The 56251-nt window shown below is 72.8% G+C and carries 55 protein-coding genes; 21 read left to right on the forward strand and 34 right to left on the reverse strand.

Translation table 11 applies throughout. The features are described from left to right. A partial coding sequence (locus AB0A74_RS15105) for an LD-carboxypeptidase (RefSeq protein ID WP_358249673.1) occupies positions 1-1051 on the forward strand: 1051 nt, incomplete at its 5' end. Here AB0A74_RS15105 and AB0A74_RS15110 read toward each other — a convergent pair. Then, entirely contained in the window at positions 1048-1407 is a 360-nt protein-coding gene (locus AB0A74_RS15110; protein ID WP_358249675.1) for a hypothetical protein, read from the reverse strand. The two genes, AB0A74_RS15105 and AB0A74_RS15110, sit on opposite strands and share 4 nt — an antisense overlap. A 69-nt stretch (positions 1408-1476) precedes the next feature. Between AB0A74_RS15110 and AB0A74_RS15115 the strand changes: the two genes are divergently transcribed. Together AB0A74_RS15115 and AB0A74_RS15120 are read left to right on the forward strand one after the other, a co-directional pair. Next, entirely contained in the window at positions 1477-2253 is a 777-nt protein-coding gene (locus AB0A74_RS15115; protein ID WP_358249676.1) for a glycerophosphodiester phosphodiesterase, read from the forward strand. A gap of 64 nt (positions 2254-2317) precedes the next feature. Continuing rightward, complete coding sequence (locus AB0A74_RS15120; protein WP_358249678.1) at positions 2318-3715, forward strand: MFS transporter; 1398 nt, start codon at positions 2318-2320, stop codon at positions 3713-3715. Here AB0A74_RS15120 and AB0A74_RS15125 read toward each other — a convergent pair. The 3 genes from AB0A74_RS15125 to AB0A74_RS15135 all read right to left on the reverse strand — a co-directional run bounded on the left by AB0A74_RS15125 (position 3678) and on the right by AB0A74_RS15135 (position 5380). Next, positions 3678-4391 carry a hypothetical protein gene (locus AB0A74_RS15125; RefSeq protein WP_358249680.1) on the reverse strand — a complete coding sequence of 238 codons (714 nt, stop codon included), beginning with the start codon at positions 4389-4391 and terminating at the stop codon, positions 3678-3680. The genes AB0A74_RS15120 and AB0A74_RS15125 overlap by 38 nt on opposite strands. After that, positions 4388-4702, reverse strand: a complete 315-nt coding sequence (locus AB0A74_RS15130; protein ID WP_358249836.1) for a PadR family transcriptional regulator — start codon at positions 4700-4702, stop codon at positions 4388-4390. Before AB0A74_RS15130 ends, AB0A74_RS15125 begins: the two co-directional genes overlap by 4 nt. 162 nt (positions 4703-4864) lie before the next feature. Beyond that, the gene (locus tag AB0A74_RS15135) at positions 4865-5380 is read right to left on the reverse strand and encodes a hypothetical protein (protein WP_358249682.1); all 516 of its coding nucleotides are present in this window, start codon (positions 5378-5380) and stop codon (positions 4865-4867) included. Positions 5381-5456: 76 nt separating this feature from the next. Here AB0A74_RS15135 and AB0A74_RS15140 point away from each other — a divergent pair, with 76 nt between their 5' ends. From AB0A74_RS15140 to AB0A74_RS15155, 4 genes are all read left to right on the forward strand, one after another. Beyond that, positions 5457-6173 carry a thymidine kinase gene (locus AB0A74_RS15140; protein ID WP_358249684.1) on the forward strand — a complete coding sequence of 239 codons (717 nt, stop codon included), beginning with the start codon at positions 5457-5459 and terminating at the stop codon, positions 6171-6173. Between the two features lie 48 nt (positions 6174-6221). Further along, positions 6222-7166: a pentapeptide repeat-containing protein gene (locus AB0A74_RS15145; protein WP_358249685.1), complete on the forward strand. Its 945-nt coding sequence runs from the start codon at positions 6222-6224 to the stop codon at positions 7164-7166. 40 nt (positions 7167-7206) lie between these two features. Beyond that, positions 7207-7671, forward strand: coding sequence for an NUDIX domain-containing protein (locus AB0A74_RS15150; RefSeq protein ID WP_358249687.1), 465 nt, complete (start codon positions 7207-7209; stop codon positions 7669-7671). A 477-nt stretch (positions 7672-8148) separates the two neighbouring features. Then, positions 8149-8493, forward strand: a complete 345-nt coding sequence (locus AB0A74_RS15155) for an RNA polymerase-binding protein RbpA (protein WP_343933523.1) — start codon at positions 8149-8151, stop codon at positions 8491-8493. A 64-nt stretch (positions 8494-8557) separates the two neighbouring features. Here the strand turns inward: AB0A74_RS15155 and AB0A74_RS15160 are convergent, their stop codons facing one another. Both AB0A74_RS15160 and lnt read right to left on the reverse strand, forming a co-directional pair. After that, positions 8558-9349: a polyprenol monophosphomannose synthase gene (locus AB0A74_RS15160; protein WP_358249689.1), complete on the reverse strand. Its 792-nt coding sequence runs from the start codon at positions 9347-9349 to the stop codon at positions 8558-8560. Continuing rightward, positions 9324-10931, reverse strand: a complete 1608-nt coding sequence (lnt, locus tag AB0A74_RS15165) for an apolipoprotein N-acyltransferase (RefSeq protein ID WP_358249691.1) — start codon at positions 10929-10931, stop codon at positions 9324-9326. The genes AB0A74_RS15160 and lnt overlap by 26 nt, the downstream gene beginning before the upstream one ends. A gap of 195 nt (positions 10932-11126) precedes the next feature. Here lnt and AB0A74_RS15170 point away from each other — a divergent pair, with 195 nt between their 5' ends. Beyond that, positions 11127-11312 (forward strand): PspC domain-containing protein, encoded by a 186-nt coding sequence (locus AB0A74_RS15170; protein ID WP_343933526.1) that lies wholly within the window; start codon positions 11127-11129, stop codon positions 11310-11312. On the opposite strand, the gene AB0A74_RS15175 is transcribed toward AB0A74_RS15170, so the two are convergent. From AB0A74_RS15175 to AB0A74_RS15185, 3 genes are read right to left on the reverse strand one after another with little or no spacing between them, the layout of a single operon-like run. Next, positions 11306-12046: a TetR/AcrR family transcriptional regulator gene (locus AB0A74_RS15175; RefSeq protein ID WP_358249692.1), complete on the reverse strand. Its 741-nt coding sequence runs from the start codon at positions 12044-12046 to the stop codon at positions 11306-11308. The two genes, AB0A74_RS15170 and AB0A74_RS15175, sit on opposite strands and share 7 nt — an antisense overlap. Positions 12047-12072: 26 nt before the next feature. Continuing rightward, on the reverse strand, positions 12073-12426 hold the full coding sequence (locus AB0A74_RS15180; RefSeq protein ID WP_358249694.1) for a GntR family transcriptional regulator: 354 nt from the start codon (positions 12424-12426) through the stop codon (positions 12073-12075). Positions 12427-12475: 49 nt separating this feature from the next. Next, entirely contained in the window at positions 12476-12760 is a 285-nt protein-coding gene (locus AB0A74_RS15185; RefSeq protein WP_358249838.1) for a winged helix-turn-helix transcriptional regulator, read from the reverse strand. A 157-nt stretch (positions 12761-12917) separates the two neighbouring features. On the opposite strand from AB0A74_RS15185, the gene AB0A74_RS15190 reads away from it, so the two are divergent. Next, the gene (locus AB0A74_RS15190; RefSeq protein ID WP_358249696.1) at positions 12918-13775 is read left to right on the forward strand and encodes an NAD(P)-binding domain-containing protein; all 858 of its coding nucleotides are present in this window, start codon (positions 12918-12920) and stop codon (positions 13773-13775) included. Between the two features lie 2 nt (positions 13776-13777). On the opposite strand, the gene AB0A74_RS15195 is transcribed toward AB0A74_RS15190, so the two are convergent. From AB0A74_RS15195 to AB0A74_RS15235, 9 genes are all read right to left on the reverse strand, one after another. Next, complete coding sequence (locus AB0A74_RS15195; RefSeq protein ID WP_358249697.1) at positions 13778-14167, reverse strand: hotdog fold domain-containing protein; 390 nt, start codon at positions 14165-14167, stop codon at positions 13778-13780. Further along, on the reverse strand, positions 14164-14907 hold the full coding sequence (locus AB0A74_RS15200) for an OAM dimerization domain-containing protein (protein WP_358249699.1): 744 nt from the start codon (positions 14905-14907) through the stop codon (positions 14164-14166). Before AB0A74_RS15200 ends, AB0A74_RS15195 begins: the two co-directional genes overlap by 4 nt. After that, positions 14904-16487 carry a lysine 5,6-aminomutase subunit alpha gene (locus tag AB0A74_RS15205; RefSeq protein ID WP_358249701.1) on the reverse strand — a complete coding sequence of 528 codons (1584 nt, stop codon included), beginning with the start codon at positions 16485-16487 and terminating at the stop codon, positions 14904-14906. The genes AB0A74_RS15200 and AB0A74_RS15205 overlap by 4 nt, the downstream gene beginning before the upstream one ends. A 2-nt stretch (positions 16488-16489) precedes the next feature. Beyond that, positions 16490-18043, reverse strand: a complete 1554-nt coding sequence (locus tag AB0A74_RS15210) for an amidohydrolase (protein WP_358249703.1) — start codon at positions 18041-18043, stop codon at positions 16490-16492. A 5-nt stretch (positions 18044-18048) separates the two neighbouring features. Continuing rightward, on the reverse strand, positions 18049-19062 hold the full coding sequence (locus tag AB0A74_RS15215) for an L-erythro-3,5-diaminohexanoate dehydrogenase (protein WP_358249705.1): 1014 nt from the start codon (positions 19060-19062) through the stop codon (positions 18049-18051). 201 nt (positions 19063-19263) lie between these two features. After that, positions 19264-19812, reverse strand: coding sequence for an EF-hand domain-containing protein (locus AB0A74_RS15220; RefSeq protein WP_358249707.1), 549 nt, complete (start codon positions 19810-19812; stop codon positions 19264-19266). Between the two features lie 218 nt (positions 19813-20030). Beyond that, entirely contained in the window at positions 20031-21530 is a 1500-nt protein-coding gene (locus tag AB0A74_RS15225) for a tripartite tricarboxylate transporter permease (protein ID WP_358249709.1), read from the reverse strand. Continuing rightward, positions 21523-22035, reverse strand: coding sequence for a tripartite tricarboxylate transporter TctB family protein (locus AB0A74_RS15230; protein WP_358249711.1), 513 nt, complete (start codon positions 22033-22035; stop codon positions 21523-21525). Before AB0A74_RS15230 ends, AB0A74_RS15225 begins: the two co-directional genes overlap by 8 nt. Beyond that, on the reverse strand, positions 22032-23009 hold the full coding sequence (locus AB0A74_RS15235; RefSeq protein WP_358249713.1) for a tripartite tricarboxylate transporter substrate binding protein: 978 nt from the start codon (positions 23007-23009) through the stop codon (positions 22032-22034). The genes AB0A74_RS15230 and AB0A74_RS15235 overlap by 4 nt, the downstream gene beginning before the upstream one ends. A 154-nt stretch (positions 23010-23163) precedes the next feature. On the opposite strand from AB0A74_RS15235, the gene AB0A74_RS15240 reads away from it, so the two are divergent. Beyond that, complete coding sequence (locus AB0A74_RS15240) at positions 23164-24738, forward strand: sensor histidine kinase (protein WP_358249714.1); 1575 nt, start codon at positions 23164-23166, stop codon at positions 24736-24738. Further along, positions 24735-25403: a response regulator gene (locus AB0A74_RS15245; protein WP_358249716.1), complete on the forward strand. Its 669-nt coding sequence runs from the start codon at positions 24735-24737 to the stop codon at positions 25401-25403. Before AB0A74_RS15240 ends, AB0A74_RS15245 begins: the two co-directional genes overlap by 4 nt. Here AB0A74_RS15245 and AB0A74_RS15250 read toward each other — a convergent pair. The 3 genes from AB0A74_RS15250 to AB0A74_RS15260 all read right to left on the reverse strand — a co-directional run bounded on the left by AB0A74_RS15250 (position 25400) and on the right by AB0A74_RS15260 (position 28467). Then, positions 25400-26938, reverse strand: a complete 1539-nt coding sequence (locus AB0A74_RS15250; protein WP_358249718.1) for an alpha-amylase family protein — start codon at positions 26936-26938, stop codon at positions 25400-25402. The two genes, AB0A74_RS15245 and AB0A74_RS15250, sit on opposite strands and share 4 nt — an antisense overlap. Further along, entirely contained in the window at positions 26935-27894 is a 960-nt protein-coding gene (locus AB0A74_RS15255; protein WP_358249720.1) for a TIGR03885 family FMN-dependent LLM class oxidoreductase, read from the reverse strand. The genes AB0A74_RS15250 and AB0A74_RS15255 overlap by 4 nt, the downstream gene beginning before the upstream one ends. Before the next feature lie 63 nt (positions 27895-27957). Continuing rightward, complete coding sequence (locus tag AB0A74_RS15260; protein WP_358249721.1) at positions 27958-28467, reverse strand: FxsA family protein; 510 nt, start codon at positions 28465-28467, stop codon at positions 27958-27960. A 107-nt stretch (positions 28468-28574) separates the two neighbouring features. Between AB0A74_RS15260 and AB0A74_RS15265 the strand changes: the two genes are divergently transcribed. Next, positions 28575-29957 carry a lysine 2,3-aminomutase gene (locus tag AB0A74_RS15265; RefSeq protein WP_358249723.1) on the forward strand — a complete coding sequence of 461 codons (1383 nt, stop codon included), beginning with the start codon at positions 28575-28577 and terminating at the stop codon, positions 29955-29957. Here the strand turns inward: AB0A74_RS15265 and AB0A74_RS15270 are convergent. Beyond that, the gene (locus AB0A74_RS15270) at positions 29954-31174 is read right to left on the reverse strand and encodes an MFS transporter (protein WP_358249725.1); all 1221 of its coding nucleotides are present in this window, start codon (positions 31172-31174) and stop codon (positions 29954-29956) included. The two genes, AB0A74_RS15265 and AB0A74_RS15270, sit on opposite strands and share 4 nt — an antisense overlap. A 70-nt stretch (positions 31175-31244) precedes the next feature. On the opposite strand from AB0A74_RS15270, the gene AB0A74_RS15275 reads away from it, so the two are divergent. After that, a complete protein-coding gene (locus AB0A74_RS15275; protein WP_358249727.1) occupies positions 31245-31676 on the forward strand; it encodes a helix-turn-helix transcriptional regulator in 432 nt (143 codons plus the stop codon). Here AB0A74_RS15275 and AB0A74_RS15280 read toward each other — a convergent pair. Then, the gene (locus AB0A74_RS15280; RefSeq protein WP_358249728.1) at positions 31651-32424 is read right to left on the reverse strand and encodes a CPBP family intramembrane glutamic endopeptidase; all 774 of its coding nucleotides are present in this window, start codon (positions 32422-32424) and stop codon (positions 31651-31653) included. The two genes, AB0A74_RS15275 and AB0A74_RS15280, sit on opposite strands and share 26 nt — an antisense overlap. A gap of 134 nt (positions 32425-32558) precedes the next feature. On the opposite strand from AB0A74_RS15280, the gene AB0A74_RS15285 reads away from it, so the two are divergent. Both AB0A74_RS15285 and AB0A74_RS15290 read left to right on the forward strand, forming a co-directional pair. Continuing rightward, entirely contained in the window at positions 32559-33797 is a 1239-nt protein-coding gene (locus AB0A74_RS15285) for a sensor domain-containing protein (protein ID WP_358249730.1), read from the forward strand. Next, entirely contained in the window at positions 33785-34432 is a 648-nt protein-coding gene (locus tag AB0A74_RS15290; protein WP_358249731.1) for a response regulator transcription factor, read from the forward strand. Before AB0A74_RS15285 ends, AB0A74_RS15290 begins: the two co-directional genes overlap by 13 nt. Here the strand turns inward: AB0A74_RS15290 and AB0A74_RS15295 are convergent. Continuing rightward, positions 34408-36756 carry a hypothetical protein gene (locus AB0A74_RS15295; RefSeq protein WP_358249733.1) on the reverse strand — a complete coding sequence of 783 codons (2349 nt, stop codon included), beginning with the start codon at positions 36754-36756 and terminating at the stop codon, positions 34408-34410. The two genes, AB0A74_RS15290 and AB0A74_RS15295, sit on opposite strands and share 25 nt — an antisense overlap. A 96-nt stretch (positions 36757-36852) precedes the next feature. On the opposite strand from AB0A74_RS15295, the gene AB0A74_RS15300 reads away from it, so the two are divergent. Beyond that, positions 36853-37668, forward strand: coding sequence for a leishmanolysin-related zinc metalloendopeptidase (locus AB0A74_RS15300; RefSeq protein WP_358249735.1), 816 nt, complete (start codon positions 36853-36855; stop codon positions 37666-37668). 24 nt (positions 37669-37692) lie between these two features. Further along, positions 37693-38295, forward strand: coding sequence for a hypothetical protein (locus AB0A74_RS15305; protein ID WP_358249737.1), 603 nt, complete (start codon positions 37693-37695; stop codon positions 38293-38295). Here AB0A74_RS15305 and AB0A74_RS15310 read toward each other — a convergent pair. From AB0A74_RS15310 to AB0A74_RS15340, 7 genes are all read right to left on the reverse strand, one after another. Next, positions 38276-39070 (reverse strand): isocitrate lyase/phosphoenolpyruvate mutase family protein, encoded by a 795-nt coding sequence (locus AB0A74_RS15310; protein WP_358249739.1) that lies wholly within the window; start codon positions 39068-39070, stop codon positions 38276-38278. The two genes, AB0A74_RS15305 and AB0A74_RS15310, sit on opposite strands and share 20 nt — an antisense overlap. 86 nt (positions 39071-39156) lie before the next feature. Beyond that, positions 39157-40338 carry an esterase-like activity of phytase family protein gene (locus AB0A74_RS15315; protein WP_358249741.1) on the reverse strand — a complete coding sequence of 394 codons (1182 nt, stop codon included), beginning with the start codon at positions 40336-40338 and terminating at the stop codon, positions 39157-39159. A gap of 7 nt (positions 40339-40345) precedes the next feature. Further along, on the reverse strand, positions 40346-40909 hold the full coding sequence (locus AB0A74_RS15320; RefSeq protein ID WP_358249743.1) for a hypothetical protein: 564 nt from the start codon (positions 40907-40909) through the stop codon (positions 40346-40348). Continuing rightward, positions 40906-42519, reverse strand: coding sequence for an extracellular solute-binding protein (locus tag AB0A74_RS15325; RefSeq protein WP_358249745.1), 1614 nt, complete (start codon positions 42517-42519; stop codon positions 40906-40908). Before AB0A74_RS15325 ends, AB0A74_RS15320 begins: the two co-directional genes overlap by 4 nt. Further along, the gene (locus tag AB0A74_RS15330) at positions 42516-43604 is read right to left on the reverse strand and encodes a toxic anion resistance protein (RefSeq protein WP_358249747.1); all 1089 of its coding nucleotides are present in this window, start codon (positions 43602-43604) and stop codon (positions 42516-42518) included. Before AB0A74_RS15330 ends, AB0A74_RS15325 begins: the two co-directional genes overlap by 4 nt. 1 nt (position 43605) lies before the next feature. After that, a complete protein-coding gene (locus tag AB0A74_RS15335) occupies positions 43606-44667 on the reverse strand; it encodes a hypothetical protein (RefSeq protein ID WP_358249748.1) in 1062 nt (353 codons plus the stop codon). Positions 44668-44833: 166 nt separating this feature from the next. Then, a complete protein-coding gene (locus AB0A74_RS15340) occupies positions 44834-45844 on the reverse strand; it encodes a substrate-binding domain-containing protein (protein WP_358249839.1) in 1011 nt (336 codons plus the stop codon). Between the two features lie 90 nt (positions 45845-45934). Between AB0A74_RS15340 and AB0A74_RS15345 the strand changes: the two genes are divergently transcribed. Further along, complete coding sequence (locus tag AB0A74_RS15345; RefSeq protein ID WP_358249750.1) at positions 45935-46624, forward strand: carbon-nitrogen hydrolase family protein; 690 nt, start codon at positions 45935-45937, stop codon at positions 46622-46624. Positions 46625-46662: 38 nt separating this feature from the next. Then, a complete protein-coding gene (locus tag AB0A74_RS15350) occupies positions 46663-47436 on the forward strand; it encodes an SDR family oxidoreductase (protein WP_358249752.1) in 774 nt (257 codons plus the stop codon). A 46-nt stretch (positions 47437-47482) separates the two neighbouring features. Here AB0A74_RS15350 and AB0A74_RS15355 read toward each other — a convergent pair whose 3' ends face one another. After that, complete coding sequence (locus tag AB0A74_RS15355; RefSeq protein WP_358249754.1) at positions 47483-48616, reverse strand: trypsin-like serine protease; 1134 nt, start codon at positions 48614-48616, stop codon at positions 47483-47485. A 522-nt stretch (positions 48617-49138) separates the two neighbouring features. Between AB0A74_RS15355 and AB0A74_RS15360 the strand changes: the two genes are divergently transcribed. Continuing rightward, on the forward strand, positions 49139-50485 hold the full coding sequence (locus AB0A74_RS15360; RefSeq protein WP_358249756.1) for a cellulose binding domain-containing protein: 1347 nt from the start codon (positions 49139-49141) through the stop codon (positions 50483-50485). 65 nt (positions 50486-50550) lie between these two features. Here AB0A74_RS15360 and AB0A74_RS15365 read toward each other — a convergent pair whose 3' ends face one another. Further along, positions 50551-51684, reverse strand: coding sequence for an epoxide hydrolase family protein (locus AB0A74_RS15365; RefSeq protein ID WP_358249758.1), 1134 nt, complete (start codon positions 51682-51684; stop codon positions 50551-50553). Positions 51685-51745: 61 nt separating this feature from the next. On the opposite strand from AB0A74_RS15365, the gene AB0A74_RS15370 reads away from it, so the two are divergent. Then, entirely contained in the window at positions 51746-54178 is a 2433-nt protein-coding gene (locus tag AB0A74_RS15370) for an AAA family ATPase (protein ID WP_358249760.1), read from the forward strand. Here AB0A74_RS15370 and AB0A74_RS15375 read toward each other — a convergent pair. Beyond that, positions 54165-56168 (reverse strand): neutral/alkaline ceramidase, encoded by a 2004-nt coding sequence (locus tag AB0A74_RS15375; protein ID WP_358249762.1) that lies wholly within the window; start codon positions 56166-56168, stop codon positions 54165-54167. The genes AB0A74_RS15370 and AB0A74_RS15375 overlap by 14 nt on opposite strands. Between the last annotated feature and the right edge of the window lie 83 nt (positions 56169-56251).

Here is a 56251-nt window from a genome sequence, read left to right on the forward strand (position 1 = left end):
CGTGACCAGCGTGCTCGGCACGGCCGGCGCGGTCGTCGGCGCGACCTTCACGGCCCGCACGATCGGCGGCATCATCACGGCCAGCCCGATGACGGCCGCCGAACCCCCGGGCCCCCGCGCCCTGCGACTGGTCCACTCCGCACCCGCCGCTCGCACCGAGCCCACCGGCCGACCCGGCCGACCCGGCGACGGGCTGCTGCGCGCCGGCGACCGCGTCGCCCTCGTCGCCCCCGCCGGACCCGCCGCCCCCGGCATGCTCCGCGCCGGCACCGCCTGGCTGGAGGCCTGGGGCCTGGAAGTCGTGCCCGGCAAGCACCTCACCGACACCCACCCCACCCTGCCGCACCTGGCCGGCACCGACGCCGACCGCGCCGCCGACCTCACCGAAGCCCTCACCGACCCCGCCACCACCGCCGTGTTCTGCGCCCGCGGCGGCTACGGCTGCCAACGCGTGCTGGACCTGGTCGACTGGACCGCCGTCGAGAACGCCCCGCCCAAGGTCTTCGTCGGCTCCAGCGACACCACCGTCCTGCACGACCGGCTCACCCGCCTGGGCCGCCGCACCTGGTTCGGCCCCATGCCCGCCACCCCCGCGTTCGTCCACGACGGACCCGCCCGCGACCACCTGCGCCGCGCCCTGTTCACCGGCGACCCCGGCCCCTACCGCGGCACCGTCCTGGTCCCCGGCACCGCCACCGGACCCGCCACCGGCGGCACCCTCACCCTCCTGGACACCCCACCACCACCCGGCGCCATCGTGTGGCTCGAAGACGTCGACGAACCGCCCTACCGCCTCGACCGCATGCTCACCGCACTGCTGCGCCGAGGCTGGTTCCACGACGTCGCCGGCATCGCCCTGGGCTCCTTCACCGGCTGCGGCGACCTCACCGACGTCCACGCCGTCCTGCACGACCGCCTCGCCGGCCTCGGCGTCCCGGTCGTCGCCGACATCCCCTTCGGCCACTGCGCCGCCCAACGCACCATCCCGCTGGGCGTCACCGTCCACCTCGACCACAACACCGTCACCACCGGCGACCGGCCGAGCGACTAGCGGATGCGCTCCAGGCTGCGCGCCGCCGCCACCAACTCCTCCGCCAACCGCCGCAACTCCGCCCGCCCCGCACCGTCCGACGCCGCCGTCACCACGTCCTCCGCCGCGCACCGCACCTGGAACAACCGGTCCTGCAGATCCGCCAACTCACCCGAGGACAACACCACCGCGTCCTCGGGCAACCCACCCCGCTGCACCGCCGCCCGCCGCTCGTACGCCCGCTGCCGGCACGGCTGCGCGCAATACCGCCGCGGCCGGCCGATCCGACCGCTGTCGGGCAGACGACGACCACACCAGGCGCAATGCCTGGCCTCCTCCCGGCGCGGCACCACAGCCTCCCCGGTCACCAGCTCCATGACGCGCGACCGTATCCGGCTACCCACCGGTCACCCCCACGCCACGCCGCCAAGGCAGACTCTCCCGCTGTGACCACGAACCACCCCTACCTCTCCGGACCCCACCCCCGCGCCTTCGCCCACCGCGGCTGGCACCTGGACGACCTCACGGGCATGGAGAACTCCCTGGCCGCCTTCCGCCGCGCCGCCGCCGAAGGCTTCCGGTACCTCGAAACCGACGTGCACGCCACCTCCGACGGGGTGGTCGTGGTCCACCACGACGACGTCCTCGACCGCACCACCGACGCCACCGGCCCCGTCGCCACCCAACCCTGGTCGGCCGTCAAGAACGCCAACGTCGGCGGACGCGAACCCATCACCCGCCTGCAAGACCTCCTCGAAGAACTCCCCGACGCCCGCCTCAACATCGACGTCAAATCCGACCGGGCCGTCGAACCCGTCGTCACCCTCCTGCGCCGCACCAACGCCCTGCACCGCGTCTGCCTCGCCTCCTTCAGCGAAAAACGCCTCGCCCGCCTGCGCCGCCTCGCCGGACCCGACCTCATGACCAGCATGGGACCCCGCTCCGCCGGCGCGCTGTGGGCCGCCGGCCGCGTCCCCCTGCTCGGCCTGCCCGTCGCCGGCCTCATCGCCCAGGTCCCCGCCACCCAGGGCCGCCTCACCGTCGTGGACCCCCGCTTCGTCCGCGCCGCCCACCGCCGCGGCCTCGAAGTCCACGTCTGGACCATCGACGACGACACCGACATGACCCGCCTGCTCGACATGGGCGTCGACGGCCTGGTCACCGACCGCCCCGACCGGCTGCGCGAGGTCCTGCGCGCCCGCGACCAGTGGCCCGCCCACTGAAGTTCACAACAGGTTGGGACATGATCACCACAACCGGCCGACCGGGGAAGTACGCTCCGCCCCCATGAGCGTGGCCGACACCCCAGCACCCGCACTCGACCGCAAGCGCGAACAACGCGGATGGGTCTGGTACGACTGGGCCAACCAGGTGTTCACGACCTCCGTCACCACGGTGTTCCTCTCCGGCTACCTCACGGCCGTGGCCAAGCAGGCCGCCCGCGAGGACACCGCCCACAACGGACCCGACGCCTGCGCCACCAGCTCGCTCACCAACTGCGACATCAGCGCCTTCGGCGCCCACTTCCCCGCCGGCTCCCTGTGGGGCTTCCTGCTCTCCATCGCCACCGTCGTCCAGGTCGTCGTCCTGCCGATCATGGGCGCCATCGCCGACCGCACCCAGAACAAACGCGCCATGCTCGGCGGCCTCGCCTTCACCGGCGCCACCGCCACCGCCGCCCTCGCCTTCGTCGCCGGCAGCAACTGGCAACTCGGCGTCGTCCTGTTCATCCTCGCCAACATCTGCTACGGCGCCTCGATCGTCGTCTACTACGCCTTCCTGCCCGAGATCGCCACCCCCGACGAACGCGACGCCGTCTCCAGCCGCGGCTGGGCCTTCGGCTACCTCGGCGGCGGCCTCGCCCTCGCCGTCCACCTCGGACTCTTCCTCGGCCACGACGCCCTCGGCCTGTCCGAATCCGCCGCCGTCCGCGTCGCCTTCGTCCTCTCCGGCATCTGGTGGGCCGCCTTCACCTTCATCCCGCTGGGCCGCCTCAAGCGCCACCAACAACCCCACGGCGGCGAATCCGGCGCCTCGGTCATCACCGCCGGGTTCAAGGAACTCCGCACGACCATGCGCCTGGCCCTGGGCTTCCCGCTCACCCTCGCGTTCCTGGGCACCTACCTCATCTACACCGACGGCATCGCCACCGTCGCCAACGTCTCCGCCCAGTACGGCCGCGAAGAACTCAAACTCGACGAGACCGTCCTGATCGCCACCATCCTCATCGTCCAGTTCGTCGCTTTCGGCGGCGCGATGCTGCACGGCTGGATGGCCAAGCGCTGGGGCGCCAAGCGCACCATCATGATCAGCCTGGTGGTGTGGATCGCCGTCCTGGCCGCCGCCTACTTCGTCCAACAGGGCCAGCAGTTCCAGTTCTACGCCCTCGCCGTCGGCATCGGCATCGTCCTCGGCGGCACCAACGCCCTGTCCCGCTCCCTGTTCTCCCAGATGATCCCGCCCGGCCGCGAAGCCCAGTACTTCTCCCTCTACGAGGTCGGCGAGCGGTCCACCTCCTGGCTGGGCCCGCTGGTGTTCGCCGGCGTCGGCCAGGCCACCGGCTCCTTCCGGCTCGCCATCATCAGCCTGGTGATCTTCTTCGTCATCGGCTTCGTCCTGATGATCCTCGTCCCGGTCCGCAAGGCCATCACCGCGTCGGGGAACCCGCTGCCCGCCAAGGTCTGACCACGACCACCACACCCGTGGTGACCACCGCCGCCACCCCCAACGCCACCGGCGACAACGGCACCACCAACCCCCACACCGCACCCGGGACCAACCCCGCCACCACCGCCGCGCACCACCGCGCCCGCGGTACCGGCGGGGCCTCCCGGTGCCACCCCGCCACCAACGCCACCAGCGTCACCCACGACAACACCACCGGCGCCAACGCCCACGGCTCCTGCGCCACCAGCGACCCGTGCACGGCCAACACACCGATCGCCGCCTTCACCGCCGCCCACTGCCGCCAGAACACCCCCGCCACCGCCACGGCGACCAGCGCGTCGAACACCCACACCCAGTCCCCGCCGAACCGCACCACCGACCCGAGCCCCTGCCCGGCCGCCACCACGTGCCCGAGCACCCCCGCCAACGCCACCACCCGCGCGAGGACCCCGGCCCGCCGCGCCGCCCCGAACCGCACCCGCACGGCCAACTCCGCCGTCGCCCACGCCTCACCCCACCCCGGCCACCCGTGCTCCAGGTCCAGGTCGGCATCCGGACCCTCGGCGCGCTCGGCCAGGAAGATCCCGACCATCTCCTCCTCGCGCTCGGCCCGGTACCAGGCCGGCAACACCCGCAACAGCCGCCGGTAACGCCCCTCCAGCACCGACACCCCGCCCGCCTCGTCCCGGCTCACCGCGCCTCCCTCGCCCGCAACACCGCCGACGCCGCCCGCACGTTCGCCGCCATCCGCGCCACCTCCGCGCTCAACGCCCGCACCCCGGCGTCGGTCAACCGGTAGTAGCGCCGCAACCGGCCCTGGTGCACCTCCTCGCGGTCCCGCTCCGCCAACCCCTCGGCGACCAGCCGGTCCAACACCCCGTACAGCGTCCCGACCCGCAACCGCATCCGGCCCTCCGACAGCGTCTCCACCGCCTGCACGATCGCGTACCCGTGCAACGGCTCCTCCGCCAACGCGGTCAGCACCAGGAACGCCTGCTCCGACATACCTCTCACACCGCAGGTTATATCGCAAAGCGGTATATGCTGGCCAGAGGACCATTCAGTCCTCGCGGTTGGCCCGGTCCCGGAGGACGACGCCGGGACCGGACCGAGGGGAAATCACACTTTCGGGTTACACTGAAGCTATTGACAGTGCTGAGCCTGCTCTTAGGCGCAACGAGCCGCCGTGACACCCCAGTACGTCAACATCGGCGACGTCGTCTTCGTCGACCAGTACCGCCACGTCGTCGACAGGAACGACCGCGACCCCACCAGTTGGTACGACGTGTTACCGCTCGTGAACGACGCCGTCCCACACCGCAGGTCGAACTCCGACAACGTCTCCCCCGGCGACCGCGTCAGGTCCACCTCCCCCATCCCGCCATCCTCCGCGTCACACCGCACCGCGTACGCGTGGGAGTAGGTGGCGATCGAGTCCCCGTTCCCCTTGTAGGTCACGTGCCACGTCCGGTACGACGTCGTCAACGTCGCCGCGGACGACCCCACGAAGCTGTGGAAGTACGTCCCCACCGTCGTGTAGTACTCCCCGTTCCACGCCCACTGGTAAGTCTTGAACGGCTCCGTCTGGAAACACGCCGGCACCGGCGCCGCCGACGCGGGCACCACCACCGACAACGACGTGATCAGGCACAACACCAGCAACGACACCAACCTGCGCACCACCGGGACCTCCTCGCGCGACAACCGACGACAGGAGGAGCGATCACGCGCCGCGGTGATACCACTAAGGTGGCCCGCCGTGGAGCCGACGAACCCCAGCACAGACCCCACCGACGCCCTGTCCTCGGTGCCCGCCGCCGGCGCGCGCCGCGGCGTCACCCCCACCGGCAGGCTCCGGTTCTTCTTCGGCCCCATGGACTGCGGCAAGTCCACCCTGGCCCTCCAGATCGACCACAACCAGGCCCGCCAGGGCCGCAGCGGCCTCCTGCTGGTCCGCCACGACCGCTCCGGCACCCCCAGCATCACCAGCCGCATGGGCCTGGCCCGCCACGCCATCGAGGTCCACGAGGACATGGACCTGTGCGACCTCGTGCGCACCCACTGGTCCCAGGGCACCCGCGTGGACTACCTCATCGTCGACGAGGCCCAGTTCCTCCACCCCACCCAGGTCGACCAGCTCGCCGAACTCGCCGACGACGCCCAACTCGACGTCTACTGCTTCGGCCTGGCCACCGACTTCCGCAGCACCCTGTTCCCCGGCTCCGCCCGGCTGTTCGAACTGGCCGACGAGCTCAACGCCATCCAGGTCGAGGTCCTGTGCTGGTGCGGCCACCCCGGCCGGTTCAACGCCCGCGTCCACGACGGCGACGTCGTCCGCGCCGGCGACACCGTCCTGGTCGCCGACACGGCGGCCACCACCGAGGAAGTCCGCTACCAGGTCCTGTGCCGCCGCCACTACCGCACCGGCGACCTCGGCCCCACCGCCGTCGACAGCCGCCAACTCAGCCTCACCTGACACGGACGGCGGATGGCGGCACCCGCCACTGCCCTGTTCGCTGAGCGCATGGCGTCACAGGCGTGGGGTCGCCGTCCCCCGGTCCCCCGACCGGACCGGGACGAACTGGCGCAACTGTCCGCCAAGGACCGCTACGACCTGTGGGACGCCCACCGCCACCGCCCCCTGCACGTCGCCACGTCCCTGATCACCTCCCTCGGCGTGCTCCTGGGCGTGGCGTTCACCGCGTTCGGCCTGGTCTACACCGCCCGCACCCTCGAATCCGCCCGCGAAGGCCAGCTCACCGACCGCTACAGCAAAGCCGTCGAACAACTCGCCTCCCCCGCCGTCGAGGTCCGCCTCGGCGGCATCTACGCCCTGGAACGCCTGGCCTCCGACTCCCCGCGCGACCGCCCCACCGTCCGCGACGTCCTCGCCGCCTACCTGCGCAACCGCGACTTCTGCGCCCCACCGCCCAACCCGACCTGCACCGCCTCCATCCGCGACATGTACGTCTCCTCCACGACCACCCCGCTGGCCACCGACCTCACCGCCGCCCTGACCACCGCGCTGGCCCTCACCGCCGACGGCGACGACCCGCTCGACCTCACCGGCGCCCGCTTCCCCCGCGCCCAGTTCCCCGAAACCGCCCGACTGCGCCGCGTGGACCTGTCCTCGGCCGACCTGGCGTTCGCCGCGTTCGGCGGCGACCTGTCCTCCTCCACCTTCCGCAACGCCTGCCTGACCTACGGCCGCCTGCACGACGTGGACCTGCGCGGCGCGGACCTGACCGGCGCCGACCTCTACCACGCCGACCTGGCCGGCGCGCGGCTCGACGGAGCCGACCTGCGCGGCGCGGACCTGCGCAAGGTGTTCGGCAAGACGCCCGCCGAGGTCCGGGCCGTCGCCAAGACCGACGAGAACACCCGGTTCGGCGACGACACCCGCCCCGACCCGTCCCACTGCGGCCCCCGCCGCCCGCCCGAGGTCGAACTGCACGCCTGGCCGCGCTGACCCGCCGCGCGCGGGGCCGGCACCCGGCACACTGATCACCGTGACCGGGAAGATCAGCGCGGGCATCCTGCTGTACCGCGCCACCGCGGACGGCCTCGAAGTGCTCATCGGACACATGGGCGGCCCGTTCTGGGCGCGCAGGGACGACGGCGCCTGGTCGATCCCCAAGGGCGAGCCCGACGGCGACGAGCCCCTGGAGGACACCGCCCGCCGCGAGTTCACCGAGGAACTCGGCCTGCCCGTCCCCGACGGCGAGCTGCGCCCCCTGGGCCACGTCCGCCAGTCCGGCGGCAAGACCGTCCACGTCTGGGCCCTGGAAGGCGACCTCGACCCCGACCGGGTCGTCCCCGGCACCTTCACCCTCGAACACCCCAAGGGCACCTTCCGCGAGTACCCCGAGGTCGATCGCGTCGCCTGGTTCCCGCTCGCCGACGCCCGCCCCAAGCTCGTCTCGGCCCAACGCGAGTTCCTCGACCGGCTGGCCCACCCGGACACCGATCTTTAAGTCCGCACTGAAATCATCAACTGGAATAAATTCCGTGCCCAACGTTTGGGTGCGGGCCGACCGGGTGACCCTTGTTCGGCAGCCGCCACGGAGCACACCTACAACGACACGCAGCGTCGCCGACTCCACGAAATCCGCCGAAATGACACTCCGTAACCGGGCGGGAGCCTTCCCGTCACCACGAGCGAGTTAAGCCCGAGTTAACATCGCCCTGCGTGGTCGGTCTAAGCTGTCGCAGCCGCACACTTTCTGCCGGAACTACTCCATCAGTGTGATGAAGTAGCCCGACAGCTTGATAACGCGTCACGATCTCGCCGCGATTGCATCCCTTAGGAGGAAGCCTTCGTTGACGAGTGAAAGACGTCACTGTGGGCGACCATGACCGTGACGCCGGGAACGAACGGAGCAGTCCGATCGTTGCACTCGGTGAGCAACACCGCCTGGGCCCCGGCCCTGAGCCGAGCGAAAGGAACCGCCATGGCCGACCGCGTTCTACGGGGTAGCCGGCTCGGAGCAGTCAGCTACGAGACCGACCGCAATCACGACCTCGCCCCGCGCCGGTCGGTGCGGTACGCCTGCCCCAAGGGCCACGACTTCGAGGTGCCCTTCTCCGACGACGCCGAGATCCCGCACACCTGGGAGTGCCGCCTGCACGGCCAGGAGTCCAAGATCATCGACGGGGTCGAGCCGGAGGCCAAGAAGGTCAAGCCGCCGCGCACGCACTGGGACATGCTCCTGGAGCGTCGCTCCATCCCCGAGCTGGAGGAGCTGCTGGACGAGCGGCTGGAGGAGCTGAGGGGTCGGCGCACCCGCACCGCCTGACACCCCCACACACGACGAGGGGCCCGCCGGAGAACTCCGGCGGGCCCCCTTTCGCGCGGCGCGGCTACCGGCGCGCGCCGGCCTTCGTCTTCGGCGCGAAGAAGTCGCGCAGCTGGGTGTAGCGGCGGCGCAGCCCCCACTTGGTCACCCGCAGCAACGCCTCGCGCACGATGTTGCCGCTCATCTTCGACTCGCCCAGCTCGCGCTCGGTGAACGTGATCGGCACCTCCACCACCCGGTGGCCCAGCTCGATCGTCCGCCACGCCAGGTCGATCTGGAAGCAGTAGCCCTGCGAGGCGACCGTGTCCAGCTTGAGCCGGCGCAGCACCTCCGCCCGGAACGCCCGGAAGCCGCCGGTGATGTCCCGGACCGACGTCCCCAGCGCGACCTGCGAGAACACGTTCCCGCCGCGCGAGATCAGCTGCCGGTGCCACGGCCAGTTCACCGTCGAGCCGCCCGGCACGTACCGGGAGCCCAGCACCAGGTCCGCGTCGCGCAGCGCGTCCAGCAGCCGCGGCAGGTCCTCCGGCGCGTGCGAGCCGTCGGCGTCCATCTCCACCACGACCTCGTAGCCGTGCTCCAGCGCCCAGCGGAAGCCCGCCACGTAGGCGGCGCCCAGACCGGCCTTCTGCGTGCGGTGCAGCACGTGCACCCGGTCGTCCGCGGCGGCCATCTCGTCGGCCAGCTGCCCCGTGCCGTCCGGGCTGCCGTCGTCGACCACGAGCGTGTGCACCTTCGGCAGCGCCGCGTGCAACCGCTTCACGATCTTCCCGATGTTGTCCCGCTCGTTGTAGGTCGGGATCACCACCAGCACCGGCCCGAGCTCGCGGTCAGGCTGCGCCTGCTGGTCCGCCATCCGTTTCCTCCTCGCCGACACCCGCACCAGGGGTCGGACGCGATCCTCGTCGTTGCACTGTCAAGCCGAACGCCACGGCCAGAAGGCCCAGCGCGGTCATCACCCACTCGGGCCACGCGCCGAGCCGGGTGGCAAGCGTAGCCTCCCCGCGCAGCGGCAGTTCCGCCACCAGTGCGTCGGGGGTGAACAAACCAGTCCGCTGGGTGACCGAGCCGTCCGGGGCCACGATCGCGCTCACGCCGCTGGTGGCCGCCACGACCACCGCTTTGCCGTGCTCGACGGCCCGCACCCGCGACATCGCCAGCTGCTGGTAGGTCATCTCGGTGAAGCCGAACGTGGCGTTGTTGGTCGGGATCGCGATCAGGTTCGCGCCCGCCGTGATCGAGTCGCGCACCACGCCGTCGAACGCGACCTCGTAGCAGGTGTCGATCGCCACCTTCGCCGGTCCCATCGCGAAACCCTCCGGGTCCGAGCCCGGCTGGAACACCCCGGCCCGGTCCACGGTCTTGGTGAAGATCCGGAAGAAGCTCCGGAACGGCATGGTCTCGCCGAACGGCTGCAACTGCCGCTTGGTGTAGGTGTCGATCGGGCCGCGCTCGGGGTCCCAGAGCACGACGGTGTTGCGCGGCAGGTTGTCCGAGCGGTCGATGACCACCGCGCCCACGGCGATGGGGGCCTTGATGGCCTTGGCGGCGCGGTCGATCTGGGCGGCGGCGTCGACGTTGCGGAACGGGTCGATGTCGGAGGAGTTCTCCGGCCAGATCACCAGGTCCGGCTGCTTGGCCCGGCCCTCGCGCACCGCCTCGGCCAGCTCGACCGTGCGCTTGACGTGGTTGTCCAGCACGGCGCGGCGCTGGGAGTTGAAGTCCAGGCCCGCGCGCGGCACGTTGCCCTGGATCGCGGCGACCACGGCCGTGCCCTGGTCGGGCGCGGTACCCACCAGAGGGATCGCGGCCAGGCCCGCCACCAGCGGCAGCACCACCAGCGGCGCGCCGAGCTTCCAGCCGCGGCCCAGGTGGGCCAGGCCGAACCCGGTCAGCGCGACGGCGAACCCGACCAGCGGCGCGCCACCGAGCGCGGCCAGCGGCAGGTACCAGCCCTCGGGCTGGCCGAACGCGATCTTGCCCCACGGGAACCCGCCGAACGGGAACACGCCGCGCCACAGCTCACCGGCCACCCACAGCAGCGCCATCCACACCGGCCCGCCGGGCAGCGTCGAGACCCGCGCCATCAGGGCCGTGCCCACGCCGATCAGCGCCGCGCACACCAGCGCCAGCGGCAGCCACGCGATCAGGCCGACGAACTCGCCGGTCCAGCGCAGCAGCGGCACCGTGAAGCCCAGCCCCCACACCACGCCCAGCCCGAAGCCCGCGCGCATCCGGCGGCCGTGCAGCAGCACGCCCAGCACCGCGAACCCCAGCGGCGCGAGCCACCACAGGGTGCGCGGCGGGAAGCTGAGGAACACCAGTCCGCCGCCCGCGGCCGCGAACGCGAGCCGCAGCAGCGTGCCCTTCACGTCCCGACGGCGGGCAGGGGGTGTGACGGCGTCCGGCTGTCCCGGCGCCACGGGGGTCGCGACCACACCGACCAGCCTACGAGGCCGCCGGCCTGCGCCGACACCCGCCACCGAGATCACCTCCGCCGGACGCGCGGGCGTGGCCCGGGTTGCCCGCGGGTGAGCGGGACCACCGGTCCCGGACCCGGTCGCACGCGTCCCGGGGTGTGGTTCAGGGTTCCCACCGATGCGGGAACGCGCCGGCGGGCGGATGGTGGAGGCATGACCACGTTGACCAGGCCCCAGAACCAGCGCGTGATCGCCGGCGTGTGCGCGGGACTGGCCGCCCGGTTCGGTTGGAAGCCGAACACGGTGCGGCTGTTGTTCCTGCTCTCCTGCCTGCTGCCCGGACCGCAGTTCGTCATCTACATCGTGCTGTGGGTGATGATGCCCAAGCGCCCCTACTGACGGCCGCGCACCAGCGCCTCGACGCCGTCGAGCACGCGTTCCAGGCCGAACTCGAACGCGTGCTCCCCCGAGTACGCCGCGCCGTGCGCCGCCCCCGCCGCCGCGCCCACCCGGGCCGCGACGGGGAACCGCGCCGGGTCGAACACGCTCGCCAGCACCGGCGCGGCGGCGGCCCACCACTGCTCGTCGCTCAACCCGGTGCGCTGTTCCAGGCGCGCGGACTCGACGGCGAGCCGCGCCGCGGCGTGGACGTGCCCGAGCACGAGGGTGAGCACGGCGTCCATCTCCACGTCGGTCAGCCCGATCCCGTCGACCGCGCGCAGCTCGTGGTCGTACTTGGCGGCGACGTTCGGGCCGAGCACCGCCCGGTTGCCGGCGACGTCGAGCAGCCACGGGTGGCGCAGGCACAGCGCCCAGTTCTCCCGGGCCACGCGCGCGAGCCGGGCCCGCCAGCCGCCGGGCACGTCGTCGCGGGCGGTCTCGCCGCTGACCGAGTCCACCATGACGTCCACCAGCTCGGCCTTGCCGGGCACGTAGGTGTAGAGCGACATCGCGCCCACGCCGAGCTTGTCCGCGACCCGCCGCATCGACAGCGCCGCCAGCCCCTCGGCGTCGGCCAGCTCGACCGCGGCGGTGACGATCCGGTCCAGGCCGAGGCCCTTGCGCGGCGCGGGCGTGGAGGTGCGCCACAGCACCGCGAGGGTGCGGGCCGGGTCACTGCGTTCGCTCGCCACCCGGCCACCCTACTGATCGACGTCGGTCAGTCGGCGAGCGCGGCGCGCACGATCTCCAGCGCCTCCTGCGGCGTGAGCCCCTGCTCGCGCGCCGTGGCGGCGTACCCGCGGGCGGCCCGCAGCACCCGTTCCCGGCTGCGCTCCCCCGCCGCGCTGACCACCGTGCCCGCTCTGCCCCGGGTCTCGATGAGACCCGCCTCCTCCAGCTCCCGGTAGGCGCGGGCCACGGTGTTGACCGCGATGCCCAACTCGGCGGCGAGAGCCCGCACGGTGGGCAACCGGGTGCCCACGGCCAGCTCGCGCTCGGTGATCTTGCGGGCGAACTGGGACCGCACCTGCTCGAACGGGGGCAGCGAGGAGGCCGGGTCGAGGCTGATCACGCGTTGATGGTGGCAGACGCGGGAAGACCCGCGTACCCAGCCGGGCGCTTCAGCGCGGGATCGCCTCGATGCGCGACTTGTGCCGCTCGCCCCACTCCCCCAGCGGCAGCAGCGCGGCCATCAGGGACCGGCCGAAGTCGGTCAGCGAGTACTCGACCTTCGGCGGCACCTCGTGGTGCAGCTCGCGGTGCACCAGGCCGCTGGCCTCCAGCTCGCGCAACTGGTTGATCAGCACCCGTTCGCTGATCCCGGGCACCGCCCGGCGCAGCTCGCCGAAGCGCAGCGTCGCGCCGTGCAGCTCCCACAGCACCAGTGGCTTCCACTTGCCGCCCATCACGTCGATCGCCGCGTCCAACCCGCACGTGTACGTCCGGTGCTTCACGCCCGCCCCCCGACAAATTGGTCAGTACCCGACAAAAATGACGGTACTTGATCAACTGTGGGCGGCCTGGCGAGCATGGGGCGGCAACCGAGAAGCCCGAGGGGGAACCATGGATCGCACACCGGTCACGGTGATCGGACTCGGCGCGATGGGCCGGGCCCTGGCCGCGGCGTTCGTCGCCGCCGGCCACCCGACCACCGTGTGGAACCGCACGCCCGGCCGCGCCGTCGTGCCCGGCGCGGCGCACGCCGACACCGCCGCCCAGGCCGTCGCGGCGAGCCCGCTGGTCGTCGCCTGCCTGGCGCACTACGACGCCACCACCGACGCGCTGGCCCGCGCGGACCTGTCCGGCCGGTCGCTGGTCACGCTCAACAGCGGCACCCCGTCCGGGGCGCGCTCGACGGCGGCCTGGGCGACCGCGCGCGGCGCGCGGCACCTGGACGGGGCGATCAAGAACGTCCCGACCGCCGTCGGGGCCGCCGACACGCAGCTCTACTACAGCGGCGACGAGACCGTGTACGCCGAGCACGGGGCGACGCTGCGGGTCCTGGGCGGCGACACGTCGTGGCTCGGCGCGGAGGCGGACCTGGCCAAGCTCTACGAGTACGCGGTCGGCGGCACCCTGCTGCCCGCCCTGCTCGGCTTCTTCCAGGGCGCTGCCCTGGTCACCGCCCGGGGCCGCACGGCCGCGTCCCTGGTGCCGCACTCGGCGAAGTGGCTGGCCATGATCGCCTCGGTGCTGCCGACGCTGGCCGACGAGATCGACCGCGGCGAGTACACCGACCCGCAGTCCTCGATCGGGCTGTTCCACGACGCCGTCCCGTACGACCACGAGGTCACCGCCGAGGCCGGTCTGGACGTCGCGTGGCACGAGCCGATGCACGACCTGCTCCGCCGAGCCGTGGCCGAAGGCCGCCGCGACCACAGCGTCGCCGCGCTGGTCGAACTGCTGCGCGACCCCGCCTGAGCTCAGCCCTTCTTGGGCGCCACCACCGTGCCGCGGGCGCGGGTGACCACGATCGGCGGGTCCAGCACGTCCGCCGCCGACGGGCCGCGTTCCGGGGCCGACCGGCACACCACGCGGGCCTCGAACTCGATCTCGCGGGAGCGGGTGCCGACGCGGACCAGGGTCGCGGTCGCCTCGATGACGTCGCCGGCCTGGATCGGGGCCGCGAACTCCACGTTCGAGTAGCCCGCGAACAGGCCCTCGTCGGCGTCGGTGCGGATGAGCAGCTCGGTGGCCACGTCACCGAACATGCCCAGGCCGTACGCGCCGTCCACGAGGTTGCCCCCGTAGTGGGCGTGGGAGTGCGGCACGTACCGGCGGTGGGTGACGGAGAAACCCTCGGTCAGGCTCACGCTGCCCCTTTCCTCTCCTGCATCGCGTGCACCAGGTAGCTGGCGACCTCGCCGGGCGTGGTGCCCCGGCTGAACACCCGGTCCACGCCCAGCTCCCCCGCCATCAGCGGGTCGAAGCGGGGGCCGCCGGCGATCAGCAGCGGGCGGCGGTCGCCCATCGCCTCGCGGAACGCCGCGGACATCTCCTGGGTGTTGAGGATGTGCGCGTCCCGCTGGGTGACGACCTGCGACACCAGCACCGCGTCGGCCTTCTCCGCCCGCGCCCGCCGCACCAGCTCGGGCACCGACACCTGCGCGCCGAGGTTCACGACCTTCAGCTCGCGGTAGTACTCCAGGCCCTTCTCGCCGGCGAAGCCCTTGATGTTGAGGATGGCGTCGATGCCGACCGTGTGCGCGTCGGTGCCGATGCACCCACCGACCACGACCAGCTTGCGCCGCAACAACTTCTTCACCGTCGTGTTGACCTCGGCGGGCGAGAGCAGCGGGTACTCCCGCTCCACCACCCGCACCTCGTCCAGGTCCACGATGTGCTTGACCGACCCGTAGACGACGAAGAACGTGAAGTCCTCGCCGATGGGGTGCGAGTGCACGACCATCGCCGGGTCGATGCCCATCTTGTTCGCCAGCTGTTGCGCCGCCCCGTCGGCCTTGGGCCCGAACGGCACCGGCAGCGTGAACGACGTCTGCACCATCCCGTCGCCGGTGGTGTCGCCGTAAGGACGCACGTGCCGCTTGGTCACGCCCCCACCTCCAGCAGCCCGGCTTCCAACAGTTCCGAGGCCGGGTTGCAGTACCCGTCGGCCTTCTCCACCACGCCGTCCGCGCCCTTGCCGCCGTCCGCCGGCCGCTTCATCAGCCCGAACGTGCCGTCGGCGATGGCGTTGAGCAGCCCGTCGTCCACGATGCGCTCCAGCAGGTCCACGGCCTCGCCCAGCACCTGGTGGGCGCGCTTGACGATGAACCCGTCCGGCGCGGGGCGGAAGTCCTCCGCCAGCCCGCCCGCGGCGTTGAGGACGTACCGGACGTTGGCCAGCGCCAGGTCCCGGTCGGACAGGAACGGCGTCACCACGGCCTCGGTCATCATGCCGACCAGCAGGATCGACTGGCCGGTCAGGACGCCCGCGAGGTTGAAGAACCCGTCGAGCAGGTAGCCGTTGAACACGTCGCCGGTCATGTGCTTGGTCGGCGGCATCCACTTCAGCGGCGCGTCGGGGAACAGCTCCCGCGCCAGCAGGGCGTGCGCCAGCTCCAGCCGGAACGACTCGGGCACCTTCGGGTTGATCTCGAACGCGTGCCCGAGGCCCAGCAGGTGGTCGGGCAGGCCGGCCTCGTGCGCGAAGTGCTCGTTGAGCAGCTGCGACACCGTGACGGTGTGGGCGGCGTCCACGGCGTCGGCGGTGGTGAGGTAGTTGTCCTCGCCGGTGTTGATGATGATGCCGGCGCGGGCGTGGACCTGGCGGGAGAACCGCTGGTCCACGAACGTGCGGATGGGGTTGATGTCGCGGAACAGGATGCCGTACATGGAGTCGTTGAGCATCATGTCCAGCCGCTGCAACCCGGCCAGCACCGCGATCTCGGGCATGCACAGGCCCGAGGCGTAGTTGGTCAGCCGCACGTACCGGCCGACCTCCTTGGACACCTCGTCCAGCGCGGCCCGCATGATGCGGAAGTTCTCCTGGGTGGCGTAGGTGCCCGCGAACCCGTGGTGGGTCGCGCCTTCGGGCACGTAGTCCAGCAGCGACTGCCCGGTGGAGCGGATCACCGCGATGATGTCCGCGCCCGCGCGGGCGGCGTTCTGCGCCTGGACCACGTCCTCGTCGATGTCGCCGGTGGCGACGATGAGGTAGATCCACGGCCGCTGCGCCGGGTCGCCCCACTTCGCGACCAGTTTTTCGCGCTGCGCCTTGTTCTTGTCCACGGTCTTGACGCCCCGGGCGATCGCCGTGCGGGCGGCCTTCTCGGCACGGGTCCGGTCACGGCCGGTCGGCACGGTGAACCGGACCTGCCCGGCGGCGGTGGCCTCGGCCAGCTCGGTCAGCGTGCCCAGGTTGTGCTCCCTGAGGGCGTGGAAGGCCGGGAGGGCGACACCGTGTTCGAGGCCGCAGTGCTCGCGCACGGTGTCGATCACCCGGTTCACCCACGGCACGTCGCCGGCGCGGTGGGTGGAGTCGGCGCCGGTGATCCCGGCCAGCCGCAGCGTGGCGCGCTCGACCGCCACCGTGGTGTGGGCCTTGGCGATCGCCACCACGGGCTCGGCCGCCTTGGCGGCGAGCCCGCGCGCCGTGGCGACCACACCGGGGTCGAGGTCGAGCAACGCCATTGTCACTCCCTTTCGAAGATGGTCCTGCCGCGCGACACGGTCCGCAGGCAGGTCGGGGTGGAGTCCAGGGACGGCAGGCCGGGCACGCGCGAGCGCGGGTCGGTGGACCAGCGCTGCACGCGGGAGTCCGGGGTGGTGACCTCCAGCTCCCCCGCCTCCCACACCGCGTAGGTGGCGGGCGCGCCGGGCTGGAGGGTGCCGGTGATGCCGTCGTCCACGCCGGCCGCGCGCCAGCCGCCGCGGGTGTGGGCGTTGAACGCCGCCCGCGGGGAGATGCCGAACCCGTCGGTGCGGTGGTGCACCGCCGCGCGGACCGCCGCCCACGGGTCCACCGCGGTCACGGGGGCGTCCGAGCCGAGCGCCAGCACCAGCCCGGCGCTCGCGAGCTGCGCGAACGGGTTGAGCGCGGTGCCGCGTTCGACCCCGAGGCGCTGGGCGTACATGCCCTCGGGGCCGCCCCACTCGTGGTCGAACAACGGCTGCACCGACGCCACCACGCCCCACGAGCCGAGCTTCGCGGCCTGCTCGGCGGTGATCATCTCGACGTGTTCGAGGCGGTGCCGGCGCGCGGCCAGGGCGGGCGCGCCGACGGTCGCGGCGGCCTTCTCGAAGCCCTCGACCACGGCGGCCATCGCGGCGTCGCCGATGACGTGGAACCCGCCCTGCAGGCCGGTCTGCGTGCACACGACCAGGTGCGCGGCGATCTCGTCGGCGGACAGGTACAGCGCGCCGGAGGTGTCGGCGTCGGCGTAGCGGTCGCACAGCGCGGCCGTGCGGGAGCCCAGCGCGCCGTCCACGAACAGGTCGCCGGCCAGGCCGCGCACGGGCAGGTCGATCGGGTCGCGGGAACCCCAGTAGCCCACGACCTCGGGGCCGTCGGTGCGCGCGAGCAGGTCGGCCAGGTCGTCGCGGCTGGAGATGTCCGGGCCCGCGCACTCGTGCACCGAGGCGATGCCCATCGAGGCGGCGTGGTCCAGGAACGCCTTCTGGGCGGCGCGGCGCTGCTCGACCGGGATGGCGTCCTTGGCCGCGCCCCGCACGAGGTGGTGCGCGGCGCGCGACAGCGGGCCGTCCGGGGACCAGCCGTCGGCGGCGCGGGCGGTCGGGGCGAGGTCCACCAGGGCGGTGGACACCAGCGCCGAGTGCACGTCGATGCGCGAGAGGTACACGGTCTTGCCGCGGGCGGCGTCGTCCAGCTCCGCGCGCGTGGGCGGGCGGTGCTCCGGCCAGCGGGTCTCGTCCCAGCCGTGGCCCCAGACCAGGGGGCCCTCGGCGGCGCGCACGGCGTCGAGCAGCTCGGTCAGCGACCGGCAGCGGGTCAGGTCCAGGCCGGTGCGCAGCAGGCCCGCGGAGGTGGCGTGGACGTGGGCGTCCACGAACGCGGGCGCGACCCACGCGCCGCCCAGGTCGACGACCTCGGCGTCGGGGTGCAGGGCGCGGCCCACGGAGTCCTGGCCCAGCCACACCACGGTGCCGTCGGTGATCGCCATCGCGGTGGCGTCCGGCGAGGTCGGGGAGTGCACCCGGCCACCCACCAGCAGCTGGGTCCTGTTCACGGTAGTCACGCCTGTGCAGTCTGCCGGTGGTCGAACAGCGCCCGCACGGCAGGCTCGGCGCGCAGCAGGTCCAGGGCGAACTCGGCGTGACCGGGCACGTAGCCGTTGCCGACCAGCATCTCCACGTCCGCCGCGAGGCCCTCCGCGCCCAGGGCGGCGGCGGAGAAGGAGGTGGCCATGGAGAAGAACACGACCGTGCCGCCGTCGGCGGTGGCCAGGATCGCGCCGTGCTCGCAGCCCGGGACGTCCACGCACACCACGGTCACGTCGGCGGGCGTGCCCACCGCCTCCAGGACGGCGACCGGGTTGCGGGCGTCGGCGACCACCACCTCGTCGGCCAGCCCGGACTCCCGCACCCGCCGCGCTTCCGCCCCGGTCGGCACGAGCGCCACGAGCCGGGTCGCGCCGGCGCGGCGGGCGGCGGCCAGCGAGAGCGAGCCCGACTTGCCGCCACCGCCCAGCACCAGCACCGACTTCGCACCCTTGCGCCGCACCACCCGGTCGGTCAACGCGGGCGCGCCGCACACGTCCAGCACGGACAGCGCCAACTCGTCCGGCAGGTCGTCGGGCAGCACGGCCGCGATGGACCGGCCGAACAGCACGGCGGTGCCCGCGCACGGGACCTGTTCGGTGGTGCCGTCCCAGTCCGCCAGGCCGTCGGTGATGCGCAGCGGGGTCAGGGTGAGCGAGACCAGGGTGGCGATCCGGTCGCCGGGCTTGAGGTCCAGCGGCGAGTCGGGGCCGACCTCGCGGACGGTGCCCAGGAGCATGCCGCCCGAGCCGGTGACGGGGTTCTGCATCTTGCCGCGCTCGGCGACGATGTCCAGCACGGCGGCCTTGATCCCGTCGCCGTGCGCCTCGCGCAGCTGCCGGAAGGACGCGGCGTCCAGGTTGAGCCGCTCGACGTCCACGACGACCTCGTCCGCACCGCACTGCGGGGTGGGGTCCAACCGCCGGGCCTGCTGCGGCAGGACACCCGCCGGCTCGACGACACGGTGCAGACCGAACGGCGACGTCATGGAAATCCTTCGGCTGGGCGACGCTGGACGCGAATATCTTCACGTGGCGCGTCAAGATTGCGCAAGTATCAGTCGCTCAGGCCGCAGGACAGCGGAACGGGTCGCGGGCCGGCGGTCACGGCCGGGCGGCGCACCTCGGGGCAGCCGGTCACCCGAACCCCGCCTCGGCCGCGTCGAGCCACCACTACTTGCCGACCAGCGTCAGGCCGTGGGCAGGCGGCCGTAGAACCAGTTGCCCGGCACCGCCGGGTCGTCGCTGGTCCAGTACTCCACGATCGCCGTGGCCACCTCCGCCCGCGCCACCGACCCGTCGCCGTCCCGGTCCAGGTGGGCGAACGCCTCCGCCGCCTCCTCCTCCGACACGTCGGGCTGGTGGCCGCGCAGGAACGCCAGGTACTCGGCGAACCCGATCCGGCCGTCCCCGTCGGCGTCGGCCACCTCGAACACCGTCACCGCCAGGTCCGCGATCGCCCCGGCCCGCCCGGCCGCCCCGGCGACCGCCGCCGCGAACTCCTCGCGGGTGAGGCTGCCGTCGCCGTCCAGGTCGTGCGGCCGGTGCACCCGTTCCCAGATCCGGCAGTAGGCCTCGATGATCCGGTGCCCCACCGGCGACCCCGGCTCGTGCCCCAGCCCCGCCGCCGTCCGCTCCCCCATCACGACGTGGTCGTGCCAGGTGAGCCGGCCGTCCCGGTCGCCGTCGAAGCGGTCGAAGCCGTGGCGGATCTTGCGGTCGAGGAACGACGTGGACACGCGGGTCCTCCGGGGTGCTCGTGGTGCGGGAAGCCCCATCCTGGGAGCAACGCCGCCATGCGCGCACCGGCCGGCCCGGCAAACCAACCGATCGAGCGATCGACACCACGCCCCGCCGGCGGGCCCATACGCCGAACCCCGCGCTCCGCCGCCAGGCGCACACGCCGGACCCGTTCCGCCGCCGGGCGCACGCGCCTGCACGCCCGGCGGCGGAACGGTCAGCCCGTCGTCGCCGGCACGCGCGGCCGGCGTCGGCGCAGCACCGCCGCCACGGTGAGCGCCGCGGCGAGCAGCACGTAGGCCGCCGCCGCGAACGGGCTGGTCACCAGGGCGGTCGGGTCGCCTTCGCTGATCTGCAGCGTCCGGCGCACCTGCTCCTCCGCCATCGGCCCCAGGATCAGGCCCACGACCAGCGGCGCCACGGGGTAGCCGTGCCGGCGCATGAAGAACCCGACCACGCCGATGATCAGCAGCACCACCAGGTCGTCCACCACGAAGTTCACCGCGTAGGTGCCCAGCGCGGCGAACAGCAGGATCCCCGCGTACAGGTACGGGCGCGGGATCTGCAGGACCTTCACCCAGATCTTCACCAGCGGCAGGTTGAGCACCAGCAGCATCACGTTGCCGATGTAGAGCGACGCGATCAGCGCCCACACCATCGCCGAGTTGTTGGTGAACAGCAGCGGGCCGGGTTGGATGCCGTAGCTCTGGAACGCCGCCACGATCACCGCCGCCGTCGCCGTCGTCGGCAGCCCCAGCGTCAGCAGCGGCACCAGCACGCCCGCCGCCGCGGCGTTGTTCGCCGCCTCCGGGCCGGCCACGCCCTCGATCGCGCCCTTGCCGAACTCGTCGGACCGCTTGGACAGCTTCTTCTCCGCCGCGTAGGACAGGAACGTCGAGACGTCCGCGCCGCCCGCCGGCACCGTGCCGACCGGGAAGCCGATGAACGTGCCGCGCAGCCACGGCTTCCACGACCGCCGCCAGAACTCGCCGGTGTTCCACTTGCCGCCCACCGGCACCACCTCGACCGGGCCGTGCCGCAGTCGGGAGGCGACGTGGAGCGCCTCCCCGACCGCGAACACGCCGACCGCGACGACCACGACGTCGATCCCGTCGGCCAGCGTCGGCACCCCGAGGGTGAACCGCGACTGACCGGACAACGTGTCCGTCCCGACCAGGCCCAGGAACAGGCCGACGCCCAGCGACGCCAGACCACGCGCCGGCGAGGAGCCCAGCAGCGCCGCGACGGTCGCGAACGCCACCACCATCAGCGCCACGTAGTCCGCCGGCCCCAGCGTCACCGCCACGTCGGCGATGGTCGGCGCCAACGCCGTGAGCAGCACCGTCGCGATGGTGCCCGCCACGAACGACCCGATCGCCGCCGTCGCCAGCGCCGCCGCGCCCCGGCCGGCGCGGGCCATCCGGTTGCCCTCCAGCGCGGTGACGATGGAGGACGACTCGCCGGGCGTGTTGAGCAGGATCGAGGTCGTCGACCCGCCGTACATGCCGCCGTAGTAGATGCCCGCGAAGATGATCAACGCGGCGGTCGGCTCCAGCGAGTAGGTCAGCGGCAGCAGCAGCGCCACCGTCATCGCCGGGCCGATGCCCGGCAGCACGCCCACGGCGGTGCCGAGGGTGACGCCCAGCAGGGCGTAGAGCAGGTACTCGGGCCGCGCGGCGGTCGCGAAGCCCTCCAGCAGGGCGGTGAGGCTACCCATCGAGCAGCGGCACCCCCTCGAACACGCCCGCCGGCAGCGACAGGCCCAGCCCGGACGCGAACACCACCTGCACCACCAGCGCCAGCACCACGGCCACCGCCAGCGCCTTCCACCACACCGCGCCCAACGCCCACGCCGCCCCGGCGAACAGCACGGCCGCCGCGACCGGCCAGCCGACCACGTCGATCAGCACCAGGTGCGCCACCAGCAGGGCGACCAGCTTGGACACGGTCAGCCAGTCCGTGCGCACGCCGGTGTCCACGTCCTCGCCGTCCTCGACCTCGCCCAGCCGGCCCCGGGCCGTGGCGACGATCGCCGCCACGCCCGTGACCAGCAACAACACCCCCACCGCGTAGGGGAACGCGCGGGCGCCCACGGCGTCGCGGGTCGAGGCGATGGTGCCCGCGTCCACCACGGTGAACACGCCCAGCGCCGCGACCAGGCCGCCGAAGACGTACTCCTCGACCTTGGCCGAGGCCTCCCGCGGTGCGGTGCCGGTGGTCACTTGACCAGGCCGATGTCCTGGAGGACCGGCTTGATGCGGCCGATCTCCACGGTGAGGAACTTGGAGAACTCGTGGCCGGTCAGGAACGTGTCGGTCCAGCCCTTCTTCTTCAGCTCCTCCTGCCACTGCGGGCCGGCGTGCATGTCGGTGATCAGCTTGACCAGCCGTTCCTTGGCCGCCGGCGAGATCGAGCCGGGCGCCACCACGCCGCGCCAGTTGATCAGCTCCACGCCGGTGCCCAGGTTCTTGAACGTCGGCACGTTCAGGTCCGGGTGCGGGTTCGCGCCGGAGGTGCCCAGGGCGCGCAGCTTGCCCGCCTTGATCTGCTCCTTGTACTCGCCGACGCCGGAGATGCCCGCGTCCACCTTCTTGCCCAGCAGCGCCGCCAGCGACTCGCCGCCGCCGGAGTAGGGCACGTAGTTCAGCTTGGCCGGGTCGATGTTCTTGGCCTTGAGCAGCATCGCGGCGAGGATGTGGTCGGTGCCGCCGGCCGAGCCGCCGGTGATCGACACGCCCTGGCCCTTCTCCTCGACGGCCTTGAGCAGGTCCTCGATGGTCTGGTGCGGCGAGTCGGCCGGGACGACGACCACCTCCTCCTCGGCGGTCAGCCGCGCGATCGGGGTGGTGTCCTCCAGCCGCTTGTCCACGCCGTTGGTCTCCACCGCGCCGACCATGACCAGGCCGGTGACCATCAGGTAGGACTCGGACCGCTCGGTGGCCAGCTTCTGCAGACCGACCGTGCCGCCCGCCCCGCCGACGTTGCTGACCTGCGCCGACTTGACCAGGCCCGCGCCGGTGACCGCGGCCTGGATGGCGCGGGCGGTCTGGTCCCAGCCGCCGCCCGGGTCGGCCGGGGCCATGATCTCCAGCTTGGCGATCTCCCCGCTCGCCGACTTCGCGCCTCCCCCACACCCCGCGAGCACCAGGCCCGCGGCGACGACCGCCGCGACCAGTCGGGTGTGCTGTGCTGCCATCGAATGCCTCCACGTTCCCACCGGGGCGTCGTCGCCCTGGTTGGGCGGGAACGGTAGGAGCGGCGCGCCGGCGCGGTAAGGCATCGGTCGTAAGGGCCGTATTGGTCGTTTAGGTCGTGGCCGGTCTCACACGGCGTGCGCCAGAATGCCTGCCATGCGTCGCCGCACCGTCCCCCTCGGGTGGTCCCTGCTCGTGTTGCAGGTGGTCATCGTGCTGGTGACGACGTGCGCGGCGGGTCTGCTGGCGGCGAAGTTGCAGTCCGACCGGATCCGGGAGGCCTACAAGGACCGGATGCTGTCGGTCGCGGAGAGCGTGGCGCGGCTGCCCACGGTCGTGGACGCCTTCGGCGCGCCCGAGCCGTCGGCCACCATCCAGCCGCTGGCCGAGCTGATCCGCAAGGCCTCCGGCGTGACCTACGTGGTCGTCACCGACCGCAACGGCGTCCGCTACGCCCACCCGGACCCGCGGCGGATCGGGGAACGCGTGTCCACCGACCCGAGTTCGGCGTTGTCGGGCAACGTGTTCGTCGGCACCGAGACCGGGACGCTGGGCACGTCGCTGCGGGCGAAGGTGCCGATCCGCGCCGCCGACGGGCAGATCATCGGCATGGCGTCGGTCGGCATCCTGGAGAGCGAGCTGTCCGCGGACCTGGCCGAGGACCTGCCCGAGCTGATCGGCTGGCTGGCCGCCGCGGCGCTGGTGGGCGTGCTGGGCGCGGCGCTGGTGACCCAGTTGGTGCGGCGGCGGACGTTCAAGCTGGAACCGGCCGAGATCGCGCAGCTGCTGGAGACCCGCGACGCGATGCTGCACGGCATCCGCGAGGGCGTGGTCGCCGTGGACGACCGGGAGCGGTTGGCGCTGGTCAACGACGAGGCGATGCGCCTGCTCGGCCTGACCGAGGACCCGACCGGCAGGCCCGCGGCCGAGGTGCTGGAGGACGGCGGCCTGCTCGACCTGGCCCGCGGCGTGGACGACGTGGCCGACCGGCTGGTGCTGGCCGGCGAACGGGTCCTGGTCGCCAACCGCATGACCGCCAAGACCCACGGCCGCCCGGTGGGCGTGGTGCTGACGTTGCGCGACCGGACCGAGCTGCACGACGCGTTGCGGCAGCTCGACGGCCAGCGGACGGTCACCGAGGTGCTGCGCGCGCAGGCGCACGAGTTCTCCAACCACCTGCACGTGATCGGCGGCCTGGTCGAGCTGGACCGGCGGGCGGAGGCCGTGGCCTACATCGAACGCGTCGGCGGGACGGGGTCGCTGACCTCGGACATCATCTCCGGCGCGGTCGCCGACCCGGCGCTGGCGGCCCTCCTGCTGGCCAAGTCGTCCACCGCGCACGAACGGGGCGTGGCGCTGCGGCTGGACCCGTCCTCGGCGGTCGCGGCCCGGACCGGTGACGACGCGTTGACGGTGCTGGGCAACCTGGTGGACAACGCGGTGGACGCCGTGGACCCGGGCGGGACGGTGCGGGTGCTGGTGCGGTCGTCGTCGGACGGGGTGCGGATGGTCGTGGACGACGACGGCCCGGGGGTCGAGGAATCGCAGCGGGGACGGATCTTCACGCTGGGCGTGAGTTCGAAAGCCCCGGAGGGCGCGCACGGGCGGGGGATCGGGTTGGCGTTGGTGTCCAGGGTGGTCACGCGGCGCAGTGGCCGGGTGGAGATCTCCGACTCGGAACTGGGCGGCGCGTCGTTCGACGTGTGGCTGCCGGATGGAGGTGTCCGATGACCGTGCGGACGTTGGTGGTGGACGACGACTTCGCGGTGGCCGCCGTGCACCGGGCGTTCCTGGAGGCGCTGCCGGAGTTCACGGTGGTCGGTGAGGCGCACGGGGGCGGCGAGGCGCTGCGGGCGGTGGAGTCGCTGCGGCCGGACCTGGTGCTGCTGGACATCCACCTGCCCGACATCTCGGGCTTGGAGGTGCTGGCGCGGCTGCGGTCGCGGTCGGGTCCGCCGGTGGACGTCATCGCGGTGACGGCGGCGCGGGAGCGGGAGACCGTGCGGCAGGCCATGTCCCGGGGCGTGGACCACTACCTGGTCAAGCCGTTCACCCGGACGGCTTTCCTCGATCGGATGCGGGAGTACCTGGCGCGACGGCTGGAGGTGCAACGGCTGGGCCAGTGGCTGGACCAGGACGAGGTGGACCAGCTGTTGCAGCACCGGCCGCGGTCGGGCCTGCCGAAGGGCCTGTCGGCGGTGACGCTGCGCCTGGTGACCGAGGCGCTGCGGGACAGTTCGACGGACCTGTCGGCGCAGGAGGTCGGCGAACGCGCCGGCCTGTCCCGCGTCAGCGCCCGCCGCTACCTGGAACACCTGGTGGCGGTGGGCAAGGCGGAAGTCCAACCCCGCTACGGGATGGCCAACCGCCCCGCCCACGGCTACCGGTTGACCTAGGCCCCGTCCGCCCGGGCGCGCAGCCAGCGGCACCCGTAGGGCTCCAGCGCGACCTTCGGCTTCACCGGCTCCTCGGTGAACACGTCCGTCAGCGCACCCTCCACACCGGACAGATCGACCTCGACGTCCCGCTCCCCCAGGTTGTGCACGGCCACCACCGTCCCGCCGTCGATGTCGCACCGGTGCGCCAACACCCCCGGCTCCGGCGTGTCGATCACCTGGAACGCCCCCCAGGCCAGCTCCGGGCAGTCCCGGTAGCCCTTGATCAACTTCTTGATCCACGCCAGCAGCGACCCGTCGTCGTGGCGCTGCTCCCGAGCCGCGTCCCACCACATCGGGGTCCGCACGGCCAGCCGCCCCTCCTGCGACAGGTCCTCGGTCATCCCGACTTCCTCGCCGTAGAACAACACCGGCGTCCCCGGAAGCGTGAACAACAAGCTGTAGACCGTCTTGATCCGCCGCAGGTCCCCGCCCAGCATCGACGGCAACCGCCGCCGCAACCCCCGCCCGTACAGCTGCATGTCGGGCTCCGGGCCGAAGGCGTCGAAGACCTCCTGCCGCTCGGACTCGGTCAGCTTGTCCAGCGTCAACTCGTCGTGGTTGCGCACGAACGTCGCCCAGTGGCAGTCGCGCGGCGGCAGCGGGCGTTCCTTCAACGCGTGGGTCAGCGGGCTGGCGTCCTGGCGCGCCAACGACAAGTACATCTGCTGCATGCCGATGAAGTCGAAGCACATGTGCAACTCGTCGCCGACGCCATCAACACTGCCGAAGAACTTCATCGTGTCGGTGTACGGCAGGTTCACCTCACCCAACAGCACGCCCTCGCCGTTGCGCCGCGACAGGAACGCCCGCAGGTCGCACAGGTAGTCGTGCGGATCGGGGAGGTCCTGGACCGGCGCCTCCAACAGGAACGGCACCGCGTCCACGCGGAACCCCGACAGGCCCAGCTCCATCCAGAACCCCATGACGCGGGCGATCTCGTCGCGCACCTCGGGGTTGGCGACGTTCAGGTCCGGCTGGTGCTTGTAGAACCGGTGCAGGTAGTACTGGCCGGTCTTCTTGTCCAGCTCCCACAGGGACTTCTCCTGGTCGGGGAAGACCACGCCCTGCTCCGCGTCCGGCGGCGGCTGGTCGCGCCACACGTACCAGTTCCGGCGCGGGTTGTCCCGCGACGACCTCGCCTCCTCGAACCACGGGTGCTGGTCGGAGGTGTGGTTGACCACCAGGTCCGCGATCACGCGCATGCCGCGGTCGCGGGCGGTGCGGACGAACTCCACGAAGTCGCCGTGCGTGCCCAGGCGCGGGTCCACGCCGTAGAAGTCGGTGATGTCGTAGCCGTCGTCGCGGTCGGGCGAGGGGTAGAACGGCATCAGCCAGATGCACGTCACGCCCAGGTCGTGCAGGTGGTCGATCTTCTGGGTCAGGCCGCGGAAGTCGCCGTGGCCGTCGCCGTCGGAGTCGTGGAAGGTCTCCACGTCCAGGCAGTAGACGACGGCGTTCTTCCACCACAGGTCGGCGGTCCGGGTGAGCTTCACCGGCCCACCTCCGGCAGGACGTGCTCGCCGAACGCGTCGAGGAACCGGTCCTGCTCCTGGCCGACGTGGTGCAGGTAGATCTCGTCGAAGCCCAGTTCGACGTACCCGGTGATCCGGGCGGCGTGCTCGGCGAGGTCGGCGGAGACGTTGACGGTGCGCGCGACCTGCTCGGGGGTGACGTCCGCGGAGATCACGTCGAACTGCTCGGCGGTGTCGACGTCCCAGCACACCGGCGGGGCGAACACGTTGGACCGCCACTGCTCGTGCGCGGTGGCCAGGGCCTCCTCCTCGGTGGGCGCCCAGCTCAGGTGCACCTGCAGGCACAGCTTGCCGATGCCGCCCGCGCCCCGGTACGCCTCGACGACCTTGCGCAGGTGCTCGGCGGGCCCGTTGACGGTGATCAGCCCGTCGGCCCACTCGGCGTGCTGCCGCGCGGTCTCCACGCTCACCGCCGCGCCCAGCAGCTTGGGTGGCTCCCCGGGCCTGGTCCACACGCGGGCGCGGTCGACGGTGACCAGGCCGTCGTGGCTGACCTCTTCGCCGTTGAGCAGCGCGCGGATGACGTCGACGCACTCGCGCAGCCGGGCGGAGCGGACCTCCTTGCGGGGCCACCGCTGCCCGGTGATGTGCTCGTTGCTGGCCTCACCGGTCCCCAGCGCGGCCCAGAACCGGCCGGGGTACATGGCGGCGAGCGTGCCGATGGCCTGCGCGATGACCGCGGGGTGGTACCGCTGCCCCGGGGCGTTGACCACGCCGAACGGCAGGTTGGTGCCCTCCAGGGCCGCGCCGAGCCACGACCAGGCGAACCCGGACTGGCCCTGGCGGGCGCTCCACGGCGAGAAGTGGTCGGACGACATGGCGGCGTCGAACCCGACCTCTTCCGCGCGCTTCACGGCCCTGAGCAGCTCGGACGGGTGAACTTGCTCGTGCGAGGCGTGCACACCGATGACCGTCATGGCTTGTGTGGTACCCGCGACGGCCGGCCGTGACACCGCGCGATCGGCGGGACCGGGCGGCGGTCAGGTCAGTTCGGGGCGCTGCGCGGTTTTCGGGTCGGCTGGGCGGATGTCGTCGGCGCGGACGTCATCTGGGCGGATGTCGATCACGTCGCCGTCGATCACCACGCCGCCGGCGGTCGGGGGGCGGCCGTGGCGCAGGTTCAGGGTCATCTCGCGTTCGCGCTGCTCGGAGCGGCGGGCGATGCGCTTGCTGATCAGGCGGCGGGTGGGTGGGAAGAGCAGGAACAGGCCCGCCAGGTCGCTGAGGAAGCCCGGCACGATGATCAGGAAGCCGGCGGCCGCGATGAGGACGCCGTCGGCGATCTCCTGGTGCGGCGCGCGGCGGGTGCGCATGGCCTCGGTGAAGGCCGCCATCGTGCGCGCGCCCTCCCGGCGCATGAGCACCGAGCCGACGACGCCGCCCAGGACCAGCAGCCCCAGCGTGGGCAGGAAACCCCACGTCCCGGCCGCCCACACCAAGGTCAGCAACTCGACGGCGAGACCGATCAGCACTACCGCGAACACGCGCATACCTGACCAACGAACGAACGGCCCAAAACTCTCCCTGCCGAAATATTTACGTCGAACGACCCCTCTGGCAGCATATCTTCACGCCACTCAACGGGTAGGGAGCATGGATGACTGCGCTACACGACGTCGTGCCCGCGGTGCCGCGACCCGACCTCCAGCCGTACACCTACGCCCGTCGCGAGCTGATCGAGCCCGACTGGCGGCGGTTCCCCGGCTGGCGGCAGGTCACCGACGCCCAGTGGCGGGACGCCCAGTGGCAGCGGGTGAACTGCGTGAAGAACGTCAAGCAGCTGCGCACCGTGACGGGTGACCTGCTCGACGAGCGGTTCTACGACGAGCTGGCCGCCGACCAGGCGGACCTCGCCACGATGTCCATGCTGGTGCCGCCGCAGATGCTCAACACGATGGCGCCCGACGCCGCGCCCGCGGACTTCACCGACGCGTTCTTCGCCGACCCGGTGCGCCGGTACATGATCCCGGTCCGCTCCGACCGCGACCCGCACTGGCCGAGCCACCCGCACTCGTCGCGGGACTCGCTGCACGAGGCGGAGATGTGGGTGGTCGAGGGCCTGACCCACCGCTACCCCACCAAGGTCCTGGCCGAGCTGGTCTCCACGTGCCCCCAGTACTGCGGGCACTGCACGCGCATGGACCTGGTCGGCAACTCCACCCCGCAGGTGCAGAAGCACAAGCTGCTGCTCAAGCCGGTGGACCGGCAGGACCGGATGATCGACTACCTCAAGCGCACGCCGGGCGTGCGGGACGTGGTGGTCTCCGGCGGCGACGTGGCGAACGTGCCGTGGCCGCAACTGGAGTCGTTCCTGATGCGGTTGCTGGACATCGAGACCGTGCGCGACGTCCGGCTGGCGACCAAGGCGCTGGCGGGTCTGCCGCAGCACTGGCTGCAGCCGCGCGTCGTGGAGGGCATGGAGCGCGTGGCCCGCACCGCCCACCGCCGCGGCGTGAACCTCGCGATCCACACCCACGTCAACCACGCGCAGTCGGTGACCCCGCTGGTCGCGGAGGCGGCGCGGACGGCGCTGGACGTCGGCGTGCGGGACGTGCGCAACCAGGGCGTGCTGATGAAGGGCGTCAACGCGACGCCGGACGACCTGCTCGACCTGTGCTTCGCGTTGCAGGGCGAGGCGAACATCCTGCCGTACTACTTCTACATGTGCGACATGATCCCCAACGCCGAGCACTGGCGCGTGGCGGTGTGGGAGGCGCAGGAGTTGCAGCACGCGATCATGGGCTACCTGCCCGGCTACGCGACGCCGCGCATCGTGTGCGACGTGCCGTACGTGGGCAAGCGCTGGGTGAACCAGGTCGCCGAGTACGACCGCGAGCTGGGCATCTCGTACTGGACCAAGAACTACCGGACCGGCATCGAGCTGGAGGACCCGGACGCCCTCGACCGCCGGTACCCGTACTACGACCCGATCTCGACCCTCGGTGAGGCCGGCCGCGCCTGGTGGGCGAAGCAGGCCTAGCGCGTGACGGGGTCCCGGTGGTCGTCCACCGGGACCTCTTCGCGTGGCAACGCTTTCAGCGCTATCAGTGCGGCCGCGAGCGTGGTCGCGCAGGCCCCGACCACGGCGGCGGGGGTGTTCCCGGCGGCGGCCGCCCCGACCAGCGCGCCTCCGAACGTCGCCACCGCCTCGCCGGTGAACACCGCCGCGCCGACGCGGCCGAGCACGGCGTTCGGGGTGCGGCGTTGCAGCAGGGTCTGGGTGGTGGTGAGCGCGGCCGACCCGAACGCGCCCACCACGACCGCCGCGCCGAGGGCGGTCGGGACGGTCGGCGCGGCGAACAGCAGCGCGTAACCGGCGGCCGTGCCGGTGAGCGCGCCGCCGAGCAGCGGGGCCGGTCGGTGGCGCAGGCGGTGGGTCGCGGGTGCGCCGAGCAGGAAGCCGACGCCGAGACCGGAGAGCACCAGGCCGGTCCGGGTGGGGCCGCCGAGCGCGGTGGCGGTGTGCGGGACGAGCAGCGCGGTGAGGGCGGCGTTCGCGCCCAGGAAGAGCACGGTGACCAGGAACAACGCGCCCGCCGTCCGGTCCCGGCACAGGAACCGCGCGCCCGCGAGCAGTTCGCGCCACCGGCTGGGGTGCGGCCTCCGGCCCCCGTCTCCATTCTCCCACTGGGGTACGACAGTGCGGCTGATGGCGAGGGCCGAGAGCAGGTAGCTCAGGGCGTCCAGGGCCACCAGCGCCTCCCAGCCCGCCAGGCCCAGCAACAGACCGCCCAAGGGCGCGCCGACCAGGCGGATCGTGCCGTCGGTCGCGGTGGTGAGGGAGTTCGCCGCCGACAGCAGCGGGCCGGTGCCCACGATCGTCGGCACGTGCGCCTGCACGGCCGGGCGGAACACCGCCGTACCGACGCCCTCCAGCACCAGCGCCACGTACACCAGCCACACGTCGTCGGCCGCGCGCACCAGCAACAGCAGCGCCACCGCCGCCGCCCGCAGCACGTCCGCCGCCACCAGCACCGCCCGCCGGTCCCACCGGTCCGCCACGGCCCCGGCCACCGCGCCCAGGACCACCGGCGGCAGGAACTCGGCGGCCAGGGTCAAGCCCGCGGCGGTGGGTGAGCCGGTCAGGTGCAGGACGTGCAGCGGCACGGCCACCACCAGCAGCCACGTCCCCAGCGCGCCCACCGCCCGGCCCGCCCACAGCAGCCGGAAGTCCCGCACCCGCAACGCCGTGAACACCGGCAGCCCCCTCTGCGCTATTCTCACAAGATAGCCAGCGGGCTAAGTGTTCTGTCAAGATGAGGTGGCGATGGGTCTCGGGGCACGGTTGCGGGCGTTGCGCGCGGCCAGTGGGCGCACGGTCGCGGCGGTGGCGGCGGACGCCGGGTTGTCCGTCCCGTACGTGGCGAACCTGGAGAACGACCGGGGCAACCCGACCGTGGACGCGTTGCGACGGCTCGCCGAAGCCCTCGGCACGACGCTCAACGTGGACCTCGGCCCCTCCCCCGCCCCACCCGACCTGCCCGCGAGCCTGGTCCGGCTGGGCCGCGGCACGCGGTTCCGGCAGGACGTCGCGGCGCTCGCCCACCACACCGGCACGCCCGAGGACGAACTCGCCGCCGCCCTGCTCGACGTCCTCGCCCGCCTGGGCCGCCTGACCGGCCGCGAACCCGCCGAACGCGACTGGCACCGCCTGCTCGACGCGCTCCTCCTGGTCACCGCTCACCCGTCCGACCGGTGACCAGCAGCCACACCGCCACCACCGCGACCGGCACGCTCAACACCACCGTCACCACGGTCGCCTCCACCCCCGGCAGCAGCGCCCCGACCAGCAGCGACAACACCATGTTGTTGCCCGCGTGCGCCAGGCTCGCCGTCCACACCGTGCCGCTGGCCAGGCGCAACCAGCTCAGCACCACCTCCTGGCACAGGAACGACACCGTCCACACCGACAGTCCGATGAGGACGTTGTCGAACCGGATGTAGTCGGTGAACGCCAACGGGTAGTGCCACACCGCCCAGATGAGCCCGGTGGCGAGCGTCGCCGCCGTCGGCCGGCCCGGGAACAGCCGCAGCCGCAGGTAGCTGGTCCAGCCGAACTCCTCGCCCCAGTACACCGGCGTCAACAGCGGCACCGCGACCAGCAGCACCACGACCAACGACCAGTCCGGCGGGGCGAGGTCCAGCCCGAACGCCACGGCGACCCCCGCCGCCACCGCGACCATCGCGAACGGCGCCAGCCAGGCGAGCAGGTAGTGCCGCCACGCCCGCCGCAACCGCAACGCCAGACCGGCGTCGGCGAACCCCTCCCCGCGCAGCCGCACCACCAGCGCCGCGATCGCCGGCGTGAACGCGAACGGCAGCTGCACCCACGGGCTGACCAGCGAGTACCCGAGCAGGGCCGCGCCGATCATGCCCGCCCAGGAGAAGGCGAAGGTCAGCAGGAGGAACACCCGGACGCCTCGGGTCCGGGTCGCGGTGATCGTCATGCGGGTCAGCCAACCCCGGCACCGGCCGGTCGATCACTACCACTGGACGGCGTCCCGGGGGTATGGCCAGGCCTACCCCGGGACTACGCGCGAACCCACCGACAGCGCGCCGCGCCTGGACTAGCGTCCCCCTGGTGATCTTCTGGAAAGCGTTGCGGCGGCGGGACTTCCTGCTCAGCCGGTGGCCGTGGCGGGCGTTGGTGTTCGTGGCGGGCACGACGGTCGTGGCCGCTGTCGTCGCGGTGCCGGTCGGGCTGTTGAGCATGCCGGGGTTCCTGGCGTTGTCGCCGACGCGGTCGGTCGGTGCGCGGGTGGCGTTCGCGGTGGTGGGGTTGGCGGTGCTGGGCGCGGGGCTGCCGTGGGTGGCGCGCCCGCTCGCGCGGCTGGAGCGGCGGCGGTTGCGACTGCTCGACCCGAGGGCCGTGCCGCACCACCCGCCAACCGGGTACCGGGACGCGGCGACGTGGCGGGAGGTCGCCTACGCCGTGCTGCTGCTGACGTTGGGGCCGCTGGTGTACGTGCCGGCGTTCCTGGTCGCGGCTTCACCGTTCGCGCTGCTCGCCGGGCCGCTGCTGGTGGCGGGCGAGGACGGTCCGGTGGCGCTGGGGTTCGTGGTGACGGACTCGGTCGCCGAGTCGTTCGGGTACGCGGCGATCGGGTTGGCGGTGCTGCCGGTGGTGCCGTACGTGTGGTCGCTGGTCGCCGCCGCGCACGCCGCCGTGGCGCGGGCGTTGCTGCACGACGACGAGCGGCTGGTGGAGGTGGCGCGGTCGCGGGCGCGGCTGGTGGACGGGTTCGACGCCGAGCGGCGGCGCATCGAGCGCGACCTGCACGACGGGGCGCAGGAGAAGCTGGTCGGGCTGACGCTGCGGCTGGGCCTGGCGCGGCTGGACGTGCCCGCCGACTCCCCCGCGCACGAGCACGTCACACGGGCGCACGAGGAGGCGAAGCAGTTGATGGCCGAGCTGAGGGAACTCGTGCGCGGCATCCACCCGAAGGTGCTGGCCGACCGGGGGTTGGCGGCGGCGCTGGAGGACCTGGCCGGCCGGGGGCCGGTGCCGGTGGACGTCCGCGCGGACCTGCCCCGGCTGCCGCCGCACGTCGAGTCCACCGCGTACTTCGTGGTGGCCGAGGCGTTGACCAACGTGGCCCGGCACAGCGGCGCGTCAACGGCGTCGGTCACCGCCTCGACCGCGGACCGGGTGCTGGTGGTGGAGGTGCGCGACGACGGGCGCGGCGGGGCCGACCCGGCGGGCGGGACCGGGCTGACCGGCCTGGCCGACCGGGTCGCGGTGCTCGACGGGCGGATGGCGTTGTCCAGCCCGGCCGGCGGGCCGACGGTGGTGCGGGTGGAGCTGCCGTGGTCCGCGTAGTCCTGGCCGAGGACGGCGTGCTGCTGCGCGAGGGGTTGGCGGGCCTGCTGGCGCGGTTCGGCCTGGACGTGGTCGCCGCCGTCGGGGACGCCGACGCCCTGCTCGCGGCCGTCGCCCGGCACCGCCCGGACCTGGTGCTGACCGACGTGCGGATGCCGCCGGGGTTCAGCGACGAGGGCCTGCGCGCGGCCGTGGCGCTGCGCCGCGACCACCCCGGCCTGCCGGTGGTGGCGCTGAGCCAGTACGTGGACCGCGGCCTGGCCGCCGACCTGCTCGACGCGGGCGGCGGCGTCGGTTACCTGCTCAAGGACCGGGTCGTCGACGTGGAGGACTTCGCGGCCACCCTGCACCGCGTGGCCTCCGGCGGCACGGCCGTCGACCCGGAGGTCGTGCGCCAACTCCTGTCCCGCCGCCGGGACCCGCTGGACCGCCTTTCGCCCCGCGAACGCGAAGTCCTGTCCCTGCTCGCGGAAGGCCTGTCGAACACCGCCATCGCCCGCCGCCTGGTCGTCAGCGAGGCGGCCGTGGGCAAACACGTGGGCAACATCCTGGCCAAACTCGACCTCCCCCCGGACGACGACACCAACCGCCGCGTCCTCGCCGTGCTGACCTACCTGCGCGGTCCGGAGAGGTGAACCCGCGCGAACGGCGGCGTGGTGGCCGGATCGTCGCTGTCCCACCAGGCCTTTGCCGTGTCCCCGTCGGCGGTCAACCCGTACCGGACGATGTCGAGCCATCCCGGATCGTCCTCGGACCGCTCGACAGCCAGGTCGCGCAACGACCTCCAGCCACCCGCATCGGCCGCTGCCCGCGCGAACCGCTCGGCTCCGGCGGCGTCACCGACCGAAGCACGTGCCCGTGCGAGCTCCTCGAACCCGGCCGCATGCCCCGCGGATGCCGCCGTGAGCGCCAAACGCTCGGCGGTGTCCACGTCCCCCGGCGCTCGCAACCGGATCAACTCGCGGTAGCCCTGCGGACTGCCCGCCTGGAGCGCGTCCTGCGCGATGCTCTCGGCCGCACTTCCCTCGCCCGCCTTCTCCCGCAAGCGGGCGAGCACGACGAGCCCTTCCACCCCGCTGACCTCCACGGCGGCACGGGCAAGGCGTTCGGCGTCGCCGAGCTCGCCGCCGCGACACCGGCGCTCGACCAGGAGCTCCAAATACCGTTCGTTGTGGTACGGCTCAAGACGGACAGCGACAAGCGCGTAATGCTCGGCACCCAGCCAATCGCCCGTGTCCAACCGCATCCTCGACAGTTCGTCGGCGGCGTCGGCAGACCCCCGCGCAACGCCGACGTGATAGAGCCGTTCGGCAGCCGCGGAGTCGCCCATCGACTCGCGGAGCATGCCGAGTGACGCCGCAGCGTCGCCCCAGCCGGCTTCGAGGGCGGCGGTGTAGGCCTCTTCGGCTTCTGCCCATCGTCCTTGCTGCTCGTACTCCCACCCGAGCAGCTGGAGCGACTCGGTCTCACCAGCGGCAGCGGATGCCCGGTAGAGGCGTTCGGTTCGCTCGGGATCGCGCGAGACGTCCGCTGACACCAGCTCGCACAACGCGCCCGGGTGGTCGACGGCCGCGTGCGCGTAGCGCTCCGCCTCGGCCTGGCTGCCGATCAGGTGGTGCAGCCACGACAGTTCCGAGAAGGCCTGCGAGTGGCCCGACGCGGACGCCTTGGTCAGCAGTTGGTGGGCGAGGTGCAGCCGTTGGCGCAATTTGGCGCTTTCCGCGAGCGCCGACAACTCCGCGGGCGAGGACGCGTGTTCGAGCAACGCGTCCCAGAAGACCTGCCGCGGGCAGATGGCGCCACGCGTGCGGCGGCCCACTTGGTCGTGGTAGTCCTCCAGTCGGTACCGCGCGGCGACCGGGCCCACGTGGTCGTCGTCGGGGTGGCGTTCCAGCACGAACGAGTGGCCGTCGCCGAGTCGTGCCAGTTCGGAGAGGGCGGCGGTGAACCAGCCCCGGTCCGCGCGCAAGGCCCGGCGTTCACGCTCGCTCAGGTAGGAGAAAGCCGCGTCGTGCAGGAACGCGGCCGGCATCCACTCGCCGTGCCCGAGGCGACGGGCGTCCATCGCGGCGTGCACCACCGCGAGCTGCCCGGCGCCCGCGGTGTCCACACGGCGGAGGAGGTCCGGCACGGCGGCCAGGTACTGGGTGATCGCACCGTCCTCGGTGCGCCTGACGGCTTCGAGCAGCTCCGGGTCACCTGTTGCTTCCGCGGCCCGGCGGTCGAGTTCGGTGAACGTCGAGGGGACGCGCACGACCTCCCCGTCCAGCAGGAGCGCTCGGGCCGCCGCGTGCCCGTCCCGTTCACCGCGTACCGGTCGTCGGGTCAGGGTCTCCCAGTACTCCTGCCACAGGGTCGCCAGGACCAGCACGGGACCGCGGTCCGGGTCCGCGAGCAGCGCGTGCAGGCCCGCGCAGAGCCGGTCACGCACCTCGGGAGGCGGGTCGAGCAGGTACCGCTGAGCCTCGTCGAGCCACACGACCGTGCGCGGAGCGATGCTCGGCACCTCCGCGACCATGGTCGCCGGATCGGCGTAGTGCAACGCCGGCCACATCCGCCAACCCGCCTCCACCAGGTTCGCCTCCGCGCCTTCCGGTCGGTGCAGCAGGGATTCGTAGGCGGCTCGGGTCTTGCCCGACGACGAGTCGCTGACCAGCACCACCAGAGCCGACTCGCCGCGCCGCACCCGGGCGACCGCCGCGTGGAGGACCTGTGTGAACGGGCGCTCGACGTACGCGGGCAGCGCTCCGCGATCGCCGACCACGGCGTCGTGCGGGGCGGTGCGCAGGCCGATCAGGCGCAGGCGCAGACCGCTGATCGCCCGACCCGCCGGCCGCGCCGGGGCGGCCGGACCTCCCGGGCCGGCCAGGTGCACGTCACCGTGCAGCGTGTGGATCTGGAGCGCTGGACCGTGCACGTCACCGCTGACCTCGTTGATCTCCACTCCGGTTGTCCCCAAAGAACGATGTTCGCCCGAACGGGTGAACTGCCGTTACGCCTTGCGGTCGCGGACGACAGAACAGGCACACGACCCGCGGCCGATTGGGGACGGATCATGGCCGAGTACGAAGTCTACGAAGCGCGTGCCGACGCCGGACGTGCGCTGGAGGTGGCCGAGACGACCTCGCCGTTCACCATCACGGTGAGGTTCGTCGGCGGCCTGAGCGAGACGCAGAAGGCGGCGTTCAAGCAGGCCGCCGACCGGTGGGCGCGCATCATCGTCGGGGACCTCCCGGACGTCACGCTCGACGGCGAGCGGATCGACGACGTGCTGATCCTGGCCGAGGGGACCGCGATCGACGGGGTCGGGAACGTGCTCGGCGAGGCCGGGCCGACGCACGTCCGGGTCGGCGGGCCGCCGTGTCGCGGGGTGATGCGGTTCGACTCCGCCGACCTCGCGCAGATGGAGGGCGAGGGCACGCTGGTGGACGTCATCACCCACGAGATGGGGCACGTGCTGGGCATCGGCACGCTCTGGGAAGGGCTCGTGGCCGACCCCGGCTCGCCGGACCCCCGCTACACCGGGCGCGTGGCGATGGTCGAGTACGAGGCGCTGCAAGGGGACGGCGGGTTCGAGACGGTGCCCGTGGAGAACGAGGGCGGCGACGGCAGCCGGGACAGCCACTGGCGCGAGTCGGTGTTCCGCAACGAGCTGATGTCCAGCGCGATCGGCGGCGTCGGCAACCCGATCAGCCGCCTGACCGCCGCCTCGCTGATCGACCTGGGCTACCAGGTGGACCTCGACGCCGCCGAACCGTACCGGCTGCCGACCGGCGGCCCGGAAGCCCTCGAACCGGTGCGGCGGCGCGGGAAGTTCCGGCGGCCGGCGACCACGGTGGTGGCCCCCGAGGAATCCGCTCCCGCCACCTGATCGCGGTGACCTACGCTGCCGCGCGTGACCGACACCGTGACCCTGTGGCGGCCGACCGGGCAGGCCGAGCTGGACCTGGTGGCCGCCTCCGGGTGGCGCGCCTGGCCGCCGCGCCTGCCCGACCAGCCGATCTTCTACCCGGTGGCCAACCGCTGGTACGCCGTGAAGATCGCGCGCGAGTGGAACGTGCCCGCCGAAGGGGTCGGGTACGTGACCCGGTTCGCCGTGGACGCCGCGTTCCTCGCCCGCTACCCCGTCCAGCAGGCGGGCGGTCGGGACGTGCTGGAGCACTGGGTGCCCGCCGAGGACCTGGACGAGTTCAACGCCCACATCGTCGGACCGATCGTCCGCGACGCCGAGTTCCGGGCCGGGGTGGACGGCCCCGACCTGCCCGCCCGGTGGCGCGAGCACCTGGCGGGCGAGTCGTGGTTGCGGGCCGGGTTCCTGGCCGACGGGACGTTCCTGACGGTCTTCCGACCGAACGAGACGTCCGCTGTGGACGGTGGGCTCGTGGTCGGAGTGGACGGTGCCGAGCGGCCGGTCGTGCTGGATGTCGCGACCGGGGTCGTGACCCTCGGCGAGCGGCGCTACGACCTGGGTGCGTTCGTCACACTGCTCGACCGGTGAGCAGGCCGTTCATCAGGCCGTAGTCCACCGCGCCCGCCGGGTACGCCTCGTCGGCCAGCAGCCGCCGCGCGGAGTCCAGGGCCACCCCGTACGCGGCCTCCGCGATGCCCTGGCCCACGCTCACCCGCGCCACGCCCAGCGCGGCCAGTTCGGCGACCGACGGCGAACCCGGCCCGGCCATGACGTTGAGCGGCGCGTCGATCTCGCGGGCCAGGGCCGCGATGGTGTCTGGGTCGGCGACGCCGGGCACGAACACGCCGTCCGCGCCGGCGGCCAGGAACGCCTCCGCGCGGCGCAGGACGGTCTCCACCGTGCGGTCGCCGAAGAAGTAGACGTCGATGCGGGCGTTGACGAACAGGTCCACGCCCGCGTCGGCGGCCACCTCGCGCACCTCCCGCAGCCGGGCGGCGTGCTCGGCGACGTCCACCAGCCGCCCGCCGGCGCTGTCCTCGACGTTGACGCCCACCACGCCCGCCGCCAGCACCGCGCGGACCGTGCCCGCCAGGTCGCCGTACCCGTCCTCGACGTCCGCGGTCACCGGCACCGACACCGCCCGCACCACCCGGGCCACCGCCTCGACCGCCGCCGCCCGGTCCAGGTGTCCCCCGTCGGCCGCGCCCAGGCTCCACGACACGCCCGCGCTGGTGGTGGCGACCGCCGCCGCGCCCGCGTGCTCCACCAGCCGGGCGGACGCGGCGTCCCACGCGTTGGGCAGCACCAGCGCCGGGCCGGTGTGCAGGTCGCGGAAGAGCTTGGCCCTGTCCTGCTGAGACATCTCGCTGACTCCCCCTTGATCGTTGTGCGGGGACCAGCATCGCCGCGCCTCCGGACGTTGTCTGGCCGAAACGCGACATGACCATTTCAGCGCCGCAGGACGCGCGGGTCGGCGTGCAGGCGGTCGGTCAGCTCGACGGTGATGACCTCGTTGTCGTCGGGCCGGCCGGGGGTGCGGCCCGAGGAGAACGGGAAGTTGTTGTCGTTCACCACCACCAGGGTGCGGTCGTCCAGGATCAGCGCGCTCTCGATGGTCGGGAACGGGAACCGGAACGGGTCGCCGAACCCGCCCAGGCCGCGCGGGTTGGCCAGGTCGAGCAGGTCGGCCACCAGGGTCTTGTCCAGCCTGCCGTCCCGGTCGCGGTCGCGCTTGTCGGCCAGGTAGACCTTCTTCACCCGCGCGTCCGCGCCCTGGGCGCTGTCGCGTTCGATGACCAGGAGCCGGTTGCGGTCGACCGCGATGGCCTCGCCGATGGCGTGCGCGGTGGAGTCCAGCGCGTAGGTCCACCGGGTGCCGGTGAAGCGGCTGCCGGCGAGGTCGAACTCGTAGAGCCGCAGGGTGCCCGGCTCGTCACCGGCGACCGTGCCCTCCAGCAGGGCGTTGGCCGTCCTGCCGTCCGGGGACAGCGCGATCCCCTCGAACCCCTTGCTGCCGCCCAGGTTCGCCGGGCCGGCGGGGTTCTCCGGGGCGAACACGCCGGGCGTGGGCACCGGCGGCGCGAGCAGGCGGCCGGCGCGGTCGAAGTGCAGCAGGTACGGGCCGAACTCGTCGCCCATCCAGTAGGAGCCGTCGGGCAGCCGCAGCATGGACTCGACGTCGAGGTCCGCGCCGGTCAGCACCCGGTCCGGGCGGGTCAGCGGGAACGGGACGTGCCCGTCCGGGTCGGTCAGGGTGACGCCGCCGACGACGTCCACGCGGCCGGAAGCGGGGTCGGGGGCGATGCGGTGGATCCGCAGCAGGAAGTCGGCGCTGTTGGCCTTGCTGCCGTACCCGTTGTCGGACAAAGCGTCGAAGGTGCCGTCGGGGTTGCGCAGCACCGAGCTGAAGCCCTGCACCGGCTGGTCGGCGAACGGCGTGGCCACCCCGTTGACCGGGGACAGCGCCGAACCGGACGGCTCGCTGCCGGGCACGAACGTCCGCGCGGGCAGCACCGCGAACCCGGTCAGCTCCGCCCGGCCGAAACCGCCCCCGGCCGGCGCCGCCGCGCCCGGCACCGCGAGCGCGGCCAGCGTGATCAGGGCCAACCCGGCCGCCAACGTCCTGTCCATGCCTCTCCTAGTGGTCGCGCAGGTAACGCCCGTGGTCGGTCTGGCGGTGCACGTCGGTGGCGTAGAAGCGTTCGGCGAGCCGCTTCGCCTGGCCCTCCAGCAGGTCGAGCTGGGCGAGGAGCTCCTCCCCCGCTCCGCGCTGCGCCGACAGCCACCAGGGCAGGTTGAGGTAGGTCTCCACCGACAGCGGCAGGTCGGTGCGGGCCAGGCGGACCAGGTCGTGGCGCAGGTCCGGGTCGGTCAGGCGGGCGGGCCTGGCCAGCATGTCGTCCAGGACCTCGCAGATCCGGCGCAGCGTGTCCACCGTGGCGTCGGGCATGCGGGAGGAGCGCGCGGTCACGTCGCGGACCAGGCCGGCCAGGCCGGTGCGCAGTTCGCCGGCCTCGGTGGCGGCGTCCCGGGGGACCAGCCGGACCTTCTCCGGCGGGGCGAGCAGCGCGCCCGCCGCGTACAGGCCCGCGACGACGGCCGGCCACCACGAGCCGACCACGCCGGTCGCGTGCAGGACGACGCCGCCCAGGCCGCCGACGCAGCCGACGAGGTTCTTGGTCGAGCCCAGGTACCGCATCACTGGTAGCCGCGGATTTCCTTGAAGACGTCCGGCAGCCGGGTGGTGCGGGCGTCGAAGACCTTGCCGCCGGTCAGCTCCGCCACCCGGGACAGCTCGTCGCTGCTGCCCTCGCCGAACAGGACGGTGAACACCGGCACCCGCCGGACCGGCGCGGGGACGCCGGGGAACTCCGCCTGGAACCGGCCGAAGTCGCGGCCGTTGGCGTTCTCCCCGTCGGTCATCAGCACGATCGAGTGGAACCGGTCGGGGTCCTTGGCCAGCACCGGTTCCAGCACGTCGTAGGCGCGGTCGAGGCTGTCGTAGATCGCGGTGCCGCCGTTGGCGTCCAGGCCCTCGGCGAACGCCTTGACCTCGGCCAGCACCGCCTGCGGGTCCTGCTCGGGGACGACGAACGTGCGCGGCTGGTGCGGTGTGGTGTCGAACGGCATGATCGTCACCTCCTCGCGGTTGCGGAAACCCCGGAACCGTCCGGTGAGCGTGTCGTCCGCGCCGGTCAGGCCGACCAGGGCCGTGCGCAGCGCCTCGATGCGCTCCCCCGCCATCGAACCGGACGTGTCCACCACGTACAACGTGCGCGACGGGCGGCGGATCTCGTTGAAGTAGGCCGAGAGGAGCGCGTCCACGGCGTCCCGGGTCGCCGGGAACGGCAGTTCCAGCAGGTCTTTCGCGGTGAACCGCGCGCCGAGTTCGACGCCGGGGACGACCGGGCGGCGGTGGGTGGTCTCGGCGATCCGGCGCTGCGCTTCGGGGGTGCGCAGGTGGTCGGTCAGCCGCTGGTGCGCGCCGCGGGCGTCGTCGTTCGCGCCGGTGAGCAGGGTCAGCGGGTAGTCGGCGGTGACCACGCCGTCGCTGGGGTGGATGATCGTCAGCGGTTCGGGCAGGCCGCCGGCGGCGTTCATCGACAGCAGCACGGACTCGTAGTTGATCAGCCCGTCGATCCGGCCGGCCGGGTCCTGGGCGCGCTTGCGGTAGGCCTCCGACAGCCAGCCCGACGACCCCGAGGACAGGGCCTGCGCGCTGAAGAACTCGGTGAGCTTCGGCGTGACGGCGGCGACCTGGTTCGCGTCCACGGCGTTGCCCGCGCCGGCCAGCGCGGAGGCCACGGCGACCAGCGCGGAGAAGCCGGAGTTGGACGCGGACGGGTCGGTCATGCCGTAGCTGAACGCCTTCCGCCCGGCCTTCTCGGCGACCTCGGCCCACCCGACCGGCCGGTCGGCGAACCCCAGCCGCCGCGCCGCCGACTCGGACAGGCCCAGCACCACCGGCGAACTCATGATCTTGACCTGGTCGCCCAGGCGCCGGGCGGCCTCGGGGATCGCCGCCGGGTAGCGGTTGGAGGAGAACCAGACCGCGTCGTAGGCGCCGTCGGCCGCGCCGGAGGCCAGCGACTCCGCGCCCTCCAGGGTGCCGGTGAAGCTGAACTTCACGCTGACCCCGGTGGCCTTGGCCGCCTCCTCCAGCACGGGCTGCATGTCGGCCAGTTCGCTGCCGGCCAGGACGCGCAGCGTGCCCGGTTCGGCCGGGCCGACCGGCTGCCCGGGGTCGGCCGGGTCGTCGGTGCACGCCGTCGCCAGCGCCGCCACCAGCAGGAACGCCAGTGCCTTCCTCATCGGTCCCCCTCGTGCGAGCGCCGCAGGTGCTCCTCGGCGCGGCGGATCTCCCCCGACAGCGACTCCACGGTCGCGGCCATCGTCCGCACGGCCTCCGCGCGGTGGCCGTCGACCGCGTCCAGCGCCGCGTAGATCCGGTCGAACGACGCCCGGATCGTCTCGGCGGCCACCGCCGGGTCGCTCGACGCGCGCTGGATCTCCGCGCCCTGCAAGCCGATCAGCTCGGTGTTGGCGCGGATCAGGCCGTCGGTGGTGGCGCGCAACGCGGTGACCTCGTCCAGCACGTCCCGCTGGTTGGCCAGCGCGGACGCGACCAGCAGCGCCACCTGGAGGGCGCTCAACGTGGTGGAGACGGCGCGTTCGACGCCCCGGACCAGCTCGTCGTTGTTGCGGCGCACCAGGTCCAGCGCGAGGTAGCCCTGGGCGCTGACCGCGAGCTGGGTGAGCAGGTCCTGGTGGCGCTGCCGGATCGGGTGCAGGGCGTCGGCGCGCAGGGTCCGGGCGCGCCGCGGGTCGGTCAGGTCGAACACCTCGGCTTGGCGCTCCACGGCGGCGTCCACGGCCTCGGCGAACGCGGCGGCCTCGGACAGCCGGCCCATCGCCTGCCAGAGCCGTTCCCGCTCGCCCTTGAGGGCGGCGTTGTCGCGGCGCAGCGCGTCCTGGCGTTGCCGCAGGTCCAGGACCAGCGCCTGGACGGGTTCGCGGGCGGCGCGGTAGCGGTCCAGGGCCTTCTTCGCGGCCCCGGCGGCGGGGAACACGCCGAGCAGCTTGCGGCCGGTGAGCGGCAGCCTCGACGGGTCCAGCTCGCCGACCGTCCGGCGCAGGCCGGCCAGGGTCGTGGTGACCGGGTCGCGCGGCGTGGCCTGGTCGGTGACGGCGCGGTCGAGCATGGCGCGGGCGACGGCGGCGGCGGTGCGCATGTCGGACTCGCCGATGGCCAGCAGCTCCTCCACCCGGTCGGTGAACTCCGGCGAGCGGACGTCGAGTCCTTCCAGCCTCCGGGCGAACTCCTCGGCCTTGCGGGCGATCTCGTCGCGGGTCCGCGGGCTGAGCGTGACCAGTCCGGCGGGGGTGGGGTCGTCCATGTCAGTACCGCTTCCCGACCTCGTCGAGCAGCCGTTCGAGGGTCTCGAACGACGGCGGCTCGACGGCGTCCACCAGGTCCGCCGGCGCCTTGTCCCCGGCGACCTCGGCGAACAGGCCGGGGTTGGTGGTGCGGAAGCCGAAGGTGGCGGCGAGGCGGCCCAGGTCGGGGTCGGTGGCCAGGAGGTGGCCGACGCGGTCGCCGGTGGCCGACAGCGGGACCAGGGTGTGCTTGGAGTAGACGGTCGGGGCCGTGTAGAGCATGCGCATGTCCGGGCGGATCGAGCCGTCGGCGCGGATCAGGCGGTCCACGTACTGCGACTCGTAGACCAGCGCCATCGGGGTCTTGCCCATGCCGGCGGACAGGTAGTCCTCGAACGGCCCTTCGGTGCTGTTCTGCGTGTAGCCCTGGTCCAGGAACAGCTTCGCGATGCGCGGCAGGACCTTCGCCTCCTGCTCGGCGTTGCTGACCACGGCGTTGCCGTTGGCCACGAAGGAGACGATGGACAGGTACATGGCGGCGGAGTTGGACTCGCGCGGGTCGGTGGTGGTGATCAGGACGTTCTTGCGGGCCGGGTAGGCGGTGTTGCCGGGCAGTTGGTCCCACCGCTTGTCGGCCAGTTCGAGGTAGTTGGCGACGTCGAGCACCCGGTAGCCGCCCGCGCCCTTGCGGACCGCGCCGTTGACTTCGAGCAGGGTGACGATGGGCTCGAACGTGGCGACGGCCATCGGCGAGTGGAACGGCGTGTGGACCGAGGTGACCTTGCGGTCGCGCTGGATCTTCTGCGCGGCCGGGGCCGAGGAGGGGAACGCGAACTCGTACTTGCCGAGGTCCACGGTGGTGGCGATCTGCCGCGAGCCGGCCGTGTCCACCTCGACCTTGAGCTTGTGCTTGGCGAAGGCCTCGACGACGCGGGGGTCGGTGAAGAACGCCTGCTTCTCGGAGCCGATGACACCGCGAACGGTGGTCAGGCTGTCCGGTTCGTCTTCCCGCCCCCAGACCACCACCGCCACCACGGCGAGCAACAGCACCACGGCCAAGCCGATGGACAACCGGCGCTTCACGGCCTACCCCCTCGTCCCCAGTCGCTCGCGATCTTGCATCCCGTTCGACTCGTTTGACGCTCAAACGGGGTTGCGCGGGGTGAACCTTGGGTGAACGGGAAGGGGCGACTCGGGGCCCGGTGGTCGGGCCCGGTGGTCGGGCCCGGTGGTCGGGCCGGCTGGTAGCTCAGGTGGGACGGCTCCGGCGGCTGGACTCGCGGACCACCAACTCGGGCCGGAACTGGACGTGCCGGTGCGTGTGCTCCGCCGGCGCCATGGTCTCCTCGATCACCAACGACGCCGCCGTCCGCCCGATCAACTCCCGGGGCTGCCGCACCGACGTCAACGGCACGGCCGCCGCGGCCGCGAAGTCGATGTCGTCGTACCCCACCACCGCGATGTCGGCCGGCACCCGCACCCCCTCGCGCACCAGCACCTGCAGCAGCCCCAACGCCACCAGGTCGTTGGCGCAGAACACGGCGTCCGGGCGCACGTCCCGCTCCAGCAACGCCCGCGCCACCCGCTGCCCGGCCGCCACGTTCAGCGCCGGCACGCGCACCTCCTCCAGCTCCCGCCCGGCCACCCGCGCCGCCTCGGCCGCGCCCGCCCACCGCTCCCGCGCCTGGTGCAGGCTCTCCGGCCCGTTCACCATCACGATCCGCCGGTAGCCCTCGGTGATCAGGTGCGTCAGCGCCAGCCGCCCGCCGGCGCGGTCGTCCACGGCCACCGAGCACAGGTCCGGGTTGTCGGTCGGGTGGTCCAGCAGCACGACCGACAGGCCGCGCGAGCGCAGCCGCCGGACCGGGGCGTCGGTGTCCACCGGCGTGATCAGCACGCCGTGCACGCGCTGTTCGGCCAGCAGCTCCACGTGCCGGGCCTCGCGCTGGGCCGAGTCGTCGCTGTTGCACAGGATGACCGCGTGGCCCGCGTCGCTGGCGGTGTCCTCGACGCCGCGGGCGACGTCGGTGAAGAACGGGTTGCCGACGTCCAGGACCACCAGGCCGATGGCGCGGGGTGTGCCCGAGCGCAGCTGGCGGGCGGCGTCGTTGCGGACGAACCCGAGTTCGTTGATCGCGCCCAGGACGCGTTCCCGGGTCGCCGGGGCGACCAGGTCGGGCCGGTTGAGCACGTTGGACACGGTGCCCACCGACACCCGCGCCCGCGTCGCCACGTCCCGGATGCTCACCGGTGCGCCCACCGCCCACCCCTCCTCCCGCTCGGGCAAAGCGCGCAGTGTACCCACGGGCAGCGCTCCCACATGCGCGTTCGCCGGATAGGCTGCTCACCCGTGCAACCCCTCGCGATCGCCGTGGCCCAGCCGCCGAGCCACCCCTACGACGTCGCGGCCAACGCGCGGGCCCACGCCGAGGTCGTCCGCGCGGCCTGCGCCCGGGTGGTCGTCTTCCCCGAGCTGTCCCTGACCGGCTACCACCTCGACGTGCCGATCCTCGACCCCGCCGACCCGCGCCTGGAACCGCTGGTCACGGCCTGCGCGCAGACCGGGTCGATCGCCCTGGCCGGCGCGCCGGTGGACGGCCCGCACATCGCGGTGCTGGCGGTGGACGGCACGGGCGCGTCCGTCGCCTACCGCAAGATGTGGCTGGGCGAGGAGGAAGCACACCGGTTCCGCCCCGGCCCCACCCCGGGCGTGCTCACCGTCGACGGCTGGCGCCTGGGCCTGGCCGTGTGCAAGGACACCATGACCGGGCAGCACGCCACCGACACCGCCGCAGCCGGCGTGGACGCCTACGTGGCCGGCACCCTCAAGCCCGACACCCTCGCCGACGCCCAGTGGGACCGGGCCCGGGCGATCGCCGTCGAGCACGGCCTGTGGGTGGCGGTGGCGAGCTTCGCCGGCTCGACCGGCGAGGGCTTCACCTCGGCGGCCGGCCGTTCGGCGGTGTGGTCGCCCACGGGCGACCTGGTGGCGTCGGCCGGGCCGGAGGTCGGCGCGGTCGTCCGGGCCACGTTCGCCTGATCGCCCGCGCCCGCCACGACGTGGTTGCATCTTCCGCTATGGGCGATGTGGCGGTGGTGACCGGAGCGGCGCGCGGGTTCGGGCTCGGGATCGCGCGGCGGTTGGCCGAGCGCGGGTACGTGGTCGTGGGGACCGACGTGGATCCGGTGGTCGAGGAGGTCCTGTCGCGGTTCGGGGCGCGGGGTGTGGTGGCCGACGTGCGGGAGCCCGCCGCGCACCGGGCCGTCGCCGAGGTGGCCGCGGGGCTCGGGCGGGTCGCGGTCTGGGTGAACAACGCCGGTGTGCTGGCCACCGGGCCGGTGTGGGAGCTGGACGACGACGTGGTCCGCCGGGTCGTCGAGGTCAACCTGCTGGGCGTGGTCAACGGGTCGCGGATGGCCGTGGAGGCCATGCGCGCCAGTGGCGGGCGCATCCTGAACATCGCCTCGATGTCGGCCTACGGGCCGGTCCCGGGCCTGGCGCTCTACGCCGCGACCAAAGCCGCCGTGCTGAACTTCTCCACCAGCCTCCAGGGCGACCTGGACCTGGCGGGTGTGCCGATCCGCGTCCACACGCTGTGCCCGGACGCCGCCGACACCGCGATGGTGGAACAGGTCCGCGACGACGCCGACTCCGCGATCCTGTTCTCCGGCGGCGGTCTGCTCCCGCCCGACGAGGTCGCCGACCGGGCGGTCGCGATGCTGGACGGCCGGCGGCTGGTGCGGGCGGTCCCGGCGCACCGGGCGGGGATGGCGCGGCTGGGCGCGTTGGCTCCGTCGGTGGGTCTGCGGGTTCTTCGCGCGTTGCGCACGTGGGGCGAGAAGCGGAGATGAGAAATGCGGTGGCACGCCCTCGTGCCACCGCATTCCCCGACGTGGATCAGGAAGTCAGCAGGGTGACGCCGTAGTAGTTCGCGGCGTCCACCACCGGCTGGTAGTAGGAGTAGGAGCCGGTCGCGCCGGAACCCTGGTTCCAGCCGCAGTCGTGGCCGTCGGCCGGGCCGCCGGAGGTCATGCCCTGGGCGGTGTTGCCGGCGATGTACGCGCCGCCGCTGTCGCCGCCCTCGGTGCACACCGTGGAACGGGCCAGACCACGGGTGGACGTGCTCTCACCCGAGTAGCGGACCGTGTAGTTGTAACCGGAGATCGTGCCGCAGGTCCAGCCGGTGGTGTTGCCCGCCTTGCACAGCGAGGTGCCCACCGGGGCCTTGGACATGCCGCGCACGGCGACCGTGGTGCCCTTGCGGGTATCGACGTAGGCGCGCTGGGTGTCCTCGGCGTCCACCGACATCAGGCCCATGTCGTAGGACGGGAAGCGGGTGGCGATGCCCTTGCCGATGTGGTTGCCGTTGGCGTCGTAGATGTCGGGGTTGCCCTCGACGCAGTGACCGGCGGTCAGCAGCACCTTCTGGCCGTTGCGGGTGCCGTTGAAGCCCAGCGAGCAGTTCGTGCCGGGCACCAGGTCCATGATCCGACCGGGGACGACGTCGGCCTGCGGGGCCAGCCGCGCGGCGCCCCGCTCGACGGCCACGCCGTCGATCCGGGACAGCTTCGCGACCAGCGCGGACGTGGCGTCCGGCTCGACGGTCACGACGACCCGGTCGGCCACCAGGTCCGGCCCGAAGGCCTGCACCTGGGCGAGGTCCGAGCCGATGGCCTGCTCGACGCGGGCGGTGAGGGCGTCCAGCGCCTTCTCGCCGCGCACACCGGTGCGGGCGGTCAGGCCCGCCCCGGTGACGGCGGCGGCGTCGGTGGTGTTGACCACGAGCCGGCCGGAGCGGTCGAAGTACGCGCCGTCAACGGAGACGCCGCGGTCGCGCAGGTCGGCCAGCGTGCCGGCCTGGGCCTTCTCACGGTCGAGCCGGTCGGCGGCCTGGGCGGGCGAGGTGCCCAGTTCGGCGGCCAGGGCGGAGAGCATCGCCGGGTCGTAGTCCGGCGCTGCGGAGGCGGTGGGGGTCAGCAGGGCAGCCCCGACCGCGACGCCCACGAGGGCGCCGAGAGTGCGGATCTTCATTTTGTCAGCTTTCATCGCAGGGTTCGACAAAACTGGCACTGGTAATGCGCGGAAATCACCCCGGAATGACGCGGTGACATTCCTGTGGCGACGGACCGGCGTTTTCACCGGGCCGGCGCAACGTTAACCCGGCCAAACCGTCTGCGCACACCTACGAAAGTAGGCGGATGACTGCCGACCGTGATCGGGTGCGCGCCGTCCGTGCCTGGTCCGGCCCCGGCGGACCCCGCCGAGCCCGCGGGCGAGCGGTCACCGCGAGGGGCTGGGAGGTCTGTCGGACGGCGGGCGGCGTGACCCGATCGGACGTGACGGGCTCCCCCGTCGAGCCGACGGTCGTCTGGTACGGCCGACGGGGGCGCGGAAACCGGGATTCGATTAAGCGGTTCAGGACCGTGAACACGGAGTGCGGCGGAAGTGGGGCTTGCAGGCGGCGAAAGGGTTGCGTTAACGTGCCGTTCCGGGAGCGCTCCCAGGCTGTTCACCTGCATGAACTCAAGATTTTCTGCTCGCAAGGAGGCGTGCGTGAGTTCACAAGAGGAAAAACGTTCCCGCCGGGTCGTGCGAATGGTCGCGGGGGTCGCGGCGGCGGTGCTGCCGGCGGCACTGGTGCTCGTGGGGGGCGCCAGTGCCGGGGCGGCGACCGGGTGCCGCGTGGACTACAAGGTCACCAACCAGTGGCAGGGCGGCTTCGGCGCGGAGGTCGTGGTGACCAACCTCGGCGACCGGCTCGACGGCTGGGCGCTGAAGTGGGACTTCACCGCCGGGCAGCGGGTCGAGCAGGGGTGGAACGGGACGTTCGGCCAGTCCGGGAGCACGGTGACGGTCACCAACGCGTCGTGGAACGCGTCCCTGGCGACCGGCGCGACCGCGGCGCTCGGGTTCAACGGCACGTGGACCGGCGGCAACCCGGCCCCGACGTCGTTCACGCTCAACGGCGTGTCGTGCACCGGCGGCACCACGACCACCACCACCACGACCACCACGACGACCACCACGACGAACAACCCCGCGCCGCCCACGGGCCTGGTCGGCTGGGCCACGCAGAACGGCGGCACCACCGGCGGCGGGTCGGCGGCGGCCGTGTCGGTGAACTCGGCGTCCGGGCTGGCCACGGCCGCGGCGGGCACGGGCGCGGCGGTGATCCGGGTGACCGGGTCGTTCTCGTGCTCGGGCATGATCCGGGTCGGGTCGAACAAGACCATCCTGGGCGCGTCCGGGGCGACGATCAGCGGGTGCGGTCTGACGTTGAGCGGGTCGAAGAACGTCATCATCCGGAACCTGACCTTCACCGGGTGGGACGATGACGCGATCAACGTCGAGTCGGCGTCCACGAACGTGTGGATCGACCACAACACGTTCAGCAACGGCTACGACGGGGCCGTGGACATCAAGCGGGCGTCGGACTTCATCACGGTGTCGTGGAACCGGACGTTCAACCACGGCAAGACGATGCTGCTGGGCCACAGCGACGGCAACGGTTCCCAGGACCGCGGGCACCTGCGGGTGACCTACCACCACAACCACTTCGACGGGTCGGGCACGCGCCACCCGCGGGTGCGGTTCGGCAACCCGGTGCACGTGTTCAACAACTACTACCGGGACAACGAGTACGGCGTCGCGTCCACTTGCGACGGTGGTGTCCTGGTGGAGGGCAACTACTTCGAGAACGTGGACGAGCCGACGCTGGTCGGCTACGCCGGTTCGCCGGCGGGCACGCTGGTGCAGCGCGGCAACCACTTCGTCGGCTCCGGCACGCCGCAGTCGGCGGGGTCGGTGGCGGCGATCCCGTACTCGTACACGCTGGACAACGCGGTGGACGTGAAGTCGATCGTGACGGCCGGGGCGGGCGCGGGCAAGATCAGCGTCTAGCGGACAGGACCAGCGTCCAGCAGGTGCGGCCCGGCGGCGCGCGTCACCGCCGGGCCGCACCCCGATCACCCGGCCAGGGCCCCGAAGAACTCGCGGACGTCCTCGACCAGCAGGTCCGGCGTCTCCAGCGCGGGGAAGTGACCGCCCCGGTAGAACTCCGACCAGTGCGTGACGTGGTGGGCCTTCTCCGCGAAGCGGCGGATGGCGTAGTCCCCGGTGGGGAACACGGCCACGCCGGTCGGCACGGTCGAGGGCGGTTTCGGGGCCCACATCGCCGGGTCGTTGAAGCGTTCGAAGTAGGAGTTGGCCACGCTGCGCGCGGTGTCGGTGAACCAGTAGACGCTGACGGTGGCGAGCAGCCGGTCGATGGCCACGGCGTCCTCGGGCAGCTCCTTCGCCGCGTCGGTCCACTCCTTGTACTTCTCCACGATCCAGGCGAGCTGGCCCACCGGGGAGTCGGCGAGGGCGTGGGCCAGCGTCTGCGGCCGGGTGCCCTGCAACTTCATGTACGCGGACAGGTGGTCCTGGAAGTTGTTCATCGCCTTGAGCCGCAGCTGCTCGTCCTCGGTCAGCGCCGCGATGTCGGCCGGGTCGCCGGTGGGGAAGGTGACCAGGGCGTTGGCGTGCACGCCGATGACGTGCTCGGCGGCGACGCGGCCCAGCGCCGTGGCGATGAAGGCTCCGACGTCGCCGCCCTGCACGCCGTAGCGGTCGTAGCCCAGGCGGGCCATGAGGGTGGCGAAGGCGGCGGCGACGCGGGTGTCGGTCCAGCCCGCGGCGGTGGTCGGGCCGGAGAAGCCGAACCCGGGGATCGACGGGATGACCAGGTGGAAGGGGGTGTCCCCGGTGGTCAGCGGTTCGATCACGTCGAGGAAGTCCACGACCGAGCCGGGCCAGCCGTGGACGAGCAGCAGCGGTGTGGCGTCGGGGTGTGCCGAGCGCACGTGCAGGAAGTGGACGTTCTGCCCGTCGATCTCGGTGGTGTGCTGCGGGTACCGGTTGATCTCGGCTTCGGCGGCCCGCCAGTCGAACCCGTCGGCCCAGCGGGCCGCGAGCCGCTTGAGGTAGCTCGTCGGGACGCCGCGCTCCCAGCCGACGCCGGGCAGCTCGTCGGTCCACCGGGTGCGGGCGAGCCGCGCCCGCAGGTCGTCCAGGTCGGCCTGGGGGATCTCGACGCGGTAGGGCCTGATCTCGTTCATGGTGACGATCGTGCAGGTAAAGGGGTTTGTCGCGGATCATGAGATCTCGTTATCTTCGCCTGTGAGCCTCTTCAGGAGCAGTGGCACGTTCGTCGGTCGCGGGGCCGAGCTCGCCGCGCTGCGCGCCGCCCACCAGGCCGGTGCGCGCATGGTGCTGATCACCGGTGACGCCGGGATCGGCAAGTCCCGGCTGGTGCGCGAGTTCACCGACCGGCTCGGGCCGGGCCCGCGCGTGCTGACCGGCCGCTGCCTGGAGTTCGGCAACGACGGGCTGCCGTTCGCGCCGTTCCGGGCGCCGCTGCGGAGCCTGTCGATCCCCTCCCCCGACGACTGGGGCGCGGTGCTGCTCGCCCTGGAGGGCGCCGCCGACGACCGGCCGCTGGTGCTGGTCCTGGAGGACCTGCACTGGGCCGACGCCTCCAGCCTGCGCCTGCTCACCTTCCTCGTGGCCAACCTCGCCCACGACGACGTGTTCCTCATCGGCACCTACCGGGCGGCCTCCGGTCCGCTCCGGCGGCTGGTCGCCGAACTGGTCCGCTCCCCCGCGGTGGAGCTGGTCACGCCCGCGCCGCTGAGCAGGCACGAGACCGGCCGTCAGCTCGCCGCGCTGCTGGGGCGGGAGCCGGAGCCGACCCTGGTCACGCGGGTGTTCCGGGCCAGCGGCGGCAACCCGCTGTTCGTGGCGGCGCTCGGTGAGCACCCCGAGGACACCCCGGCCGAGCTGCGGGAGCTGCTGCTGGCGGGGCTGCCCCCGCTGGCCGACGACGAGGCCCGGGTGCTGGCGCTGGCCTCGGTCGCCGGCACGGGGGTGGACCACGACGTCCTGGCGCTGGTCAGCGACCTGCCCGAACCGGACCTGCACCGGGCGCTGCGCCGACTGGTGGACCAGCACGTCCTGCTGGCCGACGGCGCCGGGTACGCGTTCCGGCACGCCCTGGTCCGCGAGGCCGTCTACCAGCGGCTGCTGCCGGTCGAGCGCACCGGTCTGCACGCGCGCTTCGTGACGGCGCTGTCGGGCAGGCCCGACCACGTCGCCCGGGTCGCGGCGCACGCGGACGCGGCCGGCGACCGCACCCGCGCCCTGCGCGCCGCGTGGGAGGCGGCCGGCCGGACCGGCGCGGCCCCGGAGCGGCTGCACCTGCTGGAGCGGGTCCTCCAACTGTGGGACGAGGTGGACGACACCGCCGGCATCGACCGGCTCGCCGTCCTGGACCAGGCGGTGGAGGCGTGCCTCGCGCTCAACGCGGTCCCCCGCGGCCTGCGCTGGTCGGCCGAGGCGCTGGCCGAAGCGCCGGACCCGCGGCGCTACTACCGGCGGGCGCGGCTGAAGGACATGGGCTCGGGCGGCGGTACCGACGACCTGCGCACCGCGCTGGACCTGCTGCCGGAGCCGACGCCGCTGCGCGGCGAGGTCCTGGCCCTGCTGGCGCTCGACCTCGTCTTCGCGGGCGACCCCGCGCAGGGCGAACGCCACGCCCGCGCCGCCCTGGACCTGGCCACGCGGCTGGACCTCCCGCCGCTGGCCGCCCGCGCCCACGCCTACCTGGGCCTAGCCCGCGCCGCCGAGCCGGCGACGGCCTTCGAGCACTTCGCCGCCGCCCGCGCCGCCGCCGACGCCTCGACCACGATCACCGTGGCCACGTGGGAGTCGGCCCTGCACGTGGCCGTGGGCGCGTACGCCGAGGCGATCGAGGTGATCCGGCTCGGTCTGCGGCAAGCGCAGGAGAGCTTCCAGTACGCCACGAGCGCCCCGGTCCTGGTCGTGAAGTGGGTGCAGGCGCTGACCGCGCTCGGCCGCCGGTCGGAGGCGCTCGACCTGGTCGAGGAGATGCTCGGCGAGCCCGACCTCCCCCGGTTGAGCCACGCCGCCCTGCTGATCGGGCGGGGCGAGGTCCTGCTGGCGCGGGGCGACCGGGGCGACGCCCGCGCCGCCGCCGACCACGCCGGGCGGCTGCTCGGCGACGAACCGTGGACCAGGCCCTACCGGATCAGGCTGGCGACGCTGCTCGTCCGCCTCGACCCCGGCGCGGCGGCGGACCGCTACGCCGCGGCGGCCGACGACCTCGCCGCCCACCCCCACGAGGCGTGGGCCCTGGTCGCCGCGGCCAGGCCCGCGCGGCTGCCGGACCTGCCGGTCGTCGGGCCGGTGGACGAGGCCTACCGCGCCCAGGCCCGCGGCGACCGGGCGACGGCCACGCGCATCTGGCGCACGCTGGACAACCGGCACGAGCTGGCGCTCATCGGGGAGGACGCGCCGCGGCCGACACCGGCCCGGTCGCCGCTCGCGGGCCTGACCGCTCGGGAGTCGCAGGTCCTGGCGCTGGTCGCCGAGGGCAAGAGCAACCGCCGGATCGCGGCCGACCTGGTCATCAGCACCAACACCGCGGGCGTGCACGTGTCCCGGATCCTGGCGAAGCTGGGCGCGACCACCCGCACCGAGGCGGCGCGACGGTTCCTCGACGCCGTGTCGGCCGACCCGGTCAGCTCACGGTGAAGGGGCGGGTGGCGCCGGTGAACGGGGTGATCGCGCCGGTCCAGCCGCTCTTCCAGTCGCCGTGGTGGACCAGCCGGTAGGTGCCGGGTGGGGTGTCGCCGGGGATGGTCCAGGTGATGGTCGCTTCCGAGTTCGCGATGCCCTGGCGCCGCCAGCGGTAGCGGGTGGTCCAGTCGCCGTCGTCGGCCACCCTGGTCCAGGTGCCCCCGACCAGGCGTTGGACCTCCAGGAAGGTGCCGTTGCGGCGCAGGTTGTTCTTGGGGTGGCCGGTGACGAACACCGCCGTGGCGGTCTGGCCGCGGGTGTGGGCGGGGGCGGGTTCGGTCAGGACCTGGCCGAAGGTGTGCCAGGGGGCCTTGTCGTCGAAGACCACGCCGGTTTGCAGGTTCAGGTCGGTGAACGGCGGCTTGCCGGGGGTCGGGCCGGGCGTCAGGGGTGTGCCGGAGCGCAGGGACGCGGCCAGCTTGCCGAACTCCTGCTGGTACGCGGGTGTGGTGTTGCGGCCGAACAGGGTCGATCCGCCCTCGTACTGCTGGAGGTCGTACTCCTCGGGCGTGGTGACGTACTGGCTGTAGTCGTTGGCGTAGCCCTGGATCAGGACGTGCTCCAGGGGGACGCCCAGTTCGGCCGCCACCGAGCGGCGGATGCGCAGGCCGGCGACGATGGTCACCTCGCCGGGCACGGCCACCAGGTGCAGTTGGCCGATCTTGACGATCTGCAACGGCAGGACGTCCGGCGTGGCCTGCACCAGACCGGTCGGCACGAGCGAGGCCTTGGGGTACTGGCAGTCCTTGAGCCACTGCGGCACTTCGACGTTCAAGGGTTCGAGCAGGGCCTTGATGGGGCTCTGCATGCCCTCGGTGAAGCCGGGGATGGCCGGGCCGTCCTCGGTGCTGCCCGCGATGGTGGACGCGCCGACCACGCCGGAGCACGTCCGGCCGGTGCGGCCGTCGGTGGTGTAGCGGCCCTCGACGGTGACCGCGCCCATGTCCACGAAGCGCATCCGGTGGTCGATGCCGCCGGTCACCGGGGTCTGCGGTCCGGAGTAGACGCGTTGCGCGGCGCGGTTCTGGCGTTCGCCGATGACGCGGGTGTTCTCCACCTCGTCCTCGGTCGGGCCGGAGCCGGGGCGCAGGTTGAGGTTGGGTGACATGTCGCCGGCGTTGGTGTTGGGGAACGCGGCGACGAAACCGGGGCGGTCGTCGAGGTAGCGGACGCCGGTGTCGTCGTGCTCCCACTGGTAGGCCGCGTAACCCTTGTTGTCCGGGCTGATCAGCGTGTTGGCGTTGGTCATCGACGTGTTGTGGGTGGCGAACCACGAGATCGCGCCGACGTCGGTGCCGCCCTGGCGCAGCCGCAGCACGGTCATCGCCGGGTCGATGGCGTTCGGGAAGTGCCCCTTGTCGGGGTTGCGCTCGAACGCGACCCGCGAGCGGTTGACGCTGGCGTCGGTCAGCTCGCCGGTGTTGAGGGACAACGACCCGGGCTTGAGGTCTTCGTGCGCCTCGACCACGGACTCCACGATGCCGTCGGTGACGGCGGCCAGGGTCTGGGGCTGCATGCCGAGGATGGACAGGTTGTAGGCGAGGTTGTGCGAGTAGCCGCCGGGCCCGGCGTGGGTGTGGGTGGCGGAGAGCAGGACGTTCTCGCGCGTGTAGAGGGTGCCGTAGCGGGCCTGGAGCTTGGCCAGCACGTTCTCCTGGACCGCGCGGAAGATCATGGCGAGGTCGGCGTTGACGTAGACGACGCGCCTGGTGGACGACCGGTCGACCACGACGAAGGCGCGGGAGCGTTGGCGCTGGTGGATGCCGGTGGTCTTCTGGTCGAACTTGGAGTAGCCCATCATGCCGTTCTCGGCGGCGGGCCCGGTGACGTCGGAGATGCCGCGCCCGACGAGGTACGGCTCGGCCGTGGCCTGCGCGGCGGGCAGACCGGAGAGCACCAGCACGCCCGCCAGGCAGGCGAGCACGGACGTGACGGTCGACCTCATGCGCCGCTCCCGAGTACGCGAATCGGATTCACCTTTACCGGACGGTAGGTGATCGGAGCCACACCCGGCAACCCCCGGCGGTC

The sequence above is a fragment of the Saccharothrix sp. NPDC042600 genome, from assembly GCF_040647305.1.
Lineage (GTDB): Bacteria > Actinomycetota > Actinomycetes > Mycobacteriales > Pseudonocardiaceae > Actinosynnema > Actinosynnema mutabilis.

Bases quoted from the DNA above. Each gene is read 5' to 3' on its own strand.
- AB0A74_RS15110 (WP_358249675.1), bottom strand. From the start codon at position 1,407: ATGGAGCTGGTGACCGGGGAGGCTGTGGTGCCGCGCCGGGAGGAGGCC.
- AB0A74_RS15120 (WP_358249678.1), top strand. From the start codon at position 2,318: ATGAGCGTGGCCGACACCCCAGCACCCGCACTCGACCGCAAGCGCGAA.
- AB0A74_RS15130 (WP_358249836.1), bottom strand. From the start codon at position 4,702: ATGTCGGAGCAGGCGTTCCTGGTGCTGACCGCGTTGGCGGAGGAGCCG.
- AB0A74_RS15145 (WP_358249685.1), top strand. From the start codon at position 6,222: ATGGCGTCACAGGCGTGGGGTCGCCGTCCCCCGGTCCCCCGACCGGAC.
- AB0A74_RS15155 (WP_343933523.1), top strand. From the start codon at position 8,149: ATGGCCGACCGCGTTCTACGGGGTAGCCGGCTCGGAGCAGTCAGCTAC.
- AB0A74_RS15160 (WP_358249689.1), bottom strand. From the start codon at position 9,349: ATGGCGGACCAGCAGGCGCAGCCTGACCGCGAGCTCGGGCCGGTGCTG.
- AB0A74_RS15170 (WP_343933526.1), top strand. From the start codon at position 11,127: ATGACCACGTTGACCAGGCCCCAGAACCAGCGCGTGATCGCCGGCGTG.
- AB0A74_RS15185 (WP_358249838.1), bottom strand. From the start codon at position 12,760: ATGGGCGGCAAGTGGAAGCCACTGGTGCTGTGGGAGCTGCACGGCGCG.
- AB0A74_RS15190 (WP_358249696.1), top strand. From the start codon at position 12,918: ATGGATCGCACACCGGTCACGGTGATCGGACTCGGCGCGATGGGCCGG.
- AB0A74_RS15205 (WP_358249701.1), bottom strand. From the start codon at position 16,487: ATGGCGTTGCTCGACCTCGACCCCGGTGTGGTCGCCACGGCGCGCGGG.
- AB0A74_RS15215 (WP_358249705.1), bottom strand. From the start codon at position 19,062: ATGACGTCGCCGTTCGGTCTGCACCGTGTCGTCGAGCCGGCGGGTGTC.
- AB0A74_RS15225 (WP_358249709.1), bottom strand. From the start codon at position 21,530: ATGGGTAGCCTCACCGCCCTGCTGGAGGGCTTCGCGACCGCCGCGCGG.
- AB0A74_RS15235 (WP_358249713.1), bottom strand. From the start codon at position 23,009: ATGGCAGCACAGCACACCCGACTGGTCGCGGCGGTCGTCGCCGCGGGC.
- AB0A74_RS15240 (WP_358249714.1), top strand. From the start codon at position 23,164: ATGCGTCGCCGCACCGTCCCCCTCGGGTGGTCCCTGCTCGTGTTGCAG.
- AB0A74_RS15245 (WP_358249716.1), top strand. From the start codon at position 24,735: ATGACCGTGCGGACGTTGGTGGTGGACGACGACTTCGCGGTGGCCGCC.
- AB0A74_RS15255 (WP_358249720.1), bottom strand. From the start codon at position 27,894: ATGACGGTCATCGGTGTGCACGCCTCGCACGAGCAAGTTCACCCGTCC.
- AB0A74_RS15260 (WP_358249721.1), bottom strand. From the start codon at position 28,467: ATGCGCGTGTTCGCGGTAGTGCTGATCGGTCTCGCCGTCGAGTTGCTG.
- AB0A74_RS15265 (WP_358249723.1), top strand. From the start codon at position 28,575: ATGACTGCGCTACACGACGTCGTGCCCGCGGTGCCGCGACCCGACCTC.
- AB0A74_RS15275 (WP_358249727.1), top strand. From the start codon at position 31,245: ATGGGTCTCGGGGCACGGTTGCGGGCGTTGCGCGCGGCCAGTGGGCGC.
- AB0A74_RS15280 (WP_358249728.1), bottom strand. From the start codon at position 32,424: ATGACGATCACCGCGACCCGGACCCGAGGCGTCCGGGTGTTCCTCCTG.
- AB0A74_RS15300 (WP_358249735.1), top strand. From the start codon at position 36,853: ATGGCCGAGTACGAAGTCTACGAAGCGCGTGCCGACGCCGGACGTGCG.
- AB0A74_RS15310 (WP_358249739.1), bottom strand. From the start codon at position 39,070: ATGTCTCAGCAGGACAGGGCCAAGCTCTTCCGCGACCTGCACACCGGC.
- AB0A74_RS15315 (WP_358249741.1), bottom strand. From the start codon at position 40,338: ATGGACAGGACGTTGGCGGCCGGGTTGGCCCTGATCACGCTGGCCGCG.
- AB0A74_RS15325 (WP_358249745.1), bottom strand. From the start codon at position 42,519: ATGAGGAAGGCACTGGCGTTCCTGCTGGTGGCGGCGCTGGCGACGGCG.
- AB0A74_RS15330 (WP_358249747.1), bottom strand. From the start codon at position 43,604: ATGGACGACCCCACCCCCGCCGGACTGGTCACGCTCAGCCCGCGGACC.
- AB0A74_RS15350 (WP_358249752.1), top strand. From the start codon at position 46,663: ATGGGCGATGTGGCGGTGGTGACCGGAGCGGCGCGCGGGTTCGGGCTC.
- AB0A74_RS15355 (WP_358249754.1), bottom strand. From the start codon at position 48,616: ATGAAGATCCGCACTCTCGGCGCCCTCGTGGGCGTCGCGGTCGGGGCT.
- AB0A74_RS15365 (WP_358249758.1), bottom strand. From the start codon at position 51,684: ATGAACGAGATCAGGCCCTACCGCGTCGAGATCCCCCAGGCCGACCTG.
- AB0A74_RS15375 (WP_358249762.1), bottom strand. From the start codon at position 56,168: ATGAGGTCGACCGTCACGTCCGTGCTCGCCTGCCTGGCGGGCGTGCTG.